We start from the raw sequence: 57,671 nt of genomic DNA on the forward strand, positions 1-57,671 counted from the left end.
TCGATACGCACGCTACAGGGGGCTTGCAAAAATTCAAGAGCAATGCCTCCTAACTGCTGTGGCTCAAAACATAAAAAAGTTGGCTATGCTGCTTTCGAGAGCAGGTAAGGGAGGTGGTTTTAAGTTTATATGGGTTGATATTCATCCATTAATTGTTTATATCCCTTTTATATACAAAAACCCTGCGATCAACAAAGTTGATTCGCAGGGTTTGTCAACATTCTCAGGCATGGATCAAAAGATCCATGCCTTTTTCATTTCAACACATCTTCCAGCTTCACAAAGCGGTATCCTTGTTTCCGCAGCAGAGGGATCGCCTGTTTCAACCCTTCGGCGGTGTCCCCTTGCGGCTGATTGAAATGGAGGATGACGATGGAGCCGGGCTTAGCTGTAAGTAAAGCTTGTTTTACTTGGCGGGCAGAGAAGGTGGCACCCGCGTCGCCGATTACATCGAAGTTGACGGGGCGTTCCCCCGTTTCATGGATGATTTTGACCGCCACATCATCATAATAGGCGGTACCCGAACGGAAAAACTTTGGCTTCTTTCCGGTCAACTCCATGATTTTGCGGTCATTGCCCAGCACTTCTTCCAACGCTTCATTCACGTTTGCCGTGCCGCGGATGCCGTAGACGGCGCGCCCATTGACGGAAAGGGGGCGGTGAACCGTGCCGTGGTTTTCGATTTCAAACAGCGGCTGCCGTGCCAAGTGCAAGAAAATCTGTTCATTGCGTTCAATCCAGCGGCTGTTGATAAAGAGCGTGGCCGGAATCTGCTCGCGCTCCAAGTATTGGATCAGCGGTGCGTCATAGCCACTACCGTGCTGTCCGCCACAGGCGTCGAAAGTCAGGGCGATCAGTTTTTCCTGGGTCGGTAGACGATCGATGACGCCGGGAAGGTGCTCTCCCCATTTGCGGGGCTTTTGGCCTTCAAATTTGGTTTGCACCCGTTGTTTGATCTCCTCTACTGAAGGCAATGCGGCTGTGTTGGTCGATGGCTTTGCGGTTGGCGCGGCAGGCGATTGGGTAGTGGGGCGTGCTTGGGGATGATCGGTAGTGACCTGGGTCCCGGAGCACGCGGTTGTTGCCAGACATAAGGAAATGATTGCGGTCAGTGATTTGATTGACGATTGCATGGGCTGACTACTCCTTTTCAAACCAGCCTTTCTTGCGGAACCACATATACATGGCGACGCCGATGAAACCCATCAGGCCTAGCACGAAGAAATAACCGTAACGCCATTTCAATTCTGGCATATGCTCGAAGTTCATGCCGTAGATGCCAGCGATAAACGTCAGCGGCATGAAGATCACCGTGATGACGGTGAGGGTCATCATCACTGAATTCATCCGGTAGGAATTGAGCGAAAGATAATTGTCGCGGATGTCGGCTGTCATATCTCGGCTTGATTCCACCATCTGGCCAAGCCGTTCCAGATGGTCGTGGATGGATTTGTATTGGCGACGCTCTTCGATTGAAAGATGCAGGCGCTCTGAATTGAGGATGCGGTACAAAAGGTCGCGCATGGGCCAGATGGTGTGGCGCAATGCCAACAGTTCGCCGCGAATTTTGAACACTTCCTTCATCAAGGTGTGTAGCCTCGCATGCGGCCTACGCGTTTTCTCTTCCAATATGGTGAGCTGGTCTTCTAACCCTTGGACGATGGGAAAATAGTAATCGACGATTTTGTCGATGATTTTCACCATGATGAAGGGAGTCCCTTTGGATTGGACCATGGCGTCGGTTTTGACCCGTTCCCAGACTTCGTCGATTTCCTCATGCGCTTGGTAGTGGAAGGTAACGATGTAGCGGGGACTGGCAAACAGGTCAATCTCTTCCGGCTTCCACGTTTTGTTGTTCAAGACTTGCAACACATAAAAGGTATAGGTGTCGTAGTAATCGAACTTGGGGCGTTGCAGATAATGGAGGCAATCTTTGATCGCCAACGAATCAAAGCCCAACTTTTCCAAGTAAGTAGCTTCCTGCATGGTTGGGGCGTGGAAGTCAATCCAATACCAAGCGGGATCAAGGGCCTGCACTTCCTCGATCGGCAGGTTTTCAATTATGCGGCCATCTTGGGTGTATGCCAATGTGCGGATCATGCGAGTCCCCCCTGTCGGGTGTGGGTGGTTTCTAACGAGATGCAAGATTTAAATGATAACCGTTGTTTATCGGTTTCCTGCAATGAAATGAGGCTGGATACGAGTTATATGATTTACCAAAGAAATAGAACGTATAGCTAATGATAATATTCAGCGACGCATAACGGAAAGGATGGCAGGGAAGTTTCGTCAGATTGACATAAAAATTGTTGCTATCGTGACCGTCATCCTCTTGCCGTAGTTGAATCATCCAGTGCATGGGGGACGTCGTGATCCCGGATGCAGGAGGCGCTTCCGGCAGCGATGTGGGCTAGGGCGTGTCAATATCGTTTGCAACTACGCCTCTGCATAAACAAGCGTTTACTTATACAAGTTTTTTTCCATCATGAATTTTTTTGTTTTGGCGGCTCCGCCTTGTATGGAGCCGTTTTTTTATTTCGGCCAATGTTTACCATCGGGAGGCATGGGTGGACTTTTTACGCATGATATGTATAATAATTCATGATGATGAATTTTTATAAAAGGAGAGGGCGCGAATGAAACCTAAAGTGGTATTGGCCTATTCAGGCGGTTTAGATACATCGGTGGCTATCAAATGGCTTGGGGAAACGTACGGATATGATGTGATCACGGTGGCGCTCGATGTTGGGGAGGGCAAGGATTTGGCGTTTGTCCAGGAAAAGGCGCTCAAGGTCGGAGCCGTCGAGTCCATCGTGTTGGATGTGCGGGAAGAGTTTGCCGAGCGTTTCTTGAAGCCGGCCTTAAAAGCCAACGCGATGTACGAGGGAAAATACCCGCTGGCAACGGCGCTGTCCCGTCCCTTGATCGCGGAGAAGCTGGTGGAAGTGGCAGAAGCGCGTGGCGCCGTCGCTGTTGCGCATGGTTGTACCGGCAAAGGGAACGACCAAGTCCGCTTCGATGTAGCCGTGGCCGCGTTGAATCCCAATTTGCAGGTGATCGCGCCCGTGCGGGAGTGGGGCATGTCCCGCGACGAGGAAATCGCGTACGCCGAGCGCCACAACATTCCCGTGTCGGCCAACTTAGACAATCCATTTAGCGTTGACCAGAACCTATGGGGACGTAGCTGTGAATGCGGAGTGTTGGAAGATCCGTGGAACGCGCCTCCAGAAGCGGCATTTGAGTGGACGAAGGCGCTCGCCGATACGCCAGATGAACCTGCTGTGATCGAACTCACCTTCGAAAAAGGGGTGCCGACTGAGCTGGACGGCGTGGCGATGCCTTTCTATGAGATGATTGCCCGGTTAAACCAGTTGGCCGGCGCGCATGGGGTGGGACGGATTGACCATGTGGAAAACCGCTTGGTGGGAATCAAGTCCCGTGAAGTGTATGAATGCCCAGCTACGATCACCTTGCTGACCGCCCACAAGGAGTTGGAATTCCTCACCCACACCCGGGATATCACCCGCTTCAAGCCGATCGTGGAGCAAAAATGGTCTGAACTGATATATGACGGGCTGTGGTTTTCACCGCTCAAGCAGGCGCTTGATGCGTTCATCGAAGAGACGCAACAGCATGTCAGCGGAAAAGTGCGCCTTGCGCTGTTTAAGGGTCAGGTGACCGTTCTGGGACGCACCAGCCCCAGCTCGCTGTATGATGAGAAGCTGGCGACTTACTCCAAGGATGATCTGTTTGACCATACAGCTGCCGTGGGCTTCATCAAGCTGTGGGGCTTGCCAACGAATATTTATGCAAGCGTGCATAGAGGGGAGGGCACTCATGGGCAGCAAATTGTGGAGCGGAAGATTCACCAAGTCGACGCATCGGTGGGTGGAGGAATTTAACGCCTCCATCGCTTTCGATCAAGTGTTGGCGGAAGTCGACATTCAAGGAAGCTTGGCTCATGTGGCGATGTTGGGGAAATGCGGAATTTTGTCCTCCGATGAAGTGGCTCAGATCGAGCAGGGGTTGGAGCAGATCTTGGCAAAAGTGCGGGAAGGCCGTTGTGTATTCACCATCGAGCATGAAGACATTCACATGAACATCGAAAAAATGCTGACGGACGAGATTGGGCCGGTGGGCGGGAAGCTGCACACGGGACGGAGCCGCAATGACCAGGTTGCGTTGGATATGCATCTGTACATTCGCATGCAGACAGTGGAATTGGTCCGCTTAATCCATGAGCTCCACGGTGTGCTACTCAAGCAGGCATCGCAACAAATCGACGTCATCCTGCCGGGCTACACACACTTGCAACGGGCGCAACCGGTGCGGCTCAGCCACCATCTCCTCGCTTACGCCTCCATGTTTGAACGGGATATGGAGCGACTGATAGACAGCTACAAGCGTGTCAATCTCTGTCCATTAGGGGCAGGGGCCATCGCGGGCACCACGTTCCCCATCGACCGTGAATGGGTTGCTGAGCGGCTGGGCTTTGATGGTATCTACGATAACAGCATGGATGCGGTGAGTGACCGCGACTATTTGCTTGAATTTCTCTCGATTGCGTCGATTATCATGGTACATTTGTCGCGGCTTGCTGAAGAATTGATCTTGTGGAGTAGCGACGAATTTAATTTTGTGGAATTGGATGACGCGTTTTGCACCGGCAGTAGCATGATGCCGCAGAAGAAGAATCCCGATATTCCAGAGCTGATCCGCGGGAAGTCCGGCCGGGTGTTTGGCCACCTGATAGGTCTGTTGACCACGCTTAAAGCTTTGCCGCTCACTTACAACAAAGATTTGCAGGAAGACAAGGAAGGCGTGTTCGACACGATCACCACCCTGACCGGTTGTCTCAAACTGATGGCACCGATATTGGAAACGATGAAAGTCAACGCCCAGCGGATGCGGCAAAGCGCTGAGCAAGGGTTCGCCAATGCTACGGATCTGGCCGATTACCTGGTGGAGCGGGGATTGCCCTTTCGGCAGGCGCATGAAGTGGTCGGCCGGATGGTCTTGCATTGCATTCGCGAAGGGAAAGGGCTTGCTGACTGCACCTTGTCCGAGTGCCAAGCATTCTCGCCGCTGATCGGAGAGGATGTGTATGCGCGACTGGGGTGCGAGCAAGTGGTGGAAGCCCGTCGGAGCGCTGGGGGCACGGCGAAAGAGCAAGTGTTGTCCACCCTAAGCCAAAAGAAGGAAAAGTATGACAAAATTAACCAATGGATTAGCGGTGTTTGGAAATTTACAGCGTCAAAAACCCCATGACACAGGTTCTGGGGTTTTTTGGCTTTTTGAATAAAATTTGATTTTGAAAAATATTAACCTGGCTTGCTGAAAAGATGATGTTATAATAAGTAAGAGTTTAGCTGGGGAAATAAGGCGATTTCTAGTTTTTTTGGATGCCCGATGAATGTATTCTCATTTTTTGATACTATTAAGCAATGCAGGAGTTTAATAGATTGAGAGACTAATAATAAGAGAAAAATATGTGTTCCTGGGGTGAGTTTCGTGATTGAAATGCATGATGTGTGGAAGGTTTATCCCAATGGCGTAGAAGCTCTCCGCGGCATCGATGTGCGCATCGACTACGGCGAGTTTGTCTATATTGTGGGGCCGAGTGGCGCGGGGAAGAGTAGCTTCATCAAACTAATGTACAGGGAAGAGAAGCCGACACATGGCGTCGTATTGATCAACGGCGTCAATGTCAAAAGGGTTCGCGACTGGAAGATTCCCCATGTCCGCCGCAAAATCGGCGTCGTCTTCCAAGACTTTAAGTTGTTGCCGCACATGACGGCATTCGAGAATGTCGCGTTTGCGATGGAAGCGATTGAAATGCCACGCCGTAAGATCAAACCGCGCGTGGAGGAAGTGCTGGAGCTAGTAGGACTGTCCGACCGGATGCACGCTTTGCCGTCGCAATTGTCCGGCGGTGAGCAACAACGGGTGGCGATTGCCCGGGCGATTGTCAACAACCCCAGCTTCATCATCGCGGACGAGCCTACGGGTAACTTGGACCCGGAGAACTCCTGGGATATCATGTACCTGCTTGAAGAGATTAACCAACGCGGCACAACCATTGTGATGGCGACGCATAACAAAGAGATCGTGAACACGATGAGACAACGCGTCATCGCTATCGAGCAAGGGGTTATCGTGCGTGATGAGTTGGGAGGTGAATACGGTTATGAAGATTGAGACTTTATTTCGCCACATGCGGGAAGCTTACAGGGGCGTGAAACGGAACACCTGGATGAGCTTTGCCGCGATCAGCGCCGTGGCGGTGACGTTGTTCATCTTTGGTATCTTCTTGATTTTTGCTTTTAACGTGCGTTACATGGTGACAGAGTTGAACAAACAATTGGTGGTTCGCGCTTCTCTGGAAGAATCGATCACCAATCAGGGGCAAGAAGAGCTGTTGAAGCAGGTTCAAGGGATCAGTGGTGTGAAAACGGCGAAGCTTGTGCCCAAAGAAGAGGGATTGAGACGGTTCAAGGCTGACTGGGGTGACGATGATGCCGAGAAGCTATTTGAAGGCTTCGACAAGGACAACCCATTGCCGGACGTCATTGAAATTGAACCGCAAAATCCTGACAACATTAAACAGATTGAAGAGAAGGTGAAAGGGCTCCGGGGGGTAGCAGAAACCACTTCCGGTGACCAAGTGACGGACAAGCTGGTCAGCCTGTCCAGTTTCACCCGTAACATTGTGTTGGTATTCGGTTTGGGTTTGGCGGTGTTGGCCGCATTCTTGATTTCAAACACAATTAAGCTGACGATCATCGCCCGGAAGCGTGAAATCGAGATTCAGCGTTTGGTGGGCGCCAGCAACTGGTTCATCCGTTGGCCGTTCTTTATCGAAGGGGCGTTTATCGGGATCGTTGGCGCGATTGTACCTACCGTGATCGTGTTGACCTTGTACCAAGTAGCTTATACCACCTTGGGCGCAGGGGAAGCCTCTTCCGTCTTGAAAATGATGCCGCTGTTGTCGCTGGGGACATATGTGGCATTGAGCATCTTTGCGCTGGGCGCGGCGATTGGAACCACGGGAAGCTTGATCTCTGTTCGTCGTTTCTTGCGGGTCTGACCGATAGTGGGACGACCGGGCGTAAGGAGGAGAAACGTGAAACGGAAAATCCTAGTCGGAACCTTGCTTGTGACACTCGTTTTTTCTTTAATGCCCCAGGGAATCGGTTTGGCGAATCCCACTTCCTCAAGCATTGAACAGCGTAGACAAGACATCAAGAAAAATGACAAGGAGATCCAGAAATTAGAGAAAAAGAAGCAGTTGGCCAAGCAAGACGAACAGGCGATTTTGGCTGAAATCGACGCGAAAGAGAAAGAACTTAACCGGCTGGAGCAGCAAGTGTATGAGACCGAAGAACGGATCAAAGAAAGCCAGCGACAGCTAGACGAGATTGAACAATTGATGAATCAGAAGCGGCAATCCTACCAAAATCGCCTACGTACCGTCTATTTGCAGGGGAACATGTTTTATCTGCAGATATTGTTGAAGTCCGCATCATTCGGCGATTTTCTGGAGCGGATCAATATGATCACGATGATCAACCGCTCAGATCGCCAATTGCTGGACAAGTACAATCAAGAGCGGCGCAGACAGGCCCAAGTCCAAGCCGCATTGAATCGAGAGCATAAACGGCTGGAAGTGCAGAATCAAGAAGTCAAACGGTCGTATGATGAATTGCTAGCCCGAATGGATGAGCATAAGGAATTGATTGCATCGATCGATTCCAGCTTGCAAGAGTTGGAAGAGAAAAACCAAGCAGCCAAACGCGAGTTGAACCGTTTGGTGGCTGATGCCGAACGCCAGGCCAAAAAGCGTGAACAGCGACAATACGTGTCGGCCAACACGCACGCCAAAGATGGCCTGTTGTGGCCAGTTCGCGGGGGAGTCCTCACTTCTCCTTTTGGCCCGCGTTATCATCCTATTCGTCATACAACCCGCATGCATGAGGGCATTGACATCGGGGCCGCGATGGGTACCCCGATCATGGCTGCGGCACCTGGCGAGGTGATTGCGGCCCGCCCTTCCAACGGTTATGGATACATTGTGGTGATTTACCACGGCAACGGACTGTCCACGCTGTATGCGCACATGTACGCAAGCACTGTCAAAGTGCGAGTGGGCGATCAGGTGAAGCAAGGGCAAGAAATTGCGGCTGTGGGCAGCAATGGCTGGTCGACCGGCCCGCACTTGCATTTTGAAGTGCATGAGCATAGCAACCCTGTCGATCCAATGAAGTACTTCCGCTAAAGGGAGAGCGACAAAGGAAGGGAGCATCGGACATGATACGATCTTTGGGTATCGGTCTCCTGGCGGCGGCCGCCTTGATTCTCCAATCGGTTTGGCCTTCCGGGGTCTGGGCGGAAGGCACCACGTCAGACACGAATAAGCTGAAACAGATTCAACAAGAAAAGCAGCAAGCGGAGAAAAAAGTGGATGCCGCCCAATCGGAATTAAGTGCGGCCAAAGAGAAAGTGGACCAAATCGAAAAGGAAATCGGCTCGATTGACGACCAGATAGCGAAACACAAAGCGGATCTTCAGAAGAGCCAGCGGGAATTGAAGCAAAAGCAGGAAAAGTTCAACACGGTTGTTGCGCGGATGTACCAGCAGGGCCAATCCCATTACCTTGCATTCATGCTGAACGCAGATAGCTTTAACGATTTCTTGGCCCGGTTCGAGCTGGTGCGCATCGTGTTGAAACGGGAAAAAAACGTGTTGGATGGTTATAAAAAAGCGCAGAGCGACATAGAGAAGCAAATCAAAACCATTGAGCAAAAGAAAAAAGAGAAAGAGCCTTATCTCAAAAAGGCCCAGGCGGAATTGGCCAATTACACCGCCGTGTACAATCAGCACGCATCTAAGCTGAAACAGCTGAAACACGACGAAACAGTGACCAAAGAAGCGATAGAACGCAAAAACCGCGCTGTTCGCGCGGCCAAGTCATCCGGCACCAGCTACGGCACGGGCAAGTTGGCTTGGCCGCAACCGGGTGGCACCGTTACTTCGCCCTTCGGTTATCGGAGTGGGCGCATGCATGAGGGGATCGATATCGGCAACAGCATTGGCTCTCCGATTTTGGCGGCGGACAACGGCGAAGTCGTGCTGACCAAATCCGATCCCGGCGGTTATGGATATTATGTGGTAATCGATCACGGCAACGGATTGAAAACCTTATATGCCCATATGTATCCCAGCACCGTGACCGTCAGTGTGGGTGAACGGGTGCGGAAAGGGCAACGGATCGCTTCAGTTGGGAACAATGGCCGTTCCACTGGACCGCATTTGCATTTTGAAACGCACAAAAACGGCACACCTGTCAATCCGATGAAGTATTATTGACGGGTGAAGAGTGATAAGATAAAGGGTTGGCGGTCGATCTAATGATTCCCACGAGGAATGGTTAGATCGACTTGCCATTTACAGGGCAAATTTGTCCAAACCTTGACGGGGAAATGATGAATAGAGCATAAATTGAGGGGGCTACAAACAAATGAGGAAAAAGCTGGTTGCAGTGGCACTCACGACTTCTCTCATTGCGACCGCCATGCCGCTACAAGCGGGAGCGGAGATTACGCGAGAGCAAGTGCAACAGCAACGCGAGAAAAAGGGAGAGTTGTTGGAAAGCAAAAGCAAATATACCGAAGAAATCAATAAATATAAACAAGAAATCGCCAAAATGACGGAGGAAAAGAAAAAACTGGATGTTAAATTCGCTCCGCAACAAAAACGGTTGAAAGAGGCACAGGATCAGCGGGACAAAGCGTGGGATGAATATAAGAAGCTGATCACCCGGCTGTATCAACAAGGCGAAAACCAATACATGGCGATGTTGTTGTCTGCCCGTTCCTTTAACGATTTTCTGCACCGGTTTGAGATCGTGCGCATCATGGCCAAAGCGGATTTTGCAACAGTGGAGAGATACCAGGAACGCCTAAAAATAGTGAAGAAGGAAACAGGCGTATATGATAAGCTGGTCGGCGAGATCCAGAAGAAACAAGATGAGATCAATGCCAAAAACGCTAAACTCTTGGAGTTGATGAAAAAAATCGACAGCAATTTGGAAGCGATCCAGGATTGGGAAGAAGCGAACGAAGATGAGATTTTGCAGATCAACTTGGACGATTGGAAGAGCGGGAAGTTGCGCTTCCCATACACCGGGCCGCTCTCCAGACCGACTAACACGAGAAAGACTTCTGGTTTTGGCGGAAGGTTCCACCCGGTGCTAGGGAAGTACAAAAAGCATGAAGGGATCGACTTTGCCGGACCGTTGGGCACACCGGTGCGAGCGGCGGCCGACGGGGTAGTTGTGGCAAGCCGACCTTCTTCTGGTTATGGTTGGCTGATTACCATATACCACGGACAGTACAATGGCAAACCTTTCTTCACACAATATGCACATAGTTTTCCGGGACAAGTCAAAGTACAATTAGGACAAGAAGTGCATCGTGGGGAACAGATCACTTCTGTTGGAAACAACGGCCGTTCCACGGGTCCCCACTTGCACTTCGAAGTGCGCATCGGTCAAGGTGAACGCCCGCCGGCCTATAATCCCGACAATTACATCAAATACTGATGCCAGCTGTTTTTAAGGATGACGATGATGGTTAGCGAGTTGGTCATTTCGTTTAGGGTGTGTCTGGCAGATCAAGTTATGTAGGGAAGAAGCGGCGAAAAACCATTTCTCGAGGAGCGCCGATGCATAAGTGATGCGAATGAGAAAAGGTTTTTGGAGCCGCTGGCCTATTCATCAGACACGCCTAGATAAGATGGGTTGACACCAAGGGAGGACAGCGCATGAATGCCAAGCGAATAGCCGCCTTGCTTTCGATCGCGTTATTGGCAACGGCGTGCATAGCCCCGCAATCGGCAAATGCAGAAGTGACCCGTGAGGAAGTGCAGAAACAACGGGAGAAAAAGGGGCGCTTGTTACAAGATCAGAGCAAGATGACAGATGAGATGCGACGCCTGCAGAAAGAGATCAATGACCTGAATGATGAGATTAGTCGGCTGTCCAAAAAGTTTGCGCCACAACAGAAGGCGTACCTAAAGGCCAAACAAGATCTTGAAGTGAAGAAAAGGGAGTACCACAAATTGATCCGCCGCATGTATGAACGAGGAGAGAACCAGTACATGTCGATTCTGTTGTCCTCAGACTCGTTCAATGACTTCTTGCATCGGTTTGGTATGGTGCGGATCTTGGTAAAGTCCGATTTTGCGAAAGTGATGAAATACAAAGAGGCCTATGAAGTGGCGAAAGAAGCAAACAAAGAGTACTTGGCGCTTGTGAATCAAATTGAGGACAAGCAAAATCAGATGAAAAGCAAATTAAAGCAGTTGACCGAAGCGACCAAGAAGATCAACGGGGATTTAAAGGCGATTCATGATTGGGAAGATGCCAATCAGGACGCAATCCTGGAGATCAACTTGGACGATTGGAAGAACGGGAAGTTGCGCTTCCCATATACCGGGCCGCTCTCCAAACCGACTCCAGGGCCCAAGACATCCAATTACGGCATGCGCCTGCATCCAGTGCTCCACTATTACCGCTTCCACGCCGGGGTAGATTTTGGCGGCGGGTTCGGCAAGCCCATCTATGCGCCAGCGGATGGAGTGGTGGTGTCCAGCCGTCCGTCTTCCGGTTATGGTTGGCTAATAACCATCTATCACGGCCAGTACAATGGCAAACCTTTCTTCACACAATATGCACACAGTAGACCGAGCCAAGTGAAAGTGGAGCCGGGCCAAGAAGTGCATCGGGGGGATCAAATTTCTTCGATTGGGGACTATGGGCTTGGCAGCGGGCCGCACTTGCACTTTGAGGTTCGCATCGGCTATGGTGAGCGCCCCCCGACTTATAACCCATTGAATTTTATACGGTAGTGGGCAAAGCACGATTGGACGACTAATTTGTTAATGTGTATCATAGATTGGAGAGTGTACAAGTTTCTCCTTCGGGCGAGTGGCCAAAAGGTGGTGTATCCGTGGTATTTAAAGGAAGAACCGTAGCGATTATCGCAATTGTCGCGGTGATATTCAGCAGTCTCGGCACAGCCCTGATTGTGGGCGAGGGTGGCCTGATCGACCAGTGGGAAGCAGGAACGCTACTCTCCGGCAATTTTTCGCATGATGCGTCGTTTGAAGAGCATGTGGATAAGTTGCGTCAGGCGTACAGTGCGATCAAAGGGAATTATGTCCACGAGATCAACGATCAGAAGCTGATCGATGGAGCGATTCAGGGGATGGTCAGTTCATTGGGTGACCCCTACTCATCATATATGACCCCCCAACAATCCAGTCAATTCAAAGAAGACTTACAGTCTTCGTTTACCGGCATCGGCGCCGAAGTGTCCATGAAAAACGGCCGTTTGACCATCATTTCCCCAATTAAAGGATCTCCTGCTGAAAAAGCGGGCATCCGGCCGAACGACCAGGTGCTGAAAGTGAACGGAATCAGCCTAGAGGGCATGGATGTGAATACGGCCGTGAGCAAAATTCGCGGCCCCAAAGGAAGCAAGGCCAAGCTGGAAATTGTCCGGCCAGGCGTGAAGGAAGTGCTTCACATCACCATTATTAGGGATGAGATCTCCCTGCAAACAGTTGAGGCGACGATGTTGCCAGACAAAATCGGACGCATTACCGTCTCCCAGTTTTCCGAGAACACAGCCAAGGATTTCGCCAACGGCTTGAAGAAGCTGGAAGGGGAAGGCATGAAGGGGCTTGTCATCGATGTGCGTGGCAATCCCGGTGGTTTGTTGCCCGTTGTGTTGGAAATGTGCGATCAGTTGGTTCCAGACAAAAAAACAGTGATGATGACGGAAGATAAAAACGGCAAACGCGAGAAGTACACGTCCAAATTGGATGAAGCGAAGCCGTATCCCATCACGGTTCTGGTTGACAAAGGCAGTGCGAGCGCCTCCGAAATCCTTGCTGCCGCATTGCAAGAATCGGGCGGGTATCCGTTGGTGGGCGAAACCACGTTCGGCAAAGGAACCGTCCAGACGACGAGAGATTTCCATGATGGCAGCAACATTAAGCTGACCATTGCCAAATGGTTGACACCGAAGGGAAATTGGGTGCATCAACAAGGCGGTACCAAAGGGATCAAGCCTGATGTGAAGGTTCCATTGCCCGCTTACATGCATGTTACGCCATTCCATGTGGAGATGCCGCTTGGCCGTGATCAGAACTCTACGGAAATCAAAAGCATGCAAACCATCTTGGATGCGCTCGGTTACAACCCCGGCCGCCAAGATGGGTATTTTGATGAACGAACCGAACAGTCGCTGAAAGCGTTCCAGAAAACCAAAGGGCTTCCGCAGACAGGCAAGCTCGACCAGACAACCGCTGAGGCGGTGCAAGCCGCTTTCATCGACTTTGTGAGCGATCCAAAAAACGATGTCCAGTTGCAAGTGGCTGTCGAATTGTTAAAGAAAAAAGCGAAATAAAGGATTTGCAGTGTCATTGTAGAAGTAACCCCAGATATTACCAGTTTGGGGTTACTTTTTATTTTGGAGGAATGCTTGTGGATGCAGTCTGGTCTTCGGTTTGGCAATGGACAAGTGCGTGGGGGCAGTTGGTGATCCATCCGGGGAGTTGGCTGGCGCTGATCTTTTTGGTGATGCATACGGCGGGACTAGCGCGGTATGAGCGCAAACGGTTTGCGACCCGCTTGACGCCGCCTTTTCCCCTAGCGCTAAGGGCATGGGTGATGGGGCTAGTGTTGGGCGCGGGGTTTTCTCTCTGCTCGCTGTGGGGCCAATGGGTGATCCGTCCTGCCGATCTCGCCTGGATTTGGGGTTGTACCGCGCTATTGGCCATCATGCGCGCAAGATGGGCGTGTATCGCATATTCGGCGGGCTTGGTTGCTTTGTTACAATGCGGGGTGACCATCGCACCAGTCGCGGAATTGCCTGCGGCATGGCAGCCTTACGTGCGCAGTTTGCTGGAAGTGCGTGTGTTGGATTGGCTTTGGATCGCATGCCTGGCGCATCTGGTCGAATGGCTGTTGATTCGGCTGGATGGCAGCCAAGGGACCCGACCCGTCTTGGTGAAAGGGAAGCCCGCGCTTCAATTTCACAAGATTTGGCCGTTTCCGTTGGTGCTGGGGTTGACGCCTGTTCCCCTGTTGCTCGGCTTTGGTTGCCTTAATTATGACAAGCCGTTGGAGCGGGAAAAGCGATTGGCCTCAACAATGACGTTGGGCTATGCTTTGATTTTGGCAGGGCTGATCACTCTGGCGGAAGTGTGGCCGATGGGGGTGTGGGCGGCAGCGGTCTTCTCCATCGCAGGGCATGAAGGTATCGCCATATGGAACCGCCTCCGTCTAAAGCGGCTTAGACCTTATTATGTTTCAGACGGCAACGGGATCAAGGTTATCGCCGTGATGCCGGGAAGCCCGGCCCAACAGATGGGTATTAAGCCGGGGGACGTGGTACACCGTGTCAACGGCAAAAGCGTCCCCACCATGGCCGCGCTTTTGCAAGTGACAGAGAAAGCTGCTTTTTGCAAGCTGGAAGTGTTGGACGAGCAAGACGACCGGCATATTATGCAAAAAGCCCTGTATGAGGATGACCCGCGTCATCTGGGGATCATCGGTTCATCCAGCGCTGGGCTGAGCATACCGCAAACGACAGCGACACGGCCAGGGGCGACAGCGTCGCAATGACCAAATATCACAAATGCTAAAGTGGCAAGATTGCCGAGGCGGCGGAACTGCTTCCGGCGTCAGCAGAACGAAAGGAAACCATCGGTTTCGGGCCACATTGCCAATCCGCATAAGAACCTCTGATGATCGAGGTTCTTATTTTATGTGTTTGAGGCAATGCTGGAGATACACAAAAGTGACATAAAGCGAGAAAGGAACGGATGTTCCCCGGTAGAAATGGTTTATGGTATAATACCCTTTAAGTGAGAAAAGAGGTGAATGCGAGGATGGAGAAGAGATTTCAACTGGTTTCAGAGTTTCAACCGCAAGGTGACCAGCCACAAGCGATACAAAAGCTGGTGCAGGGGATTGAACAGGGTGAGCGCTATCAAACATTGTTGGGGGCGACCGGAACGGGAAAGACATTCACCATCGCACAAACCATCAACCGAGTGAACAAACCGACGCTGGTGATTGCGCATAATAAAACCTTGGCGGCGCAATTGTGTGGGGAGTTAAAGGAGTTTTTCCCTCACAACGCCGTCGAGTATTTTGTGAGTTATTATGATTATTATCAACCGGAGGCCTATATCCCAGCCACCGATACGTATATTGAAAAGGATGCTTCCATCAACGATGAGATCGACAAGTTACGCCACTCGGCTACGAGCGCGTTGTTTGAGCGTTCCGATGTGATCATCGTGTCCAGTGTTTCTTGTATCTACGGTTTGGGTTCGCCGACCGAATACAAGGAAATGGTGTTGTCGCTTCGGGTGGGGATGGAAAAAGAGCGGAATGAAGTATTGCGCAAGCTGGTCGATATCCAGTACGAGCGGAATGACATCAATTTCACGCGCGGCACGTTCCGCGTGCGCGGCGATGTAGTTGAAATCTTCCCAGCCTCTCGCAGTGAACAGGCGGTACGGGTCGAATTTTTTGGTGACGAGATTGAACGGATTCGCGAAATCGACGTGCTGACGGGGGAAATCCTCGGTGATCGGGAGCATGTCGCCATTTTTCCGGCTTCCCACTATGTGACGAGACAAGCCCAATTGGAGCGGGCTCTCACTTCGATTGAGGCTGAATTGGAAGAGCGGCTTAAAGAGTTGCGGGATGCGGGCAAACTGCTGGAAGCCCAGCGCCTTGAGCAACGGACGCGTTATGATATGGAAATGATTCGTGAAGTAGGTTTTTGTTCTGGGATTGAAAACTATTCGCGACACCTAGTGGGGAAACAACCAGGGGAAGCCCCTTACACCTTGTTGGATTTTTTTCCTGATGATTACCTGATCATCGTAGACGAATCGCATGTGACTATCCCACAAATCAACGGAATGTACAATGGGGACCAAGCACGCAAAACCATGTTGGTGGATCACGGATTCCGATTGCCGTCGGCGAAGGATAACCGCCCGCTCAAGTTTGCCGAGTTTGAAGAGAAAATCAACCAGATCGTGTTCGTTTCGGCGACCCCGGGGCCGTATGAATTGGAAAAATGCCCCACGGTGGTCGAACAGATCATCCGTCCGACCGGTTTGCTAGACCCCGTGATTCACATTCATCCGATTCAGGGGCAAATCGACCACCTGATCGGAGAGATCAACAAGCGAATTGCCGAAGACGAGCGGGTATTGGTAACCACCTTGACCAAGAAGATGGCAGAGGACTTGACCGATTATCTCAAAGAAATTGGGATCAAGGTGCGTTATTTACATTCAGACATCAAGACGATTGAGCGGATGCAAATTCTGCGCGATTTGCGTTTGGGTGAATTTGATGTGCTGATCGGGATCAACCTGTTAAGAGAAGGGTTGGACTTGCCAGAAGTTTCATTAGTCGCCATTTTGGACGCCGACAAAGAAGGGTTCCTGCGCTCAGAACGCTCCCTGATCCAGACGATTGGCCGGGCGGCGCGAAATGCCAGAGGGGAAGTGATCATGTATGCCGATAAGATCACAGACTCCATGCGGCGAGCAATAGAGGAAACCGAACGTCGGCGCGAGATTCAGATGAAGTACAACGAGGAGCACGGCATTACGCCGCAGACGATTCGGAAAAAGGTGCATGATGTCATTGAAGCGACCAAAGTGGCTGAAGACCAAGCAGAATACCAAGTGGACAAGGAAATGAAGAAATTGTCCAAGGGTGAGCGACTGAAGCTGATCGAGCAGATGGAGAAAGAAATGAAGCAAGCTGCCAAGGATCTCAATTTCGAACGAGCGGCCGAATTGCGCGACCTCATCTTGGAGCTTAAAGCGGAGGGTTAAGTGATTATGGCACAAGAAAATATTGTGATTCGCGGAGCGCGGGTTCACAACTTGAAAAACATAGATATCACCATTCCGCGAGACAAATTCGTGGTGGTGACGGGACTGAGCGGATCGGGCAAATCGTCGCTCGCTTTTGACACCATCTACGCCGAAGGGCAACGGCGGTATGTGGAGTCGTTGTCCGCGTATGCCCGACAATTCTTAGGGCAGATGGACAAACCCGATGTGGATGCGATTGAAGGTTTATCCCCCGCCATTTCAATCGATCAAAAGACGACCAGCCGCAATCCGCGTTCTACCGTGGGTACCGTGACCGAGATTTACGATTACCTGCGCCTGCTGTTTGCTCGGGTCGGCCATGCGCACTGTCCTGAGCACGGCATCCGCATCACCTCGCAAACGGTGCCGCAGATGGCTGACCGCATCATGGCCTTGCCAGAGCGGACGCGGATTCAGATCATGGCACCGCTGGTAAAAGGGCGCAAAGGAGAACATGTCAAGTTATTGGAGGATGTTGCCCGCCAAGGTTATGTGCGGGTGCGGGTCGACGGGGAGATTCGCGATCTGTCCGAAGAGATTCGGTTGGAGAAGAATAAAAAGCATACGATTGAAGTGGTTGTCGACCGGGTGGTGGTAAAGGAGGGGGTGCAGGCGCGTTTGACCGACTCCTTGGAAACGGCCCTTTCCTTGAGCGGAGGCGAAGTGCTGATCGACGTGATTGACGGAGAAGAGCTGTTGTTTAGCCAAAACCTCGCCTGCCCAGAATGCGGTTTTAGCATTGATGAACTATCACCGCGGATGTTTTCCTTCAACAGCCCGTTTGGCGCCTGCCCGACATGTGACGGGCTGGGGTCGCGAATGGAGATCGATCCCGATTTGGTCATCCCCAATCCGCAGTTGTCGTTGGCCGAAGGGGCGATCGAGCCTTGGTCTTCGGGAACGAGCAGTTATTATCCACAGTTATTGGAAGCTGCTTGCCGCCACTTCGGCATTGATATGAAGATTCCGTTTGCGGAGTTGGACAAAAAGGACAAAGCGATTATCCTGCATGGATCGAAAGAGCGTTTTCCTTTCAAATACACGAATGAAAACGGCTTTACTCGAGAATCGCAAGCGTTGTTTGAGGGGATCATCCCCCATCTGAATCGTCGTTACCGAGAGACCGGCTCTGAGCTCATGCGCGAACACCTAGAAAACTACATGAGCAACAAACCTTGCCCGACATGCAAAGGGGCGCGGCTTAAAAAAGAGATTCTCAGTGTGACCGTTGGCGGCAAAAATATCGACTATGTGACCAATCTGTCAATCAAGGAAGCCCATGAGTTTTTTGCAACACTGGAATTGTCGGAGAAAGAGATGCAGATCGCCCGCCAAGTGTTGAAAGAAATCAAGGAGCGGTTGGGATTCCTCGTCAATGTCGGCTTGGATTACCTGTCATTGAGTCGCTCGGCGGGAACCTTGTCCGGCGGGGAAGCCCAACGGATTCGTCTGGCGACGCAAATCGGTTCCAGCTTGATGGGTGTTCTGTACATCTTGGATGAGCCGAGCATCGGCTTGCACCAACGCGACAACAACCGCCTCATTGCAACGCTTAAGAAAATGCGCGACCTCGGCAACACGTTGATCGTGGTGGAGCATGATGAGGATACCATGCTGGCTTGTGACTACATCATTGACATCGGGCCAGGTGCCGGAGCGCATGGCGGGCGTGTGGTGTCGGCCGGAACGCCCGCCGAGGTGATGGCTGATGAAAACTCATTAACCGGGCGGTACCTGAGTGGGCGCAACTTTATTCCCGTGCCGGAACAGCGAACCAAGCCGGGCGACAAGTGGATCACCATCAAAGGGGCCAAAGAAAACAACCTGAAAAACATCGACGTCAAGTTTCCGTTGGGCGTGTTCACTTGTGTGACTGGGGTGTCCGGCTCCGGCAAGAGTACGCTGGTCAATGAGATTTTGCTCAAGGCGGTGGCGCGCGAGGTGAACAAAGCCAAAGCGGTGCCAGGCAAACACCGCAAAATCGAAGGCATCGAACACATCGACAAAGTGATTAACATCGACCAGTCGCCCATTGGTCGGACGCCGCGTAGTAACCCGGCTACTTACACCGGCGTGTTTGATGATATCCGCGAAGTGTTCGCTTCGACCCAAGAAGCCAAAGTACGTGGTTACCAGAAAGGACGCTTCAGTTTCAATGTCAAGGGTGGTCGGTGCGAAGCGTGTCGCGGGGACGGCATCATCAAGATTGAGATGCACTTCCTGCCCGATGTCTATGTGCCTTGTGAAGAGTGCAAAGGCAAACGCTACAACCGCGATACACTGGAGATCAAGTACAAAGGCAAAAACATTTCTGATGTGTTGGAGATGACGGTGGAAGAAGCGCTCGACTTTTTCCAAAACATCCCACGCATTAAGCGGAAAATCCAAACCCTGTACGACGTCGGCCTTAGTTACATGAAGTTGGGCCAACCAGCAACCACCTTGTCGGGTGGGGAAGCGCAACGCGTGAAGTTGGCTTCAGAGCTGTACAAACGAAGCACTGGGCGGACATTATACATTTTGGACGAGCCGACGACTGGCCTGCACATTGACGACATCGCTCGTTTGTTAAAAGTACTTGGCCGGTTGACTGCAAACGGGGACACGGTGGTTGTCATTGAACACAACTTAGATGTGATCAAAACAGCTGATTACTTAATCGACTTGGGACCTGAAGGTGGCACCGGCGGCGGAATGATTGTAGCCAAAGGCACTCCCGAGGAAGTAGTTCAAGTGAAGGGCTCCTATACGGGCCAATTTTTGGCACCAGTGATGGAACGGGACAAAGCGCGGATGGCCAAACGATTGGCCGCACAGGAGCAACCGACTCCGGCGACGACGTGACTCAAGCACGGATGGCATGCGTTTCCGCTTATTTCCGGCATAGAGCGATGTAGGACAAAGCATGCTAGAAAGTAGGCAAGACGTCTTTCATATCCTACAGACAAGGGAGTGACGGGACATGGCGAGAAACAACAAACTGTTGGTTCCTGGCGCGAGCGCTTCACTTGATCAGATGAAGCGGGAGATTGCGAACGAGTTTGGTGTTGAGCTGGGTGCGGACGCAACCGCCCGTGCGAACGGTTCTGTAGGCGGTGAAATGACAAAACGTCTTGTTGCTATGGCTTCGCAGATGTTGAAGCAGAAAAACGCGGGGGAATAATCCCCGCGTTTTTTTGTTGTGTGAGAGAGCTTTTGATGATTGTGAGCGTTTGATGGCGAGATGTGATTGTTCGCAAAATCTTAAGACGCGGTCGGATTGACAGTTGGCACCATGAGCCATACAATGCCAATATGACCAATATAGGAATCGTTCTTATTTGTTTGCATAGATTAGGTTATAGCAAATGAATAGAGACAAGCTGGTAAGATGCATGATGATGGGCTATATTCCCTATTGGATTTGGTAATTAGTTGATTATAAACAGCCGTTTTCTCATACTAATTAGGAATAAAACATATTTAGGAGGGCGAAGATGGGTCGGATTCTCAAAAATTATTACCCTGAATTGACAGGGGTGCTTGTCTTGGGGCTGATCTTCTTCTTTGTGACCACGGGAGTCCCCTTGCTTGCCCCATTCACCGAGGTCACGCGCGAGTGGAGCAGCGGGCTGTCAAGTGAGTTGCACAATTTCACCACCATTTTCCTCAGCCTGTTTATTGAAGGCTTGCCATTCATCCTGTTTGGCACCTTGTTGTCCAGTTTTGTACATGTTTATGTGAAACAGGAGACCTTGTGGCGGTTTTTGCCCAAGCATCCGGTGCTGTCGATTCCGTTGGCCGCCAGTTTCGGCCTGTTTTTGCCGATTTGTGAGTGCGGCATCGTGCCCGTGGCTCGGCGGTTGGTGCAAAAGGGACTTCCCAGCTATGTCGCGTTCACCTTTTTGCTCGCTGTGCCAATTGTGAATCCGATCACCATCGCTTCTACTTATATGGCGTTTGGCAATTCGTGGGAAATGGTTTGGAAACGCATTGGTTTGGGAGCTGGTATCGCCATCTTTATGGGAATCATGTTTTACCTGTTTTACAAAGGCAGACCCGTGTTGAAAGAGGAAACGGGGGGACAACGGACAGAGGGTTGTTGTGGCGGAGCCCATGATCATGACCACGAACATGGGGCTCATTGCGCTGACCGCTCGCATGAAGGGCAAAGCCGACTGATGCACGCCCTGTCCCACTCCGTGTTTGAATTTATCGACATGGGCAAATACTTCTGCTTGGGCGCGTTGATTGCCGCGGGCTTCCAAACCTTTGTTGGCGTAGCCGCGATCAAACAGTTGGCCCGATTCGACGGCTTGGCCTTAATCCTGATGATGGCGTTGGCGTTCAGCTTGTCGATCTGCTCTTCGGCAGATGCTTTCTTGGCGGCTTCTTTCCGTTCGGTGCTGGGTCAGGGGCCGCTGTTGGGCTTTTTGGTGTTCGGGCCGATGGTAGATATAAAAAATGTGTTGATGATGGCGGGTGGTTTCAAACGGTCGGTAATATTCTTCTTCGTCGGTTGCACCACGTTGGTTACCCTACTCACACTGTGGATTTTCTTCTGATATAAAGGGGGGAATGGTGTTGAAAGCTTGGTTGCGTGTGGGGATTTGCTTGGGATTGGCGGTTTTGCTGGTGCAACTGATCATAACCGGTGAGCTGTCGTTGTTTGTCAATCCTCGGTTTACGTGGTTGATCGTTGCCAGCGTCTTGATCCTGGTGTTGCTGGGATTGGTTCAGCTGTGGAACATGAAGGGGAGCGAGTTGCATCGGATTGGCGCTTGGGGGTACTTGGTGTTGCTGTTGCCGATGGCGATGTATCTCTTGATCCCCCCAAAAGCGTTGGACGCATCCATCGCGAGCAAAAAAGGGGTGAGCTATTTATCGGCCAAAAGCGTGAATGAACAGCAACAAAAGAAATCCGCCCCATCGGCTACATCAGATACCAACGCTGATCCTTTGGCGGTGCAGGAAGACCCTTACAAAAAATTTATTCCGCAGTTGCAACGCGAGCCTGTGATCCATCTATCACAGGAAACGTATGCCGATTACTACAATACGCTCAACTTCTATCCTCAACAATTCAAAGGGAAGAAGATCAAGCTCAAAGGGTTTGTATATCGCGATGATACGATGAAGAAGGATCAGTTGGTAGTAGGGCGCTTTTCAGTTACCTGTTGCACGGCGGATGCGATTGTGATTGGGTTTTTGACTGAGGGGGCGAAGACCTCTACTCTCAAAGACAACGATTGGGTGGAAGTAACCGGGTCGCTGGATGTGGGGATGTATGATGGTGTTGACATGCCGGTAATCAAATTAGAGGCGGTAGAGAAGGTCAAACCGCTGAAAGACCCGTATATCTATTTTACATATTAGGGCGTAGGTCGATAAGCGGCGAAGGGAAATCAATTACCACCCGGCGCCGCTTTTATGTTTGAACAAGGAATGGTTTTAGTCTGATTGCACATACTCCTACCTGTCCGTCGCAAACAAGAAACGGTGAAATGCAATAGCATACACGAAAGGCTCATTTCCCTATGTGCTTCGCCTAGGGCAGGTTTTAGCGCCAATCGGTTTTGTTCCATGTAGAAACAGGTTTTAGAACCTGCTGACGTGGTATGCTATTGCTAAGGTGTGCAAATTTGGTTCAGAACATGTAATATATGTAGCGATGAATTGAAAAAGACAGGGAGATGGGACAAATGGGTTTATTGGTGCGTTTTTTGGCCAGCGCAGTCGCAGTGGTCGCCGCGGCGAAATGGATTCCCGGTATTGAGGTGGCAAGTTGGGGAACGGCATTCATGGCCGCTTTGGTGCTGGGGCTGATCAACTTGATTGTGCGCCCGTTAGTCATGTTGTTAACCTTGCCGATCAACCTGCTGACATTGGGTTTGTTTTCCTTGGTGATCAACGCGATTCTGTTCTGGTTGACTGGGGTGTTGGTGGACGGTTTAGAGGTCAGCGGCTTTGTGCCTGCATTTTTGGGTGCTTTGCTGGTGGCTGTGGTGACTTGGGTGGCTGATAAGTTTGTTGATTAGGGTGTGTTAGACATCACGCGTGACGAGATGTACCAGACACATCCCTGACGGATGCCCGCTCGTTCTTCTGATAAGCATGGCAACGATAAAGGAGTGCTTCCATTGGCAGAAGCACTCCTTTTTATGCAGATGATGGGTTTGCCTTGTCGGGCTTGATTTCAATCAATTCTGCGCGAATGATGTAACGGTCGGGGGCGTCCCCAATGTAATCAAACGGGTAACAGGTAGTCAAAGTCAACACGGGCCGTGGTATAGGTACGATCACCGTCCGGTCGTCAGCATGGGTGATCCAGTGTTTGCGAAACTGATAAGTAAAGATGTTTCCATTGTACCGGATATACAACTTATCACCGGCCTTCAGGTCGCCCAATCCGCGAAAAACTGTATCACGGTGTCCGGATAGAACCACATGTCCCGTCTCGCCGGGGTTGACTGTGCCGTAGCCTTCATAGAGGCCGACCCCTTTTTTAAGGGATTCATCATCTGTTCCCTGGACGATGGGCAAGATGGCTCCCATTTTGGGGATAACCAGCTCGCCGACTTTGACACCATTTGCAACTTGTGCGCTGTCATCTTTCTTGCCCTGCGGCAGGGCCGGCGCCTTGGCGGTTTCGTTCCAGTCATCCGATATGGACATGGCCAACTTGGGATCGACCACGGCGATGCTGATTTCGTTCCACCAATGAAAAGCGTTGTATCCTAAAATCAGCGCACCAGCGATCATCAAGAGCCAAGCCGCTTTTTTGGCCATGTGTATCACTCCTTTGTGCGGTGCATGAATCTGATGTGTAAAAGTTTCGCGTTGGTTCATTCGTTTCCTTCACTATATTTATTCGTAGGACAAGGGCGTTTTGTGTCTGTGCGGTTGTTGTGACGACAAGGGCGTTTTGCCCCGCTTTCATATCTCCGCCAAAAACGATATCCTAACATTGTCGGACAAAAGAGCGGACAAAGGAGTGACATCGATGCATGCGTGGGAAAGGGTGAGGCGGATTGAACGGATTCTTGGCGTCCGAGCTAACCGCGTAAAGCCGTCGCGCCCTGCGCCGGGGGAGACGGCATTCCAACTTTCTTCAGGAGAGTGGATTACCTTTGGCTTGGCATTGACAAAACGGGAACAAGCGTTGATTGAGTGGTTGCTAAATGAAGAAATGAAGCCAGCGAAGCGCCTGGGGTTGGAGGAATGGATCAAAGGCGTGTTGGACGGTGGGCCACCCGCACCGGTACCGGCGCATCTTAACCATCACCTTCCCGGCGGGCGGATGCCGGCGCTATTGATGTTTGAGCAAGGGCGCCCTTTTTTCGCCAAAGAAGATTTGTCTGTGCTGTTGGATACATACTTTGCCGGGAGTTCCCCGTGGTTGGTGGGTCTAAACGAGAGTGACTGGTTGCTGTTCGTCCCGTTGCGGGAGTGGATCGGTGAGGAGAAGTTCACTTTGGAAGCAGAAGAGCTGTTGCTCGAAGCGGCATCTGGATTGCAGGAGGCTTTAGCCGATGAGTTGGGGCTGACAGCGAGCATGGTGCTGGCTCCGCCGATTGTTTCTTGGGAACAACTCCCCGGCATGTGGCAGCGCATGGCACAGGTGCGGGAAGCGGTGCGTTCGTTCCGCATGGAAAAAGCCGTCTGGGTGACATGGAAACCGCGGTTGGAACGGCTGTTGACGCAATTGGACGATCAGGCGGTCAAAACCTTTTTGGCAGAGATGCCGGGCTTGGCTTTGTTGCGAGAAGAGGAAATGCGCAAAACGATTGAGGCCTTCTTGCGGTTGGATCTAAATATCAGTGAAACGGCCCGCCATCTGTATGTGCACCGCAACACTCTTTTATACCGGTTTGACCGGGTGAAACAGGAAACGGGACTCGATGTGCGGCGGTTTGCGGATGCGATGCTGATCAAGGTGGTGCTGTTGCTTTTGAACCATCAGGAAGGCGAAAGGTGAAACCATACAGCGCTTTTTGTGACCTTTGCACAATGATTCATCGCCCAACCTGTCATAGAATGAAGCTGAGGGATGTCCGGAGAACGAGGCGGACATGCATTAGATCATGCTTCGGGAGGGTGTATGACAATGGCGAAAGTGTGTCTGAACCATGTGTATAAAAGATATGGGAACCATTTGGTGGTGAAAGACTTTAATCTTGAAATTAAAGATAAGGAATTCTTGGTGTTGGTGGGGCCGTCGGGTTGCGGAAAATCGACTACTCTGCGCATGATTGCGGGACTGGAGGAGATTTCGGAAGGGGAATTGTACATCGGCGATCGCTTGGTGAACGATGTGGCGCCGAAAGATCGCGACATTGCCATGGTGTTCCAAAGCTATGCATTGTATCCGCACATGACCGTTTATGAAAACATGGCGTTCGGATTGAAGTTGCGCAAGTTTAAAAAAGATGAGATTGAAAAGCGGGTACGGGAAGCGGCTAAGATTCTCGATATCGAGCATCTGCTTGACCGCAAGCCCAAGCAACTTTCCGGTGGCCAGCGGCAACGCGTTGCACTTGGGCGGGCGATTGTCCGCGAACCGCAAGTGTTCTTGATGGATGAGCCGTTATCCAACCTAGACGCCAAATTGCGCGTGCAAATGCGCACAGAGATCAGCAAATTGCATCAGCGCCTTGAAACCACCATCATCTACGTCACCCACGACCAAACCGAAGCGATGACGATGGGCGACCGCATCGTAGTAATGAAAGACGGAGTGATCCAACAAGTGGACACGCCCACCGAGATTTACAACAACCCGGCGAACATGTTTGTGGCCGGTTTCATTGGGTCGCCAGCCATGAATTTCGTCGAAGGGGTTCTCAAAGAAGAAGACGGCGAGATTTATTTCCAAACAGAGGGTGCAAAAGTGAAGATCCCGACTGGTCGGGCCCATGGTTTGCGTGAACAGGGGTATGTAGGCAAAGAGGTCATTTTCGGCATCCGCCCGGAAGCCGTTCACGACGAACCGGTCTTCATTGAGGCGTCGCCGGACAGCCGTTTCACCGCCAAGGTGGAAGTAGCCGAAAACATGGGTTCGGAAATGTACCTGTATGTCAGCGGCTTGGGAGACAAGTGGCTGACCGCCCGCGTCAACGCCCGTACCCAGTACGTGCCAGAAGCGCAAGTTACGTTGGCGCTCGATATGAACAAGGCACACATCTTTGACAAAGAAACAGAAAAAACGGTACTGTAGTGGTAATAAAGACGAGAGCGGCTGGATGTCAGTCGCTCTGTCGCATATGCGACGGTAGGAGAGTGCCAGATGAGCAAAGTGACGATTAAAAGCATCGTTCAACAATTCGACTTGGAAGTGATCTCTGGTTGGGATCAATTAGACCGGCGCCGGGTCACGGTCGCGGACTTGTACCGCCCGGGCTTGGAATTGGCCGGCTTTTTCACGTTCCACCCCGTTGAGCGCTTGCAGCTGCTTGGGAAAACGGAATTGTCCTTCATTGAAGGGTTGACGAAAGCGGAACGACAAGAGCGGTTTGACCGATTGTGCCATCCGGAGATTCCCTGTTTCATTTTGACGCGGAACTATGACGTGCCTTCGGAGTTGGTTCAAGCCGCCCAAGAGAAAAAAGTTCCGATTCTCAGAACCGAGATGGCGACCACCCGTTTTGCGAGCAAGCTGACCAACTATCTGGAAAAGTTGCTTGCCCCCACCACCACCATGCACGGGGTGTTGGTTGACATTTACGGGATTGGCGTGCTGATCACCGGCTCCAGCGGCATCGGGAAAAGCGAAACCGCTTTGGAACTGGTAAAGCGCGGTCACCGTTTGGTGGCGGATGACGCGGTGGAAATCACCCAAACGGAGGAAGGCAGCTTGGTGGGGCACGCCCCTGATTTGATTCGCTATCTGCTGGAAATACGCGGTTTGGGCATCATCAATGTGATGACTTTGTTTGGGGCCGGTGCGGTCAGGGATAAAAAGCGGATATCGTTGACGATTCATTTGGAAGCATGGCAAGAAAAAAGGCAGTATGACCGACTGGGCTTGGATGAGGAGAAAGTCCGCATCATCGACACGGAGCTTCCCAAGCTGATCGTCCCCGTGCGTCCAGGGCGGAACTTGGCTGTTATCATTGAAGTGGCGGCGATGAATTTCCGACTGAAGCGACTGGGCTATCACGCGGCACAACAATTTGTGCAAAAGCTGGGAGAAGTGATCGATGAAGGGGACGAGATCGATTAAGGGATAGGGGACAAGCTTAGGCTTTCGAGGGCGGAACCTGGCATCCGAAGCCGCCGCCAGCCATGGGCATCCCCACAAGACTCTTTTAGCGACGGCTCCGTAGCAAGTCGTTGATCATGGATCGAAGTCGTTCATAAATGGGAAAAAAGGGCGGCCTTGGCGGCTTGCTTTGGGCTTGGGCCAGTGCGGAAAATAGACGAACTGGATCGGTGTGTCCCGTAGGCATCCCGGTGTGAGGCATGTCCCTTTCCCATTTTTGACGCTTACGCTTGCCAGCTTGTTACATTCTAAGCAATCGTAGCGTTCGTTTATTTTATTATCAGAAAAATATATCGGATGCAAAATAAATACCTCCGAGGCGTGTGTAACCTATTTTAATAAATCAGACATTTTGTGTCTATGGATGAGATGTTAAAATATGGATGAATAAACAAATTACGGGGATGAAGAGAAGGGTTTTTCCTGATTGCTCTTAATCCCTTTTCCTATCTGAATCGTTTGCGATAAAATACAAGGGATAGTGGATGCGAAGGGAAGAAAGGAGTGTGCGAACCATGTGGCAAGCAGTCATTGATCCGGTTGCGTTTAAGCTGGGTCCATTTCAAGTGCATTGGTATGGTGTCATCATGGGGACAGCTGCGTTGCTGGGATTGATCCTGGCCGTTCGCGAAGGCGAGAGGCGCGGGCTGGACAGTGACACGATTCTTGATATGATGCTGTGGATACTGCCCTCAGCGATTGTCGGCGCCCGTCTATATTACGTTCTGTTTGAGTGGGAATACTATGCCATGCATCCTGAGGACATCGTGGCCGTCTGGAAAGGCGGGCTGGCTATTCACGGAGGCTTGATTGCCGCTTTTCTCGTCGGATACATATTTGTGAAGAAAAAAAACATCGATTTCTTGCAGTTGGCCGACATTGTGATTCCTAGCGTGCTTTTGGGCCAAGCGATCGGACGATGGGGCAACTTTATCAACCAAGAGGCCCACGGCGGCGAGGTGAGCCGGGCCTTTTTGGAAGGTTTGCATTTGCCGGATTGGATCATCGAGCAAATGAACATTCAAGGGGCTTACTATCATCCGACGTTCTTCTATGAATCGATGTGGAATCTGGTCGGGTTCGGCTTGTTGTTGTTGATCAGGCATTTCAACCCACGCCGCGGCGAGGTGCTGTTTAGCTATATGATTTGGTACTCGCTCGGGCGCTTTTTCATCGAAGGATTGCGTACCGACAGCTTAACCTTTACCGGCCCCGACTGGTTGGTGTCGGTGATGGAGCTGTTATGGTCTCCGATGTCGCTCATGTTTGACCCGGGGATGATGGATGGGGGGAACGTGCGGATCGCCCAGCTGGTGAGCTTAATCTTAGTCTTGGTAGGCGTTTTTCTCATCGTTTGGCGCCGGGCTACGGGAAGAGCCACGGCCTTTTATCGGGATGAAGCGATTATAGAGGCGCCGGCCACAGCCAGCGCACAAGCTTCCGTCGAAAAAGAACCATCGGCATCGCCGGCGGAAACGAAAACCAATGCACAAGCGGAAGAGAAAGAAGGCCAGGCAAAAGCGTAGAGCTAGCACCATCGGGAGATCGGAAGAGGTGTCTTCCATCTCCTTCTTTCATGCCAAAAATGAGGTGACAATGTGAAATACACAGTGATATTGTTTGATTTGGACGGAACGCTGATCGACACCAACAACTTAATCCTTTCTTCATTTATGCACACTCTTGAGACGCATTGTCCGGGAAAATACACCGAGCAGGATGTGCTGGCATGCATGGGTGAACCGTTGCTTGACCAAATGCGCCGGTTTGACCCTTCTCAAGCCGAAGAGATGGTCAAAACGTATCATACCTATAACGTGGCCAAACACGATGAGCTGGTGGCATCGTTTCCCCATGTGCGCGAAGTATTAACTCAGTTGCATGAAGCGGGAGTCGTCTTGGCGGTCGTGTCCAACAAGCGCCGCCTGGTTGTGGACATGGGCTTGAAACGGATGGGGCTGGATCACTTGATGTCCGCTGTCGTCACCGTGGATGACGTGAAACGGGGCAAACCGGAACCGGACATGATCCATCTCGCGCTAGACAAGCTGCAAGCCACTGCCGAGCAGGCATTGATGGTGGGTGACAGCCGCTATGATCTCATGGCCGCCGAAAGAGCCGGTGTGGCCGCGGTAGGGGTGGCTTGGAGTTTGCACGCCGATGAGTTGAAACGGCTGGCTCCCGCGTATTTTATCGATGATATGCGTCAACTGCTTGACATAGTCCAGATCCAATCGGCCAGGGGATGATGGAGATGAGAAAAACAGAGCGCTTCCCAGTGCATGGAAGTAATGCATTATGGCAACTCTATCAAACGATTCCCTTTTGGAAAGTGTTTTGGAACACCTTGATCATCTTGATTGCTCGTTATGTTCCCTTTTTGTCGATGAAACGGTGGTTGTACCGCACCTGCTTGCGGATGGAAATCGGGGAGCAAACGGCCGTGGCGCTGATGGCCACGATGGATGTGCTGTATCCTGAAAAAATCCGTATCGGTAAAAATACCATCATCGGGTATAACACAACCATCCTGACACATGAATACTTGATCCACGAATACCGACTAGGTGACGTGGTCATTGGCGACCATGTGATGATTGGTGCCAACAGCACCATTTTGCCCGGTGTCACCATCGGCGATTACGCGATGGTGGGAGCGGGGTCGGTGGTTACCAAAGATGTGCCACCCCATGCGCTCGTAGCCGGAAACCCGGCGCGGATCATACGCGAGCGGGCCACCGAAGGCACATGATACGGCATCTGCCACAGGCATCTGATTTTTAATATCAGATGCCTTTTTTACGTTTCTAGCGCGGAAAAAGAGTGAACCGCCCTCAGATGCCAGACAATAGGAGTAAATGGTGTTGGGGGCGGACAAAAGCACTGTTGGCCTAGGAGTGTGACCAGATTGTGACGGGAAGGCCATTTCCCGGGGAATATTCACAAATCAGAAATTGACTCAATATATACTGTTCGGTAATATTGGGGTGATTTAAGGCCGGTTTCGAAAGCGGAAACAAACATCGAACGCATCAACGTTCAGGGTATTATCCTGTAGATTTAGCTCATTATGTATACTCTGGTGCAAAGGAGGATCCAAGTGAACTGGCTGACACGATTTTCTGTTCGCAATGTCGCCGCCGTTTTGATTTTGACCCTTCTCATATCTGGCGGAGGACTTTATACAGCGACACAATTGAAGATGGAATCGATGCCAGACATCAGTTTTCCAGTGGTAGTGGCGATTACGCCTTATCCTGGCGCTTCGCCAGAAGACATATCTAAAAAGGTGACCGATCCGATCGAGAAGGCGGTTCGGGGGATGAAAGGCTTGCAAAAGCTGAATTCCGTCACCGCTGACAGCACCTCGGTGATTGTCGCTCAGTTTGATTTTGACGTAGATTTGGACAAAGCGGAACAAGAGATGGAAAGTCTCATCAGCAAAGTTCGCTTGCCCGAGGATGTGCAAGACACCGTGTTCAACCGTTTCGGTTTTAACACGACCCCTGTGGTCAGCTTGTCCGTTTCCAGCAAGGACAAAACGGCTGCGCAATTGGAACGGTTGATCAATGACAAAGTGAAACCCGCCCTGGAGGGAGTAAATGGGGTGGGGGAAGTGCAAGTGAAAGGGGAAGGACCCAAAGCGGTTTACATCCGCTTGAAGCCGGAGCAACTAAAAAAATACAACCTTTCCGCTCAAGCCGTCCAACAGGCTTTGCAAAGTGCCAACATGTCGTTGCCGTTGGGTGATTTGAGCACGGACGGTATCGAGTTGCCGGTGCGTATCGATCAGAAAATCACGAGTGTGGATCAGTTGCGAAATTATGAACTGACCGTTCCGCCTAACCAGATGGAAGGCATGCAACAAGCGTTTGACCAAATCGGCCAAGGTTTTCAGACGATGGGCCAACAGATGGGCGCACTTGGCCAGGCTGTCGGTGGCTTGGGCAATGCGGTCAACGGAATTGGCCAAGCGGTAAATGGATTAGGGCAAGGGGTTGCGGGCCTGTCACGGGCGCAAGCGACCCAGGCTGATTTGGTGGCCAAGCTGATCGGCTTGCAGATCGCCTTGAACAATGAGATGAGCAAGCCGGAACCGGACATGAAAAAAGTCGGTCAATTGTACGGTGCGATCAATGGGGTGAAAACCGGGCTTACCCGGCTTTCGGATCAACTGTCCAAAGTGAAGGGCCCGTCCAGCAAGAAAGTGCCGGGCATGAAGATGCCTAAAGGCAAGGCGTCTACCCTGCGCCCAGCTGGCAAACCAAAGCAACCGAAGCTCGCCGAAGCGGAGATCAAGACGGTGAAGTTGGGGGACATCGCCTCCATCACCGAGTCGGCTGCTGAGCAGTCCCTGATCACCCGCACCAATGGCAAGCCTTCTGTCAACATCGATATCATCAAAGATCAAGATGCCAACATTGTGGAAGTGGCCGACGGTATCTTCGCCAAGCTGGGGCAACTCACCAAAGAACACCCCGAGCTGAAGGTTATCACCTTGTATGACCAGTCCAAAAGCGTTAAAGCCTCCATTCATTCCATGGTGCGCGAAGGGCTTTTGGGTGCGTTGTTCGCTTCGGTCATCATTTTGATCTTCTTGCGTGATTTCCGCATGACCCTGATTTCCATCGTCTCCATCCCAGTGTCTGTGTTGGCGACGTTGATCTTGTTGAAACAAGCAGATATCACGCTCAACATCATGACATTGGGTGGAATGGCGGTCGCGATCGGGCGAGTCGTGGATGACAGCATTGTCGTGATTGAGAACATCCACCGCCATCTGATGCGCAATGCGGATCGCAGTGTGAACATTATTCAAGTAGCGACCAAAGAAGTGGGCGCGGCCATCACGTCGTCCACCTTGACCACTGTGGCGGTATTCATCCCGCTCGGCTTTGTGACCGGCATTGTCGGTGAAGTGTTTTACCCATTTGCATTGACTGTGGCTTTTTCGTTGTTGTGCTCATTGGTGGTGGCAGTCACGGTTGTGCCCGTGCTGTCCAAGCTGATGCTACTCCGCGGCACCCCGATGCGCCACAAACGGGCGGAAAGCCGGATGGCCCACTGGTACCGGAAGTCGTTGGCGTGGGCGCTGAACCATAAAGCAACCGTGATGAGTCTGTCAACGGTGCTACTGGTGGCCAGTCTCTTCTTAATTCCGTTGGTGGGAACGTCGTTTTTGCCAGCGGAAAAGGATAAGGCGTTGCGCGTGACAGTAGAGCTACCGTCGGGCACAGAGTTGCAACAAACCGACAAATTAAGCAAGCAGATCGAGCAATTGTTGCGGAAGCATAAAGAAGTGGGAGTCATCTCCACAACGGTCGGTAGCATGGCTGGCCAATTGGGCGCCGATGGCAGTATTGGCAGTGCCAATCGGAGTACGATGGTAGTGATCCTGGATGATAACACCAACATGGAACCGTTCTTGGCTGATGTGCGCAACCAAGTGAAGCCGTTGGCAGAGGAGCATAAGGCTGAAATCAACGTAACCGAGATGAGCAGCATGGGCGTGCATGGAGGCGGGATCAACGCCAGCGTTCGCGGGGACAACATGGCAGACGTCAAGCGGGTGACTGATGAACTGACCGCAAAGCTGAAAAGCGTTGATGGGCTGACCAATGTGTCCAACAACTTAAGTGCCCAAAAAGAAATCGTCACTCTGCAAGTGGATGAGGCCAAAGCGGCCAAAAAAGGACTGGTGGCCCAGCAAGTGGCCATGTCGGTACGCGGCCTGCTCCAGGCGGACAAAGTGATGGAGATCGAGCAAGGTAACGAAGCACAGGAAGTGAAATTAGGCTTAGAGAAAGAAGGGCTCGCCTCGGTTGAGCAACTGAAAAAGGTGGAAATTTTGTCGCAGACGGGAGACATGATCCGCTTGGATGAAATCGCCACCTTGAAGGTTGAAAAGGGACCGGTGAGTATTCAAAAAGAAGACGGCCAATTGTATGCCTCCGTCACGGGAGATGTGATGGTCAAAGACACCGGAGCGGTTTCCCGAGAAGTGATGGACATCATCTCCAAAATGAAGAAGCCGTCCGGCGTTACCATCAAATTGGGCGGTGACACCGAAGAGATGAATAAAAGCTTCGCCCAGTTGGGAGTAGCTATGATTGTTGCCATTTTCGCCGTCTACTTGGTCATGTTGATTGCGTTTGGCGAGGCGACGGCGCCTTTCACCATTCTGTTCTCCTTACCGTTTGCAGTGATTGGCGGTTTGGTCGGTCTTTATGTGGCGGATCAGCCGATTAGCGTGTCGGCGATGATCGGGGCGTTGATGCTGATTGGTATCGTAGTGACCAATGCCATCGTCTTGATTGACCGCGTCATGCAGAAACGCAAAGAAGGCTGGGAGACTACAGAGGCTTTGCTGGAGGCAGCTGGCACCCGGCTCCGACCGATCTTGATGACTGCCTTGGCGACCGTGTGTGCGCTCCTGCCACTTGGATTGGGTTATGGAGAAGGGACGTTGTTGTCGCAAGGGCTGGCAGTGGTGGTGATCGGCGGATTGCTTTCGTCGACGCTGTTGACGCTGTTCATCGTGCCGATCATGTACCAGCTGTTCGCAGGGCTACAAGCGCGGTTTGGTAGCAAAAAGGAAAAAGAGGCATAAAAAACATCATCCCCTGGCGAGTATGGATTGCCAGGGGATGATGTTGTATCACAGCCAATCGACATTGATCAATTGGGAGAAGGTAATCCGTTTTTTCCATTCACCATTGGCGATGATAAACCATTCTTCAAAAGGTTGGATTTTGGCGACGCGCCCAAAAAACTGCAATGGAGAAAAACGACCGCTGTAAGTGACCAGAACAGGCCGTTCCAAATCATATGCTTCTTCTAACAGAAAACCCATATACTCGCGCTGCTCCGTTGTAAGCGGGGGTGGCTGGTATGATGGGAGTGTGTCGTCAATGTGCTTAGCCGGTTGCATAAAGGCGGATTGGGCCCGATGGTGTTCATACCACCGGTGAAAATGAATCACGTTCATGGTTGATCTCACCGTCCTTTGCTTTTGATGATATACGAATATATGTTCGTATTGCAAGAGGGGAATTTTAGTTAATTGATCATGAGGCGCGAAATGATGTGCAACAGGGGGAGGATTTTTCGCGATTAAAGGGGAAATGGGAAGAAAACAGTGACTGAAAAATGGGGTGAATCGATGAACAATGTGCAGGACTTGTTTTTGCAAGAAGTGATGGACAAACAATTGCCGGTAACCCTGTTTTTGGTAAATGGCTTTCAGTATCAAGGGCGGATTCGGAAGTTTGATAAGTTTACGGTTTCCATCGAAGTGGATGGTAGCGAATTTTTGATCTTTAAGAAGATGGTCAGCACTGTGCAGACCGCGGCGCCTTTGCAGTTGGATTGGTAAGAAAAAGCGGAGTCCCATATGGGCTCCGCTTTTTTACCGATGTGCTGAACCGACGGCTTCCTTCACGCTGTTGAATCCCTCTTGTTCCAGCAAGCGCAATAGCTCTTGGTTGATCCATTTGGCAATGGAAGGGCCGCGATAGATCATGCCTGTGTATACTTGCACTAAGTTGGCGCCGGCCTTGATCTTATCGAGGGCGTCTTGGCCGGTGAAAATGCCACCTACGCCAATGATTGGCACCCTGCCTTGAGTGAGCTGGTAGACATGGTGAATGAACGCAGTGGATCGGGATGTGAGTGGCTTCCCGCTGAGTCCGCCCGTTTCTTTGCGGTGGTTGGCAGTGAGACCGTCCCGGGCCAATGTGGTATTGGTCGCGATGATGCCGTCAATGCCAAGTTGGAGGGCGGCGTCGACGATTTCTTCCACTTGCTCTTCGGTCAAGTCAGGAGCGATTTTCAATAACACCGGGCGAGTTGTTCCATGCTCAGCCGCAAGCTGTTCTCGTTTGCCGATCACCGCGGACAAAAGCTCTTTCAAGGCGGTAGCATGTTGCAGATCACGCAAACCAACGGTGTTGGGGGAACTGATGTTAATTACAAAGTAATCGCCATGGATATAGAGGGCTTCCAGGCCCTTCTGGTAATCGGAGGCCGCTTCTTCATTGGGCGTGTCTTTGTTTTTACCCAGATTGATGCCGATGGGGATGGAAGGGCGCGTCAATGTTTCAAATGCGCGTTTAGCCTGTTCCACGCCATGGTTGTTGAAACCCATGCGGTTGATGACAGCTTGGTCTTCGGGAAGACGAAACAGGCGCGGTTTGGGGTTGCCGCTTTGGGGACGGGGGGTCAGGGTGCCTACCTCGACAAAACCGAATCCGAGCGCCGCTAGGCCGGGGTAAACAGTGGCGTGCTTGTCAAAACCGGCTGCGAGTCCAACTGGATTGGGGAAGGTTGTGCCAAGGCAGGTGGTTTGAAGGCGGGGATCGACCACGGTCATGCTCTTCTGGTACAAATGGCGAACGGGTGGTGTGTTTTGCAACAATTGCAACCCTTTGATGGTCATTTCATGGGCCGTTTCCGGGTCCATCTTGAACAGCATTCGGCGAAGTGCAGAGTAAATCATACCGATAACTTCCTTTCCGATATCCGCGCATAGGACGAGATTTCTCTAACCAACACACCATTATAGCAATTTTCCCCCAAAAAGAAAGCCGGCTATCCAAATAGCCGGCTTAGGATTACTTGATGTAATGCGGTTTGGTGAAGATGTTGGTTTTGAAGGATTCTTCTTGCCCGACGTACGCTGTCAAAAACTCTGCTGACTCCTTTAATGCAGTGGCGAGTGCGGCTTTTCCTTCCGGAGTGGTCAGGGTGCGTTGAAAGGACTCATAGCTAGCGAAATAAGTCTCACCCATCAAGAAGTAAGTCGAATCGCCGCTGGCTCGCGTGGAGTGAAGCCGGGTCACCTCCACTTTCAGGACACCGGGGATGTTGAGCAATTGAGGTACGACGACATTGGTGTAATAGTCATAAAATTGATCTTCATTATCCATTCGCTTATATAAACCAACGGTTTTATACATGATGGGATCCCTCTTTCGTTATTGGAGAAGTATAAGGAAAATATAAACAGATAAGTTCTGTGTATATATGAATATTTTTATTTTATCATCCAGTATATATTTATGGGTAAAAAGTGTAAACTGTCATATAGATTTCAAGAGGTTGTCTAAATTTCGAAAGTAGCAACCGCTTTCAGTCCCGCTTGGCCACGTGTCATGGGGGATGTTTGCTGGGTTGTCAGCCTTGGCGGCGCATGCCATTTTGGGTGAATGCGTTGATATAGAAGTCAAATAGGTTGATTGATTAAGTGTCCCTTGCAGATGATGGTGGACGTCGCATCTGCATCTCTTGCTTATGATCATCTTCGCTTCCTGCCATTTAATGGCTTAATATCATCCGTGATAGAATAACAATAAATCCATTCTACAAGGACTCTTCAAGAGATAGCAGCTAGGGGGAACGACCTTGAAAATTTTATTCGCGACACAGAACGAAGCCAAATTAAAAGAAGCGATAGATGTTTTGGCGCCCATGGGGATCGAAGTGGAAAGCCTGCCAATTGTCTTGCACGAACCGGATGTGGGGACGATGGCGGAGGTGGCGGAAATCAAGTTGAAGCAGGTGTTGGAGCAGGGATATGACACGGTGATGGTAGATGATGCGGGCATTTTCTTCGCCGCGTTCGATTCGTTTCCAGGCGTGTTGACCAAGCGCGTGTTTGATCGTATCGGTTATAAAGGAATCCGCAAGCTTTTGGAAGGGGAAGTACGGGATGCTTGGTTTGAAGGGGCGGTTGCCGTCGCTTGCAAGGGGCAGACGGCCATTTTCACGGCCAAGACACACGGGCGGATCTGTGATCAGATTGATGATGAGATGACGCCGAACCGGGCGATTCCGTTTGACCGTATCTTCATCCCTGACGGTGACACACGGGTGTTGCATGACGTGCCATTGGAAGAGCGGCTCCGCTATTCTTATCGGCGCAAGGCGATGGAAAAGATGGCGGAGTGGTTGAAAAAATTACCGTAATTAACAGTGGTCAGACATTCACCTTCATGTTATAATAACGAAAACACTTTAGTTTGGTAACGTGATAATAAGATGAAGTGTGAAGGAGAGACCGATGGAAAAACCGCGAGAGTTTGAAAAGCCCATGGGATTCCGGGACTTGCCTCCGAAGTTGGCAGCGCGGAAGCGGCAGTTTGAAGAACGAGTGCACGCCCGGTTTTCTGCATGGGGTTATGAGGAAGTATGCACCCCGACACTGGAGTTTTTTGAGACGGTCGGCCGCGCGAGTGCGATTTCGGAATCGCGCATGTTTAAGTGTTTGGATCGGGAAGGCCATGCATTGGTGCTGTGTCCTGACCAGACTGCTCCCATCGCGCGGATGGCGGCCAGCTTGCTTAAAAATGAGCCATTGCCCTTGCGCTTGTGTTACCATGCCCGCGTATTCCGAGCCCAGGAAGTGGAAGCCGGACGGCAAGCGGAGTGGTTTCAATCGGGCGTGGAGTTGGTAGGCTTGGAAGGGCCGGCAGCCGATGCCGAGGTGATGGCGCTGGCCCTCGATTGTATGCGGGCATGCGAAGTGGAGGATTTCCAATTGGCGTTTGGCCATACCGCCCTGCTGGACGGTTTCTTGCGGGAGCGGATATCTGACGAGTCGGTATTGGAACAATTGAAAGAAAAGTTGGGGGAGCGGGACTTGGTCGGGTTTCAGGAAATTGTGAACAACAGTCCGCTTCCGCAACAGGCCAAGCAGGAAATCCTTTTTCTTCTGCATGTGGATAAAGGTTCCGAGGGGATGAAGGAACTGGCGAAGCGAACCCGAAGCGAAACGGTTTTACAAGCAGTCGCTTACCTGGAAGCATGCCGCGCATGTCTGGAAGCCTACGGCTTTGGCGAGTGTTTGGTGTTTGACCCTTGCTTGGTCGGGAACTTGGGGTATTATTCCGGCGTTTATTTTGAGGGCATGGGGAGCGGGCAGGCGTTTCCGTTGTTTAGCGGCGGACGGTATGACAGATTGTATGAGCGTTTTTCCAAGCCGATGCCCGCGACGGGATTCGCTATTACGCTGGATCGGTTGATGGCTAGCGGCAAGTTGGAAGTTCCTGAAACGAGGTGCGTGGGCGTTTTATATCCTCCCGCCGCGATGCGCCCGGCTATGGCCCTTGCGGAAAAACTGCGCAACGAAGGAAACCGGGTGATCGCCGAGGTGTGGCAATGCGAACGGGACGAGGAGCGGATGCGGCGGAAAGCGGAGCAAGTCCTGCTATTGGATGAGAAGGGGGGCGTGCGACGTGTTGACGATTGCTCTGCCTAAAGGGCGGGTGTTGGAAGAGTTGATTCCGTTGTTCGCGAAAGGGGGCTATTCGTTTCCCAGCGAATGGTTCACGTCTTCGCGCAAGTTGGTTTTCACCTTGCCTGAACAGGGGTTCACCCTTTTCTTGGCCAAACCGATGGATGTGCCGACTTATGTGGAATACGGTGTGGCCGACTTGGGGATCGTGGGAAAGGATGTTTTGCTCGAAGCTGCCCGGGAAGTGTATGAACTCCTCGATTTGCGCATCAGCCCCTGCCGATTGGCGGTTGCGGGCAAACCCGGTGCCGAGCCGGCGCTTTACCCACGGGTGGCGACGAAATACCCCCGCATTGCCGAACGTTATTTCAAAGAGCGAGGGCAACAGGTAGAGGTGATCTTCCTCAATGGTTCAGTCGAATTAGCGCCGCTGACGGGGTTGGCTGAGCGGATCGTCGATATCGTGTCGACGGGCAAAACCTTGAGGGAGAACGGCTTGGTTGAGCTGGAGCGAATTACGGAGGTGACGGCGCGGCTAATCGCCAATCAAGTGAGTTACCGTTTGAAGCGGGAAGCGATTCAAACGTTGGCTGAGCGGTTGGGCAAAGCTGTGGAAGGGGAGGTGTCTGCATGATAGAAATAGTGGGGCGCGAGGCGCTTTTAAGAAAGCGGAAAACGGCGGAATTTAGCGATGAAGAGGTTGCAACGGTGCGGAAGATCATTACCCGCGTTAAGGAAGAAGGGGATCAGGCACTGGTGGCGTTCACCAAACAATTTGACGGCGTGAAGTTGGATTCGCTTCATGTGGAAGAAGCAGAGTTGGCCGAGGCTGTACAGGCGGTGGAGCCGAAGCTGATGACCGCGCTTCGCCACGCCGCCGAGCGAATTCGCCGTTTTCATGAAAAACAGCTGACTGCCTCGTGGATCATGGAAGAAGCAGATGGCACGATATTGGGGCAACGGGTTCACCCATTGGAACGCGTAGGTGTCTATGTGCCGGGTGGTCGGGCGGTTTACCCCTCCACGGTGCTGATGAATGTGATTCCAGCTGTGGTTGCGGGGGTGAAGGAAGTCGTCATGGTGACTCCGCCGCAACCGGATGGCTCGATACCAGCCGCTACATTGGCCGCAGCCACGGTTGCCGGTGTGAACCGGGTCGTAAAAGTGGGCGGGGCTCAAGCCGTGGCCGCTTTGGCTTATGGCACAGCATCGGTACCAAAAGTGGATAAGATCGTGGGGCCGGGTAACCGCTTTGTTGCACTAGCTAAGCAACTGGTCTTTGGGGAAGTAGACATCGACAGCGTCGCCGGGCCAAGTGAGATCGTGGTGATTGCCGATGAGACGGCAGATCCTGTGTTTGTGGCGGCCGATCTGCTGTCGCAAGCGGAGCATGGGGAGGATTCCTCTGCCATTTTGATTACCACTTCTGCTGATTTGGCTGCCAACGTGCAAACCGAGGTGGTGCGTCAATGCAAGCGATTGGTACGGGGCCGGATAGCGCAAACGGCACTGGAGAGGTATGGGGCGATCACTGTTGTCGGCGACTTGCAGGAAGCGGCCGAACTAAGTAACCAGCTGGCTCCAGAGCATCTGGAGTTGATGGTCGCTGACCCATGGGGCCTATTGGGGCGGATTCGGCATGCCGGAGCGGTTTTCCTCGGCCCTTACAGCACCGAACCGCTCGGAGATTATGTGGCTGGGCCAAACCATGTGTTGCCGACGGCGGGAACGGCTCGTTTCTTCTCCCCGCTGGGCGTGGATCACTTCCTCAAGAAATCCAGTTTGCTCTGTTATGGCAAAGAGGCGCTTCTGCGGGACGGCCCGCAGGCAATGGCATTGGCTGAAGCAGAAGGGTTGGGAGCCCATGCCGCGGCGATCCGAGTGAGGTTGGAACGGGAAGGGGCGAAAGGCAGATGAGTGAACGGCAAGCACGGGCGGCAACGATCACCCGGACAACGGCTGAGACGGACATTGCCCTGACATGCAACTTGGACGGTCGGGGACATGTCAAACTGGATACAGGGGTTCCATTTTTAGAACATATGTTGACGTTGCTCGCCAAACATGGGCAAATGGACTTGGAAGTGAAAGCGCGCGGTGATTTGGAAATCGACGCCCATCACACGGTCGAAGACATCGGCATTTGCTTAGGGCGGGCAATCAGGGAAGCGCTCGCTGATAAGCGTGGAATCAAGCGCTACGGCGCGGCGTATGTGCCAATGGACGAAGCCTTGGCGCAAGTGGTGCTTGATTTGTCCGACCGCCCGCACTTCGTTTTTCGTGGGGAATTCCCACAACCGCGCGTAGGGGAGTTTGACACCGAATTGGTGCATGAGTTTTTTTGGAAGTTGGCACTGGAAGCGCGGATGACGCTGCATGTGATCGTTCACTACGGCCGGAACACGCACCATATGATCGAGGCGTGCTTCAAGGCGTTTGGCCGGGCCTTGGATGAAGCGTCCAGCTACGATCCGCGCGTCCAGGGGGTGCCATCGACGAAAGGGGTCTTATGATGATTGCCATCATTGATTACGGGATGGGAAATTTGCATAGTGTGTCCAAGGCATTGGAGCGGCTGGGGCATACCTGCATCATCACCTCCGATCCGGAGGAAATCGCATGCGCATCCGGCGTCATTTTGCCCGGAGTGGGCGCGTTTGGCGATGCGATGCGTGAATTGGAGGGGCGCGGCTTAGTTGCCGCCATTAAAAAAGCGGCGTTGGGGGGCAAGCCATTGCTGGGGATTTGCCTCGGCATGCAACTGTTGTTCACAAGCAGTGATGAGCATGGATTGCATCAAGGGTTAAATTTGTTGCCGGGCCATGTGGTTAAGTTTACCGGTGATTATCGGATTCCTCACATGGGCTGGAACTGGCTGTCGTTTAAGTTTCCCCATCCCCTGTTCCGCGGATTGGAAGAAGGGCATGTGTATTTTGTCCACTCCTTCCACGTCAAGGCGGCCAACCCGGAGGATGTGATCGCCACTACCGATTATCACCAACCCGTCACGGCGATCATTAACCGCAACCAGATTTACGGTATGCAGTTTCATCCGGAGAAAAGCGGCAAGCTTGGGTTGGGGCTGTTGGATCGGTTCGCCCGGATCGCCAATCAGGGGGTGCATGTGTAAATGACTTTTACCATCTATCCAGCCATCGACATTCGGGGCGGGAAATGCGTCCGCCTGATTCAAGGAGATTACGCGCAAGAAACCGTATATGGGCATGATCCGCTGGATGTGCTGAAGCGCTTTGTCGACGCGGGAGCAACGTGGGTGCACGTGGTTGATCTCGATGCGGCCAGAACCGGAGAATTGGTCAACTTTCCGCTCATTCAGGAGTTGGTAAAGCAATCCCCCATCCCAGTGCAAGTGGGCGGCGGCATTCGGGATGAAGCCAGTTTGGAGAGTTTGCTCGCAGCCGGGGTCGCCCGGGTTGTGATCGGATCGGCGGCGATCGAGCAACCGGCGTTTGTCAAATCCTCCCTGCGGCGCATGGGTTCCAAGATTGCGGTTGGGCTGGACGCGCGCGGTGGCATGATCGCTACCCATGGTTGGCTGCGAACCCAGACGGTGACAGCGGCCGAATTGGCGCAAGAGATGGCAGAGCATGGAGCGGAGACGTTTATCTTCACAGACATTGAACGGGATGGCATGCTGTCGGGCACCAATCTCACTGCGGTGCGAGAATTAGCTCGGGCCACAGGCACAGCGGTCATTGCTTCCGGTGGCGTTCGCTCATTGGCGGAGCTGAACGAATTGAGAGAGTACGAAGCGGAAGGGGTTGCCGGAGCGATTGTCGGCAAAGCGATTTATACGGGGGCAATCCCATTGGCGGAGGCGTTCCGCGTGACACGAGGGGGGTAAGGCGAAGATGCTGGCGAAACGGATCATTCCATGTTTGGACGTGAAAGACGGCCGTGTGGTCAAAGGGGTTTCCTTCAATCATCTGCGGGATGCGGGGGATCCGGTAGCGTTGGCGGCGCAGTATGATCGGGAACAGGCTGATGAATTGGTGTTTCTCGATATCTCTGCCACCGTCGAAGGACGCAAGACGATGCTCCATGTGGTTGAACGGGCGGCGGCGGAATTGACGATCCCGTTCACCGTTGGGGGCGGGATCAGTAGCGTGGAAGAGATGACGGCCCTGTTGCGGGCTGGCGCGGACAAGGTGTCTATCAATACGTCTGCTGTTTTGAACCCTGATTTGATCACCGAAGGGGCAGCCCGCTTTGGAAACCAGTGCATCGTCGTGGCGATCGACGCCAAATATGATGACGAGTGGCGGGATTGGGTGGTATACACCCACGGCGGGAGACAGAAGACCGACATGCGCGCGCTGGATTGGGCTCAAGAAGCGGTTGCCCGTGGGGCAGGGGAAATCCTGCTCACAAGTATGGATCGGGATGGGCATAAAAACGGGTTTGACGTGCCCCTGTTGGATCAAATTTGCCAAGCGGTCAACGTTCCCGTGATCGCATCTGGCGGAGCGGGGGAAACCGCGCATTTCGTGGAAGTGTTTGTCAAAACCGATGCGGCGGCGGCATTGGCTGCTTCCGTCTTCCACTTCCGGGAACTCACAATCGGCGAAGTGAAACAGGCGCTTGTGGAGAAAGGGGTGGAGGTGCGGTGTTAGTCAATGTGAATCCGAGCGAGTTAAAATTTGGCGCGGACGGATTGATTCCGGCGATCGTGCAGGATGGGCTCACCAAGCAGGTGCTCACCTTGGCTTATATGAACAGGGAATCGTTAGACAAGACGCTTGAGACCGGGGAAACATGGTTCTTCAGCCGGTCGCGGCAAGCGCTATGGCATAAAGGCGCTACATCCGGGCATACGCAAAAAGTGATCGCGGTAAGTAGCGATTGCGATCAGGATGCGCTGTTGGTTCAAGTGGAACCGCATGGACCGGCCTGCCACACGGGAAGCGTCAGTTGTTTCGGGGGGGAAGCGGACAAACCGGAGCCCGAATTGATTCTCGCCCAGTTGGAAACAGTGATCGCCAAGCGCCAGCTGGAACGTCCGGAAGGCTCTTATACGACTTATTTGTTTGATAAAGGGATCGATAAAATTCTGAAAAAAGTGGGTGAGGAGGCGGCGGAGGTGATCATTGCCGCCAAGAATGAAGGGCAGGCAGAGTTGCGATATGAAGCCGCCGACTTGCTGTATCATTTGCTTGTCTTGTTGCGAGAAAAAGATTTGCCGTTTGGCGATGTTCTGGCGGAATTGCGTGAACGGCACGGAAAATGAGGCCTGGCGGCGCTGATCATTTATGAATGAATTGCCACTCTATGCAAGGAGTGGCTTTTTTTATGAAATCAACCGCAGAGTTTGCCAAAAAAAGGCGAGGGATGTGAACAGGATGTGACAAAAAGACCAAGTGGGATGAAAGATGTGATAAAATAATTTTATGAATAATGTTTTTTTTATAATTTATTGATGGGATGTGAGGGGGGCTAGGGATGGAACCGTGGTATCTCAATTGGGAAATGTGGGGAGCAATTGGGCAATGGGCTGGCGCGATAGCCACCGTGGCGGCTGTATGGGTGGCGTTGCAACAAACCAGAGAAGCGCGTGATGCGATTAGGCCTTCATTGGAATTAGTTTGGACCTTGATTGAAGAAGAGAAGGAGTACCTTGTGGTGCGAGCGGTCAATCAGAAGCCGATCTCCATCTACGTCATGAATGTGCACAGTCTGATCATTTTTGAGAATGATCATGGTTCCATTCGCGTGCCTTTGCCGCAGACATTCATGGAAAGTGACATTCCGCAATCCTTGCCGCCGGGAAATTTCCTCATTTGTAAAATTTCATTGACTGATTTGGTACTGATGCTCAAAGATTATGGACTAAATGACAAAAGCGGCTTTTACTTACGCGTCATTTTCCGCGATTCTCTCTACACACCGTATACCTTAAACCTGCTGGGGCAATGGTTTGATGATGGGGAGTATGTGGGGATGAGAGTGTGGGAGCAGGTGGGCCGAATCAAAGGATACAAGCCTGAAAACGCTGACAATGTGATCAAAGTGGTGAAAGATGAGTAAAGGATTTTTAATGGATCAAGCTGACCGATCGAAGCGGCGAAAAAACCTTTCCTGATGGGCGCTAAGAGGCAAGTGAAGCAAAAGAGGGATGGTTTTGGAGCCGCTAACATGTTTTCAGACGCTAAAAAGGGATTGGGATCATCACGTCCAGACGTAGGGCGAGAAGTGGTTCGAAATGTAACGCCAAATGCCGACTAAACGGGGTTCTTTGGCGAAGGAGAAACGTTTCCGTCGTATTTGCCGTCGACTTGGGTTATAATGTTCCTGAACCCAAGAGGTTGTCCCGGCGCACCCGTTTTGCGCCAAATAGCGATGCTCTGGCGCAGGCGTCAGACCACCAGCTTTGACAGAAGTGCTGGTTGGAGGGAAAATATGAAAAAAACACAAGTTGGCTTAAATAAAAAAGTTGTTCGTTTGAATATGGATGCCGGATTCTTTTTTGAGCGGGCGGTGCGTTCGTTGGATCGCCACCGGTACGATCGCGCGGTCAAGTATTTCCGTCTGGCGATGGAGAAAGAACCGGACAATCCGATTAACCACTGCAATTTGGCGGGGATTTTGTCAGAGTTGGGCCGCTTTGAAGAGTCGAATGAAGTGTTGGAGCATGTCCTTAACACGGTTGCGCCTGACCTGCATGAATGCCTGTTTTATATGGCGAATAATGCGGCCAACATGGGAGATCTGGAGTTGGCCGAAGATTATTTGCTCGAATACCTCCAGCATGATCCCGATGGGGAATTTGCGGAGGAGGCGGAAGAAATGCTGGTGATGTTGGCGCAGGAATTGGGGCGTCCACCCCGGGAGCCGTTGCCACCCCATCAGCCGATTCATGTGCAACAACATGAAGAAGCCCGCCAACATCTAGAACAGGGTCGCTTTTTGCAGGCGATTCAAATGATGGAGGATATGTTAGAGGAGTATCCTGATTTCTTGGCGGCCCGCAACAACTTGGCTCTCGCGTATTATTATATCGGGGAGATGGAGCAGGCCTTGGCGGCCATCAGCGAAGTGCTGGAGATGGACCCAAACAATCTGCACGCCCTATGTAATTTGGCGGTCTTGTCCCAACATATGGGGGAGACGGAAATCAGTACGTTGATCATCGACATGTTGAAGAAGCTGATACCCCTGAATCAAGAACACGCCTGCAAGCTGGCGACCACGCTGGGGATTTTGGGCGAACACGCCGTGGCTTACGAACTGTTTGCGCGCTTGGTAAAATATGATGACGCGCAGACAGTCAGCTTGTACCATTATGCCGCGGTGGCTGCCTGGAACAACGGGAACCCGACGCGGGCTTTAAGTTACTGGCGTCGCGCGGTTAAGCTGGCCCCGGATGAGGATGTGCCTGCTTTTCATCTTATCCATGCCCAAGAGTTGCTTGATCAGGAGCCGTTGCCCAAACTCCAATATCATTATCAACTGCCGTTTGAGGAGCAGTACTTGCGCTTGCAAGACTTAGCTTCTGATCAAGAGTTACTGGAGCAGTGGAAAGGGAACCCGCTGATCCGCTCTTCTTTTTTCTGGGCCTTGAGTCGTGGCGACTTTGAAACCAAACGCCAGGTGCTGAATCTGCTTGGTTGGATCGCCGACGAAGAAGTGTCGCGCTTGTTGGAGCAGTTCATACGACAAGAAGGCCTAGAGCCGGAGCTGAAGAAGTTGGCGGAGGCGATTTTGTTGCGGCTAAAAGGGGACGAGCCCCCGCGAGCAGAGGCGGGTCAGCAGATCTTAGCATGCTGCTTGTCCCACATGTCCGATGCATCTGCCGAGATGAAACAAGCTGTGGAACGATTGTGGATGCTGGTGCGGGATGAACATGAAGGGCAATGGCGGCAGTTGCGAAAAGCCGAAGGTTGGGCTGCTGCGCTGGAGTACTTGGTGTCTAACCACTTGGGCGTTCGAATCACGCAGAAAGAAGTGGCTGAGAAGTATCAAGTCTCGCTTTCATCCGTGTCCCGTTACGTGAAGTTGCTGGGTCCATTGGCGCAACGCTGCTTTGATTAAGGAGGAACATGGAATGCAAAAATTAAACCAAGAAAGCTTTGCTGACTTTATCACAGAAGGCAAGAAAGTGGTTGAGTTTAGTGCAGACTGGTGCGTGGATTGCAAGCGGGTTGCGCCGGACATGCCCGAATTGGCACAGAAATTTGCCGACCACATGACTTTTGCCGAAATCGATGTGGATGAAGCGCGCGAGGTTGCTGAAGAATACGGCGTGAAAGGCATTCCGACTTTCATCGTGTTTGAGGGAGGCAAAGAAGTGGGGCGCTTGCCGAGTCGCTTTGCCAAAACGAAAGAACAGATCGATGCTTTCTTGCAAGACTATATCGACGGAAAATAATTTTAACCAATCATTAAATAAACAAACACACAGAACACATATGCAAGCATTAAGCTAAAAGAGCAAAAAGCCCCCTTTAACATAAAGGGATCACTGCGTTGAAGTCGTTGACCTGGGCGATGTCAGCGGCTTTTTTTTGTGTCGAGAAGTCTGCGGGTGCGGCTCCCCGATTTTTGTGTTATTCTTATCGTTAAAGGTGTAAACGGATTCAATTTTTGTTGAGAAATCACGTAATCAATGTTAAAATAGATTATTTTCGAACAACAATTGAGGTGTCAGCAATGGGAAAACGATGGATTGGCATTGACCTCGGTGGGACAAGCATGAAGCTGGGGCTGGTGGACAGTCACGGCAATACAGTGTTGGAAATGGAAAAACCTACGCTTGCGCAAGAGGGCGTTGACGGTGTCATCGGCCGGATGGTTTCCCATGCGCGCGAATTGGCTAAGGAAGCGGGACTCCGCTGGGCTGATGTAGCGGGAGTGGGTGTTGGCCTGCCTGGATTTTTGGATGTGAAGGCGGGTGTTGTCAAACAGCTGACCAATCTCGGTTGGCATGAAGAAGTGCCGATTCGCCGGTTGCTCGAAGAAGCCTGGCAGATTCCGGTCAAAATTGACAATGACGCCAATGTGGCCGCTCTGGGTGAAGCTTGGTGTGGTGCCGGTGCCGGCGTGGATGATGTGGTGTGCATTACCTTGGGCACCGGAGTAGGTGGCGGCCTCATTCTGGACGGCCAATTGTTGCATGGCAGATACGGCTTTGCAGGGGAAGTGGGGCACATGACCATCGATCCTGAAGGTCATCCGTGCAACTGCGGCATGCGGGGATGCTTAGAAACCATCTCTTCCGCCACGGGAATGGTGCGCATGGCCAATGAAGCGATTGCGGCCGGACGGAGCACGGTGTTGGCGGATGTGGAGAAAGTCGGAACCAAAGAGATTTTTGCGGCGGCGGCAGCCGGGGATGCGGTGGCGCTGGAAGTGAAGAAACGAGCGATTGATGCTTTGGCGCAGGCGATGTCAGCCTTGTCTGTGGTGTTAAACCCGGCGCGCTTCATCATCGGAGGCGGGGTTTCCTATGCCGGAGAAGCGCTGATACAGCCGCTTCGCGAAGCGTATGCTAAGCGGACGCAGCCCAATGCCCGACAAGGGGTGGATGTGGTGTTGGCTCAGTTGGGGAACCGAGCTGGTTACATTGGGGCCGCCGGACTTTTAGCACGCGAGCGAAAATAAGGTATAATAGATGATAACCAGTTGAGATGGAATTAGAGGTGATGGCTGTGAATAAAAGCAAAGAAGGAAAGCTTGTTGTCATCACCGGGATGTCCGGGGCGGGTAAATCCGTCGCGATGCAAAGTTTAGAGGATAATGGGTTTTTCTGCGTTGACAATCTGCCGCCTGTCTTATTACCCAAGTTTGCGGAGTTGTTGGAGCAGTCCCAAGGGAATTTGAACCGGGTGGCCTTGGTGATCGATTTAAGAGGGAGGGAATTCTTCTCCTCCTTGTTTGAAGCGTTGAACCAACTTGAACAATGGCATGGCATTCAGCATCAAATCTTGTTTTTGGATGCGGATGACCAGACTTTGGTGCGAAGGTATAAGGAGACGAGGCGCCGCCATCCGCTCTCGCACAACGGCACGCCCCTTGAAGGCATTCTCCAGGAGCGCAAGCTGTTGGAAGAGCTGAAGGGCAGGGCGCATCAGATCATAGACACCAGCCGGCTCAAACCGGCCGAATTAAAAGAAAAGATTGCGAGACGCCTGTTGCACATGGAATCCAACAACATGGCGGTCACCTTTATGTCGTTCGGTTTTAAACATGGTATACCGATCGACGCCGATTTGGTGTTTGATGTGCGTTTTCTCCCCAACCCCCACTATGTGGATGCATTGCGTCCACAAACCGGCAAGGACGCCGCTGTGGCAGAATACGTCATGAAGTGGGCTGAAACCAAGCAATTCATGGAGAAAATGGAGGATTTGTTTCAGTTTTTGATTCCGCAGTACCAACGTGAAGGCAAGCAACAATTGGTTGTTGGGATCGGTTGTACAGGAGGGAAGCACCGATCTGTGGCATTGGCTGAAGCGTTCTGCGGGAAATTTAAAGAGCAAGTTCATTGCCGGGTAGCCCATCGAGACATCGAGAAAGGCGGATAAGCGTGGCGAGCAAACAGAATTTCAATGGGGAATCGTTCACCCGCCCCAAAGTCGTATGCATTGGAGGGGGAACGGGCCTCTCTGTCATCTTGCGAGGTTTGAAGAAATTGCCCATCGATATCACTGCCGTGGTGACGGTCGCTGATGATGGGGGGAGTTCCGGGCGTTTGCGCAACGATTTGCAGATGCCCCCTCCCGGCGACATTCGGAATGTGCTCGTCGCCCTGGCCCAGACGGAACCTCTTTTGGAAAGCGTGTTGCAATACCGATTTGAAAATGGAGAAGGATTAAAAGGGCACGCACTGGGGAATTTGATGTTGGCGGCGATGACCGAGATCACTGGTGACTTCACTAAAGCGGTTAATGCGATGAGTCGCGTGTTGGCCGTGCGGGGACAAGTGTTGCCGGCTAGCGAGCAGGATGTCGTCCTGATGGCGGAGATGACGGATGGAACGATTGTTGAAGGCGAGTCGCAAATTCCCAAAACGGGTAAACGTATACGCCGGGTGTTTTTAAATCCGCAGGACCCCAAACCTTCGGACGGCGTGTTGCGGGCGATCGAAGAGGCGGATGGCATTATCGCAGGGCCGGGAAGCCTTTACACCAGCATATTGCCCAACCTCTTGGTAAAGGATGTGAGCGAAGCGATCCGCGCTTCCCAAGCGTGCAAGGTGTATGTGTGCAATGTCATGACCCAACCAGGGGAAACGGATGGCTTTATGGCCAGCGATCATTTGCGGGCAATTTATGATCATGTCGGCGAGCGCTTGTTTGATGTTGCCATCATCAACAACGAGGTGCCGCCGCTTAAGATTCAACGGCAGTACGCCAAAAAGAAACAGCGCATGGTGATACCCGATATCGAACGGATCAATAAATTGGGTTGCCATGCCGTCGCCGATAATCTACTTTTATACCAGTCTGTTTTGCGTCATGATGCAGACCGAATCAGTGCTCATATCCTTCGTTTGATTCGCGAACGCATGGCTCAGCGGCAAAGCGGATAAAGAAGGGATGCTGTATGTCGTTTACTTCCACCATAAAAAAGGAATTGACTCAACTGGAATCAGATGATTGCTGTAAGCGTGCCGAGCTGTCAGCCTTAATCAGAATGAACGGTTCCGTGCACGTCAAGCAGAAAGCGTTGGTGCTTGATCTCATCACTGAGAACCCATCGACAGCGAGATATGTCTTCTCTTTGATCAAAAAATTGTATCAGTTGCAGCCCGAAGTGCTCGTCCGCAAAAAAGTGCGCCTCAAAAAGAACAATGTGTATTTGATTCGCTTATCGACCCGTACAGAAGAGATTTTGTCTGATCTCTGCATTTTCAAACAAGGATCGTGGGAGCGGGTGACGGGGATTTCGCCGGACCTGTTCACGGAACCGTGTTGCAAGCGGGCGTATTTGCGAGGGGCTTTTTTGGCGGCAGGATCGGTAAACAATCCGGACAGTGCCTCGTACCATTTGGAGATTGTGTCCACGTATTATGATCATAGTGAAGCGTTATGCCAGTTGATGAATGATTTCCAGTTGCACGCCAAAACCATTGAACGAAAAAAAGGTTTTGTCGTTTATATCAAAGAAGGGGACAAGATTGGGGAATTCCTTAATATTATTGGAGCCTACCCGTCACTCTTGCGTTTTGAAGACGCAAGGATTTGGAAGGATGTGCGGAACTCAGTCAATCGCATAGTCAATTGTGAGACCGCCAATCTAAACAAAACGATTCAAGCGGCCATGCGCCAGATCGAGAATATCCGCCTGATTGAAGAGGTACTGGGACTGGATCATTTGCCCGACCGTTTGAAGGAAGTGGCGGAGACGAGGTTGAAGTATCCCGATGTGAACTTGGCTGAATTGGGGCAGCTTCTTCCGAGTGGGAAAGTGAGCAAATCAGCGATCAACCACCGTTTGCGCAAGTTGGATGAGCTGGCCCACAAATTGCGCGAGGCGGAATGAGCAACCATAGGAGGAATGTGTGATGGTAGAGAAAAAAGTAGTTGTGCAATTGGAAACGGGATTACACGCCCGCCCTGCGGCGCTGTTTGTGCAAGAAGCGAACAAGTTTGCCTCCGATGTATTCGTGGTGAAAGGCACGAAGAAAGTGAATGCGAAGAGCATTATGGGTATCATGAGCTTGGCGGTGTCCCGGGGCACGGAAATCACGATCATCGCTGACGGCTCCGATGAGGAAGAAGCGGTGAAAGTGCTGGCAGAAATGGTCGGCAAGTCAGAGTAAACACATGCGTGCCTTCCAAAGGGAGCGCCATCCATGCTTGAAAGGTCGTCCGCACATGCCGGTGGGGACGACCTGTGAATGAAGAGGCCCGTTGCGACGTCCGACAAAGCGGATGAGCGGATAGCAACGAAGCAATGGGCCGCTTTGCTTTGCCTGTAGCGCCTTGAAGAGCCGATGATTGGCTCTTTTCTTCCGATTGGGCCGATAAAGACAGACACGCCTATGCCCAAACCGTATCAATCATGTCACAATTGGCGCGGTCACGGGGGAGCCTTTTTTTATAAGATGGAAGTAACAGAAGAGGAAAAAAGTACAATTTGAGAATGTACGTTCCATTGGAGGAAATTATGGACGTTTTTCTGTATCCGATTCTTACGGTTGCCTATATTGCACTTTTTATTTGGAGTTTTCGTTTTATTCGCGAGTCGGCCTATTGGGGAACCTACTGGCTGATGTTTATCACACTGGCGATGATCTACGATAACGCCATCTTGGCGCTCGGCAATTGGATTGGCAAAGGTGATATGTTGGAAGGCCTGAGTTTGGTTCGTTCCTTGTTCCATGTCTTGCTCACACCAACATTGGTGTTTGTTGCGTTAGATATTGTGCGCCGTTTGCGGCTGGAGTGGACAGAGAGTCTGCTCGTACAGGTGCTGTATCACTTATATACCTTTGTGGTGACGGTGATGGGCATCTTTATGGAGATCTTGTGGGTTGACATGGAGCCGGTGGTTGAACACGGCTTATTGCGTTATGCGCCGGTGCAACCCCAAATTCCGTGCGCAAGCGCATTGGTGCTGGTACCGCTTCTCATATCGGGGATATTGGTATGGCGCAAACTGCGATGGCCCGTGCTATTGATCGGACTGTTGTTAGTCATGATCGGAGGGGGCGGGGCAGTTTTGCTCGGCCAACCGGCGCTGTCGGCGGTGTTCGTATTCATTTTCATCTGGGTGCTCGTACTAACGGAACAAATGCTACTGCCAGAGGATTATGGTCCAATCAACCGGGTGTAGAAAGTCGCGGCGCAAAGCTGCGACTTTTTTTGCATAAACGGCTCACCAAGTCAAACACTAAGGCTGGAGGTGAGCACATGAGGAAAGGTTGGATCTTTTTGTGCATGGTTGTGCTGGTGCTGACAGGATGCCAACGGTTTGAAAAGCCGACGGAGCGCACTGGACTTGATAAAGATAGCCACTCATACAGCTACGTCAGTTTCCAAGAAAGCAAATTCAAGCAAATCGCGATGAACGTGCCGGGCGTTCGCGATGTGCGCATGGAGTACGATGGACGCAAAGTGATCTTGATGGTTTTGCCGGAGAAGGGATGGCGTCCGGAACAATACCGAATATTGGCGAATCGGGTTTACCACAAGGTGAACATGGGTTCACCGGTCACCCCTGTCCATGTGAAAGTCATCGCCCCGGAAAATTGGATACAAGCCCCGTGACAAAGAAAATCAACACCTGATCTCTCTCGGGAATCAGGTGCTTTTTTGAGCTGATTGGATCAATCAGTGGAAAAGCTTGCTGAGGAAGGACAAGCCCATAATGGCGGCAATCACCATGCATACCCAGAACAAAGCGCGGTCGTGACGGTTTTGCATCAGGCATCTCCCTTTCATTTTGGTGTCCACTTTATCATAAACGAAAAAAAGCCCGGGGGAGGAGAATCCCCACAGGCACTTTTTACCGCTGGTTGGTAGAAGTCAAGATTTTGTCAACCAATCCATATTCGAGCGCTTCTTGCGCGCTCATGAAGTTGTCACGGTCTGTGTCGCGCTCGATTTTCTCCAATGGTTGGCCTGTGAATTCGGCCAGTTGGCGGTTGAGATTGTCACGCATGCGGATGATGCGTTTGGCGCGAATTTCAATATCCGAAGCCTGTCCTTCTGCTCCGCCGAGCGGTTGATGGATCATTACTTCGCTGTTGGGCAGTGCGAACCGCTTGCCTTTGGCACCGGCAGCTAACAAGAAAGCGCCCATGGAAGCTGCCATACCGACGCAGATGGTGGAAACGTCAGGTTGGATGAGCTGCATGGTATCATAAATGGCCATCCCAGCTGTAATCGAACCACCCGGCGAATTGATGTACAGGGAAATATCTTTTTCCGGGTCTTCGGCAGCCAAAAACAGCAATTGAGCCACAATCAGGTTAGCCACTTCATCGGTCACAGGGCTACCGAGGAGGATGATCCGGTCTTTGAGCAAGCGGGAGTAAATATCATATGAACGTTCACCACGATTGGATTGCTCTACTACAATAGGGACTAGGTTCATTTGTTGTTGGGTGACTGTTTTAGCAGAACAGCCCCCTTCCCCCTTTCTTTCGCAAATTGGTGTGTAACCTTATCATACTCTATTGGTCAAAAAAGGTCAAATGAGAGAGGGCCAGATTTTACATGGCGCCATCTCTGGTAGAGGAGTGGGTTACACACGCATAAAAAAAGCGGATTGTCTCCCAGCAGGGAAAGCATCCGCTCTTTCAATAATGAATCTTTGAGTGTATTTTTTATGGAGATCATTGGATGATTAAGGCAAAAATAACGAGATAAAATACCATTCTATCGACACGCCGATCGGGATGAGCAATAATAAGGCCGCACAGGCCAAACCAAATTTTTTCATCCAACTTGCCATTGATGATTCTCTCCTGATGATATAATTTTTGTTGGATACATTGAGATATTCTATCACATTGGTTACAAATTATATTTGAACACCATTATTCGATTGTGCGGACGATTTGTGAAAGCGGCCTCATCCGAAATGTGGCGTGTTCTTCTCGTTATCTCTCCTTGGTGCGAGTAAAAGGGAAAAAGTCTGTAACCCATTTGCAATGGTGCGGCAGATGGCTTACAGGCTTTCTCATTTGTAGACCTGGCTTACGAAGCGCTGGGTTCGTTCTTCTTGGGGCGCGTCAAATATCTGTTCTGGTGTGCCTTGTTCAATGATGCGCCCTTCGTCAACGCTCAATTCTATGAAGTGAAGAGGAATATAGAAGCCTGCACAGAGATTTTTTTGTCCAAGACTCCTTGACATACCTATTCAACGATGAGGACCGTGCTTTGGTTTGGAGGAAAGGCAGCCACTTCATAGCTTTCCGTGCCGAACTAGATGATGAAAAATAAAAAGCGCCATATAGGCGCTATAAGAGTTAGTAGTCTGTTCTCACATATAGATCATTGATAAACTCTGTAAATGTAGGTCTTACATATCTTACCAAATCCAGATTTAATTCCGCTCCATTAAAAAGCTCTGATATTGCTTCATCAGATGAAAACCAGATGATAATAGGATGTTCTTTTTTTTGACCATAATAAAAACAATAGGGATTTAATGCAGAATCAAATCCAAACGGGACAAGAAGATTAGTTTCCTTGAGTTCTTCATCGTCTTCAAACCAAGCTTCCACTTCTTCCGGAATTTCATCTAAATCATAAAACTCATCAAAATGATAAGGCTCATCATCAATAAGAATATGAGCATTTCTATTCTCGATAGCGTTATATTGTTGAAACCAGTCAATATAGTCTTGCGGCAAACGCACACCAAGAATCTTCTCTACCTCGGCAAAATTTTCAGCAGAGAGTTTTTCTCTTCGTTCCACCCAATTAACCATGTAATCCATTCCTTTCTCTAAAAATGCTAATTTACACTTTGAGCTCCCCAAACTTTGTGTCCACCTGTATGTTTGAAGGCATTGTTTAAATCAAAAGGTATAAGAATCATTTTTCCTGTTTCTTGATGATGATGCCATGTAAGTTTATTCTTTTTATCACGTACTGGCCCTATGGAACCTAATTCTTTATCGATAGAATCAATTTGTCCGTCTGTAAATCCTTCAGACCTTAATTGATCTTTCCATTTATCTCCATACTTATTTATATATCTTTCTTTTAATAAAATGGTCGCAAACTTAGTTTGTGATCCACTTGAACCAACAATGGCGTCAGCCGGAAGTTGGATTGTTATAGGTTTCCCATCTTTGTCTTTCTTTGCATGAGGTTCAAATTTTGGAAAACCTTCGCTATCATACTCAACAGTATAAGTATTTCCTTCTTTGGTTGTCTTGGTTTTGGTTTCATTTGGGTATGAAAAGCTTAACTTAAAGTCCCTTCCATCGCTGGTGCGCATTCTTCTAACTCCATTGCTATCTGTATATATTTCATAACTAAAGTTTTGAACTCCTGCTCTAAGATCAGACGGCTTTTTAGGATGGTTAGTTTGAAACTCCCTTGAATCATTGTCATCATCTTTATCTTTCTTCGGATTTGGCATTGCACAGTGGCAACTATCTGGAACAAGCGTATCTTTTGCTATCCGTCCTACTTTGACCAGTTTGACAGGTGTCGGCAGGCTTTCGACCATGTTCCATAGCCGATTTGGAAGAGGAATAGACTTACCATTCTTGTCCTTCCCATTCCATGCTTCCATGAACATGTCTTTATCGAAGATCAACGTAAAGGGATCCTCAATAATTTCGTTGACACTGGCCTTTAAGTTATTCCATGAATCTTTTGCATAGCCTAAAGGATCAGAAGTTAATTTGTCCCATGCCGCCTTATAGTCTTCCAACCCAAACACTTCAGAAAAGTAGGCGCCAGGTTCATTAATGGCACGCTTGATATCATCGTTAACGATTTGATCTTTCTGTTGATCTAACCAATTGAGGCCTTGATCAATCTTATCTCCCGCCCAATTGATGCCATCCATCGTTTTCTTCTTCAACTGATCAAGAAAGCTTGGCTCTTTCTTAGCAGGCGGATTCATTGGCTGTACATCAGAAAAACTTGGTGGTTTGGTCTGATTTCCCATGCTGATTTGTGGGAGTGTTGGTAGAGGAGGTTTTTCAATATCATGGCTACCTTGGGGTACCATTTAGTACCTCTTCCACTTCCTCTTGTAAAGATTGCTGGATATCGGGACTATTGATAGCTACCAGTAACAACCCTGCAAAGAGTGCGCCTACCGCAATGATAATGATGTACTCAACGGTGGAAGCTCCACGCTTTGACCAAAACCTCTGTTTCACTCGTTCCCTCCACAGTTTCATCTTCCCTTCCCCTCTTTAATTCAATGCCAACGCCACAAGGATCAGAAGCGAGATTAAGACAACCGGAATGAGAACGATCGAAGCAAACCCTTTCCAAGAACCAATCTCATGAATTTCTCCAATGATTTTGGGATAGACAACAAAGTAATAAATACTCATAACGAAGCTGGCTGTAAGGCAAAGAAAGAACAGTAAGGCTAGGAACATAGAGGAATCAATGTCAGGTGTGATAGATGTGAAGTTCTCCTCTCTAAAGATAAGCAACATGGGAATGAACAAGGCCAACTTGGTTGTATATGCTACGGTTGCCCATGCACTGGCTTCGCGTGTCTCCCTGAATGAGGCGACACCCCCAAATAAACGGGCCATCCCATATGTACAGAGACTTCCAAGAAACCATGCGATGACTCCCATGATCGGACCAATTACGATGGATAAGATGATAATCGCTGGGGTAGAGGTGGTATTCCCTGCATCACGATTCATGGCTTGTTCGAGACAAAGTGTAATCCCAAAGAGTGAGATTAAAACAAATAAACAGTTCGTTGATGTTTCATCCATGGCACGTCGTATCGTGGACTTCGGCTGCTTAATAAGCGGAACCCAATATTCTCGTAAAATATCTAACATATGCATCACCTTTTTCTATTTAATAACAACCCCAATAATGTCATCTTTCTTTATGGCTCCAAATTGTCGACTATCATAGCTAATGGAACGGTTATCACCAAGGACATAAAAATGTTCAGCCGGCACAATCACAGGTTCCTGATTATCACTTCTATTCATACTTGCAAGATAAGGCTCTACCAACATATGCCCATTGATATAGAGTTGGCCATCCTTTATTTCTACGGACTCATTTCCGAATGCAACCACTCGCTTTGTATGAACTTGTTCGATGCCTGGTACCCTAAAGATGATCATATCCCCTCTTTTTATGGTTTCAGGATTCTTTTTAACAAGATATACTTCCCCTTCCATTAAGGCAGGTTCCATACTTTTGCCTACTCCTTGATAAAAGCCATAGAGAGAGTTCCAAATGATGAAAAACAAAAAAAGAAGGCCTACAAGGCTCCATATCCCCTTTCGGGTCTTAAACCAAGCCACATAACTCCTCCTCTCTGATAAGGATTCTATTAAATTTTGGATTCGGTACATCTAGATTATAATGAATTGATAGAACCTCATCTATATGTCAATATAACTTTTCTGGAAAAACAAAAGCGACCTTCCATTTGTCCAATCCTTTGATGGAAATCATCCTTGTGTCCCCCTTTCCTCCACCTGAAGGCGCCGCTCTAGTTGCCGTAGCAGACCAGTGAACAGCAGGATGAGTGCTAAATAATACAAGCCATTAATAAAGTACGTCTCAAATTGCT

The 57,671-nt window shown here is 50.9% G+C and carries 56 protein-coding genes and 2 pseudogenes (1 of these 58 running past the window's edge); 44 read left to right on the plus strand and 14 right to left on the minus strand.

Going from position 1 to position 57,671, the window contains the following annotated elements:
* A pseudogene (locus QQZ12_RS17005) lies at positions 1-100 on the plus strand (transposase); the annotation flags it as partial.
* Between the two features lie 154 nt (positions 101-254).
* Here QQZ12_RS17005 and QQZ12_RS14150 read toward each other — a convergent pair.
* On the minus strand, positions 255-1,133 hold the full coding sequence (locus QQZ12_RS14150; RefSeq protein ID WP_102993551.1) for a polysaccharide deacetylase family protein: 879 nt from the start codon (positions 1,131-1,133) through the stop codon (positions 255-257).
* A 7-nt stretch (positions 1,134-1,140) separates the two neighbouring features.
* Complete coding sequence (corA, locus tag QQZ12_RS14155; protein ID WP_102993550.1) at positions 1,141-2,100, minus strand: magnesium/cobalt transporter CorA; 960 nt, start codon at positions 2,098-2,100, stop codon at positions 1,141-1,143.
* A gap of 536 nt (positions 2,101-2,636) precedes the next feature.
* On the opposite strand from corA, the gene QQZ12_RS14160 reads away from it, so the two are divergent.
* The 16 genes from QQZ12_RS14160 (at position 2,637) to QQZ12_RS14235 (ending at position 22,997) form a co-directional block, all read left to right on the plus strand.
* Positions 2,637-3,902, plus strand: a complete 1,266-nt coding sequence (locus tag QQZ12_RS14160; protein WP_102993549.1) for an argininosuccinate synthase — start codon at positions 2,637-2,639, stop codon at positions 3,900-3,902.
* Positions 3,838-5,268, plus strand: a complete 1,431-nt coding sequence (gene argH, locus QQZ12_RS14165) for an argininosuccinate lyase (protein WP_102993548.1) — start codon at positions 3,838-3,840, stop codon at positions 5,266-5,268. The genes QQZ12_RS14160 and argH overlap by 65 nt, the downstream gene beginning before the upstream one ends.
* 243 nt (positions 5,269-5,511) lie before the next feature.
* The gene (ftsE, locus tag QQZ12_RS14170) at positions 5,512-6,198 is read left to right on the plus strand and encodes a cell division ATP-binding protein FtsE (protein WP_022737502.1); all 687 of its coding nucleotides are present in this window, start codon (positions 5,512-5,514) and stop codon (positions 6,196-6,198) included.
* Positions 6,188-7,087, plus strand: coding sequence for a permease-like cell division protein FtsX (gene ftsX / locus QQZ12_RS14175; RefSeq protein WP_189318917.1), 900 nt, complete (start codon positions 6,188-6,190; stop codon positions 7,085-7,087). The genes ftsE and ftsX overlap by 11 nt, the downstream gene beginning before the upstream one ends.
* A 36-nt stretch (positions 7,088-7,123) precedes the next feature.
* Positions 7,124-8,275, plus strand: a complete 1,152-nt coding sequence (locus QQZ12_RS14180; RefSeq protein WP_102993546.1) for a murein hydrolase activator EnvC family protein — start codon at positions 7,124-7,126, stop codon at positions 8,273-8,275.
* A 32-nt stretch (positions 8,276-8,307) separates the two neighbouring features.
* Positions 8,308-9,366: a murein hydrolase activator EnvC family protein gene (locus QQZ12_RS14185; protein ID WP_102993545.1), complete on the plus strand. Its 1,059-nt coding sequence runs from the start codon at positions 8,308-8,310 to the stop codon at positions 9,364-9,366.
* A gap of 151 nt (positions 9,367-9,517) precedes the next feature.
* A complete protein-coding gene (locus QQZ12_RS14190; protein WP_102993544.1) occupies positions 9,518-10,600 on the plus strand; it encodes a peptidoglycan DD-metalloendopeptidase family protein in 1,083 nt (360 codons plus the stop codon).
* A 221-nt stretch (positions 10,601-10,821) separates the two neighbouring features.
* Entirely contained in the window at positions 10,822-11,907 is a 1,086-nt protein-coding gene (locus tag QQZ12_RS14195; protein ID WP_102993543.1) for a murein hydrolase activator EnvC family protein, read from the plus strand.
* 101 nt (positions 11,908-12,008) lie between these two features.
* Entirely contained in the window at positions 12,009-13,472 is a 1,464-nt protein-coding gene (locus tag QQZ12_RS14200) for a S41 family peptidase (protein ID WP_284724565.1), read from the plus strand.
* A 77-nt stretch (positions 13,473-13,549) separates the two neighbouring features.
* Positions 13,550-14,692 (plus strand): PDZ domain-containing protein, encoded by a 1,143-nt coding sequence (locus QQZ12_RS14205; protein WP_189318916.1) that lies wholly within the window; start codon positions 13,550-13,552, stop codon positions 14,690-14,692.
* Positions 14,693-14,958: 266 nt separating this feature from the next.
* Positions 14,959-16,938: an excinuclease ABC subunit UvrB gene (gene uvrB, locus QQZ12_RS14210; RefSeq protein WP_102993540.1), complete on the plus strand. Its 1,980-nt coding sequence runs from the start codon at positions 14,959-14,961 to the stop codon at positions 16,936-16,938.
* Between the two features lie 6 nt (positions 16,939-16,944).
* Positions 16,945-19,824, plus strand: coding sequence for an excinuclease ABC subunit UvrA (gene uvrA, locus QQZ12_RS14215; protein ID WP_102993922.1), 2,880 nt, complete (start codon positions 16,945-16,947; stop codon positions 19,822-19,824).
* A gap of 118 nt (positions 19,825-19,942) precedes the next feature.
* On the plus strand, positions 19,943-20,143 hold the full coding sequence (locus QQZ12_RS14220) for an alpha/beta-type small acid-soluble spore protein (RefSeq protein ID WP_022737514.1): 201 nt from the start codon (positions 19,943-19,945) through the stop codon (positions 20,141-20,143).
* Positions 20,144-20,456: 313 nt separating this feature from the next.
* Positions 20,457-21,524 (plus strand): permease, encoded by a 1,068-nt coding sequence (locus tag QQZ12_RS14225; protein WP_102993539.1) that lies wholly within the window; start codon positions 20,457-20,459, stop codon positions 21,522-21,524.
* 19 nt (positions 21,525-21,543) lie between these two features.
* Positions 21,544-22,335: a TIGR03943 family putative permease subunit gene (locus QQZ12_RS14230; protein ID WP_189318915.1), complete on the plus strand. Its 792-nt coding sequence runs from the start codon at positions 21,544-21,546 to the stop codon at positions 22,333-22,335.
* A 326-nt stretch (positions 22,336-22,661) separates the two neighbouring features.
* On the plus strand, positions 22,662-22,997 hold the full coding sequence (locus QQZ12_RS14235; RefSeq protein WP_022737517.1) for a phage holin family protein: 336 nt from the start codon (positions 22,662-22,664) through the stop codon (positions 22,995-22,997).
* A 121-nt stretch (positions 22,998-23,118) separates the two neighbouring features.
* Here QQZ12_RS14235 and QQZ12_RS14240 read toward each other — a convergent pair whose 3' ends face one another.
* Positions 23,119-23,748, minus strand: a complete 630-nt coding sequence (locus QQZ12_RS14240; protein ID WP_102993537.1) for a class D sortase — start codon at positions 23,746-23,748, stop codon at positions 23,119-23,121.
* A 214-nt stretch (positions 23,749-23,962) separates the two neighbouring features.
* Here QQZ12_RS14240 and QQZ12_RS14245 point away from each other — a divergent pair, with 214 nt between their 5' ends.
* From QQZ12_RS14245 to QQZ12_RS14275, 7 genes are all read left to right on the plus strand, one after another.
* Positions 23,963-24,937 (plus strand): PucR family transcriptional regulator, encoded by a 975-nt coding sequence (locus QQZ12_RS14245; RefSeq protein ID WP_102993536.1) that lies wholly within the window; start codon positions 23,963-23,965, stop codon positions 24,935-24,937.
* Positions 24,938-25,066: 129 nt separating this feature from the next.
* Positions 25,067-26,176, plus strand: a complete 1,110-nt coding sequence (locus tag QQZ12_RS14250; protein ID WP_154988167.1) for an ABC transporter ATP-binding protein — start codon at positions 25,067-25,069, stop codon at positions 26,174-26,176.
* A gap of 69 nt (positions 26,177-26,245) precedes the next feature.
* Complete coding sequence (gene hprK, locus QQZ12_RS14255; protein ID WP_102993534.1) at positions 26,246-27,181, plus strand: HPr(Ser) kinase/phosphatase; 936 nt, start codon at positions 26,246-26,248, stop codon at positions 27,179-27,181.
* 554 nt (positions 27,182-27,735) lie between these two features.
* Entirely contained in the window at positions 27,736-28,746 is a 1,011-nt protein-coding gene (lgt, locus tag QQZ12_RS14260; RefSeq protein ID WP_102993533.1) for a prolipoprotein diacylglyceryl transferase, read from the plus strand.
* Between the two features lie 72 nt (positions 28,747-28,818).
* Positions 28,819-29,469, plus strand: coding sequence for a pyrophosphatase PpaX (gene ppaX / locus QQZ12_RS14265; RefSeq protein ID WP_102993532.1), 651 nt, complete (start codon positions 28,819-28,821; stop codon positions 29,467-29,469).
* 5 nt (positions 29,470-29,474) lie between these two features.
* Positions 29,475-29,972, plus strand: coding sequence for an acyltransferase (locus QQZ12_RS14270; protein WP_102993531.1), 498 nt, complete (start codon positions 29,475-29,477; stop codon positions 29,970-29,972).
* 348 nt (positions 29,973-30,320) lie between these two features.
* Positions 30,321-33,830 carry an efflux RND transporter permease subunit gene (locus tag QQZ12_RS14275; protein ID WP_284724566.1) on the plus strand — a complete coding sequence of 1,170 codons (3,510 nt, stop codon included), beginning with the start codon at positions 30,321-30,323 and terminating at the stop codon, positions 33,828-33,830.
* A gap of 48 nt (positions 33,831-33,878) precedes the next feature.
* Here the strand turns inward: QQZ12_RS14275 and QQZ12_RS14280 are convergent, their stop codons facing one another.
* Positions 33,879-34,208: a YolD-like family protein gene (locus tag QQZ12_RS14280; RefSeq protein WP_102993529.1), complete on the minus strand. Its 330-nt coding sequence runs from the start codon at positions 34,206-34,208 to the stop codon at positions 33,879-33,881.
* 150 nt (positions 34,209-34,358) lie between these two features.
* Between QQZ12_RS14280 and hfq the strand changes: the two genes are divergently transcribed.
* Positions 34,359-34,595 carry an RNA chaperone Hfq gene (gene hfq / locus QQZ12_RS14285; protein ID WP_022737527.1) on the plus strand — a complete coding sequence of 79 codons (237 nt, stop codon included), beginning with the start codon at positions 34,359-34,361 and terminating at the stop codon, positions 34,593-34,595.
* A 33-nt stretch (positions 34,596-34,628) separates the two neighbouring features.
* Here hfq and QQZ12_RS14290 read toward each other — a convergent pair whose 3' ends face one another.
* Together QQZ12_RS14290 and QQZ12_RS14295 are read right to left on the minus strand one after the other, a co-directional pair.
* The gene (locus QQZ12_RS14290; protein WP_106341888.1) at positions 34,629-35,714 is read right to left on the minus strand and encodes a quinone-dependent dihydroorotate dehydrogenase; all 1,086 of its coding nucleotides are present in this window, start codon (positions 35,712-35,714) and stop codon (positions 34,629-34,631) included.
* 118 nt (positions 35,715-35,832) lie between these two features.
* The gene (locus tag QQZ12_RS14295) at positions 35,833-36,177 is read right to left on the minus strand and encodes an EthD family reductase (RefSeq protein ID WP_102993528.1); all 345 of its coding nucleotides are present in this window, start codon (positions 36,175-36,177) and stop codon (positions 35,833-35,835) included.
* A gap of 445 nt (positions 36,178-36,622) precedes the next feature.
* Between QQZ12_RS14295 and QQZ12_RS14300 the strand changes: the two genes are divergently transcribed.
* The 19 genes from QQZ12_RS14300 (at position 36,623) to QQZ12_RS14390 (ending at position 52,684) form a co-directional block, all read left to right on the plus strand.
* Entirely contained in the window at positions 36,623-37,186 is a 564-nt protein-coding gene (locus QQZ12_RS14300) for a non-canonical purine NTP pyrophosphatase (protein WP_102993527.1), read from the plus strand.
* Positions 37,187-37,280: 94 nt separating this feature from the next.
* The gene (gene hisZ, locus QQZ12_RS14305; RefSeq protein ID WP_102993526.1) at positions 37,281-38,477 is read left to right on the plus strand and encodes an ATP phosphoribosyltransferase regulatory subunit; all 1,197 of its coding nucleotides are present in this window, start codon (positions 37,281-37,283) and stop codon (positions 38,475-38,477) included.
* Positions 38,455-39,087, plus strand: a complete 633-nt coding sequence (gene hisG, locus QQZ12_RS14310; protein WP_102993525.1) for an ATP phosphoribosyltransferase — start codon at positions 38,455-38,457, stop codon at positions 39,085-39,087. The genes hisZ and hisG overlap by 23 nt, the downstream gene beginning before the upstream one ends.
* The gene (gene hisD / locus QQZ12_RS14315) at positions 39,084-40,370 is read left to right on the plus strand and encodes a histidinol dehydrogenase (RefSeq protein ID WP_102993524.1); all 1,287 of its coding nucleotides are present in this window, start codon (positions 39,084-39,086) and stop codon (positions 40,368-40,370) included. The genes hisG and hisD overlap by 4 nt, the downstream gene beginning before the upstream one ends.
* Positions 40,367-40,966 (plus strand): imidazoleglycerol-phosphate dehydratase HisB, encoded by a 600-nt coding sequence (gene hisB / locus QQZ12_RS14320; protein WP_102993523.1) that lies wholly within the window; start codon positions 40,367-40,369, stop codon positions 40,964-40,966. Before hisD ends, hisB begins: the two co-directional genes overlap by 4 nt.
* The gene (gene hisH, locus QQZ12_RS14325) at positions 40,966-41,583 is read left to right on the plus strand and encodes an imidazole glycerol phosphate synthase subunit HisH (RefSeq protein WP_189319060.1); all 618 of its coding nucleotides are present in this window, start codon (positions 40,966-40,968) and stop codon (positions 41,581-41,583) included. The genes hisB and hisH overlap by 1 nt, the downstream gene beginning before the upstream one ends.
* Entirely contained in the window at positions 41,584-42,318 is a 735-nt protein-coding gene (hisA, locus tag QQZ12_RS14330) for a 1-(5-phosphoribosyl)-5-[(5-phosphoribosylamino)methylideneamino]imidazole-4-carboxamide isomerase (RefSeq protein ID WP_284724567.1), read from the plus strand. It begins immediately after the preceding gene.
* A 7-nt stretch (positions 42,319-42,325) separates the two neighbouring features.
* Positions 42,326-43,087, plus strand: coding sequence for an imidazole glycerol phosphate synthase subunit HisF (gene hisF, locus QQZ12_RS14335; RefSeq protein WP_102993520.1), 762 nt, complete (start codon positions 42,326-42,328; stop codon positions 43,085-43,087).
* Entirely contained in the window at positions 43,081-43,701 is a 621-nt protein-coding gene (gene hisIE / locus QQZ12_RS14340; protein ID WP_223247991.1) for a bifunctional phosphoribosyl-AMP cyclohydrolase/phosphoribosyl-ATP diphosphatase HisIE, read from the plus strand. Before hisF ends, hisIE begins: the two co-directional genes overlap by 7 nt.
* A 212-nt stretch (positions 43,702-43,913) precedes the next feature.
* Positions 43,914-44,498 carry a hypothetical protein gene (locus tag QQZ12_RS14345; RefSeq protein ID WP_102993519.1) on the plus strand — a complete coding sequence of 195 codons (585 nt, stop codon included), beginning with the start codon at positions 43,914-43,916 and terminating at the stop codon, positions 44,496-44,498.
* Positions 44,499-44,870: 372 nt separating this feature from the next.
* A complete protein-coding gene (locus QQZ12_RS14350; protein WP_194830658.1) occupies positions 44,871-46,502 on the plus strand; it encodes a tetratricopeptide repeat protein in 1,632 nt (543 codons plus the stop codon).
* 13 nt (positions 46,503-46,515) lie between these two features.
* Entirely contained in the window at positions 46,516-46,839 is a 324-nt protein-coding gene (locus QQZ12_RS14355) for a thioredoxin family protein (protein ID WP_106341718.1), read from the plus strand.
* Between the two features lie 281 nt (positions 46,840-47,120).
* Positions 47,121-48,071, plus strand: a complete 951-nt coding sequence (locus QQZ12_RS14360) for an ROK family glucokinase (RefSeq protein WP_154987506.1) — start codon at positions 47,121-47,123, stop codon at positions 48,069-48,071.
* Between the two features lie 41 nt (positions 48,072-48,112).
* Complete coding sequence (gene rapZ / locus QQZ12_RS14365) at positions 48,113-48,994, plus strand: RNase adapter RapZ (RefSeq protein WP_106341886.1); 882 nt, start codon at positions 48,113-48,115, stop codon at positions 48,992-48,994.
* A 2-nt stretch (positions 48,995-48,996) separates the two neighbouring features.
* Positions 48,997-50,001, plus strand: coding sequence for a gluconeogenesis factor YvcK family protein (locus QQZ12_RS14370; protein WP_102993514.1), 1,005 nt, complete (start codon positions 48,997-48,999; stop codon positions 49,999-50,001).
* A 14-nt stretch (positions 50,002-50,015) separates the two neighbouring features.
* Positions 50,016-50,954 carry a DNA-binding protein WhiA gene (whiA, locus tag QQZ12_RS14375; RefSeq protein ID WP_102993513.1) on the plus strand — a complete coding sequence of 313 codons (939 nt, stop codon included), beginning with the start codon at positions 50,016-50,018 and terminating at the stop codon, positions 50,952-50,954.
* Positions 50,955-50,976: 22 nt separating this feature from the next.
* The gene (locus tag QQZ12_RS14380; RefSeq protein ID WP_022737547.1) at positions 50,977-51,234 is read left to right on the plus strand and encodes an HPr family phosphocarrier protein; all 258 of its coding nucleotides are present in this window, start codon (positions 50,977-50,979) and stop codon (positions 51,232-51,234) included.
* A gap of 347 nt (positions 51,235-51,581) precedes the next feature.
* Positions 51,582-52,250, plus strand: a complete 669-nt coding sequence (locus QQZ12_RS14385) for a hypothetical protein (protein ID WP_102993512.1) — start codon at positions 51,582-51,584, stop codon at positions 52,248-52,250.
* 77 nt (positions 52,251-52,327) lie between these two features.
* Positions 52,328-52,684 (plus strand): hypothetical protein, encoded by a 357-nt coding sequence (locus tag QQZ12_RS14390; RefSeq protein WP_102993511.1) that lies wholly within the window; start codon positions 52,328-52,330, stop codon positions 52,682-52,684.
* 238 nt (positions 52,685-52,922) lie between these two features.
* On the opposite strand, the gene clpP is transcribed toward QQZ12_RS14390, so the two are convergent.
* The 8 genes and pseudogenes from clpP to QQZ12_RS14430 form a co-directional block, all read right to left on the minus strand.
* Complete coding sequence (clpP, locus tag QQZ12_RS14395; protein ID WP_284724590.1) at positions 52,923-53,570, minus strand: ATP-dependent Clp endopeptidase proteolytic subunit ClpP; 648 nt, start codon at positions 53,568-53,570, stop codon at positions 52,923-52,925.
* Between the two features lie 531 nt (positions 53,571-54,101).
* Positions 54,102-54,197 (minus strand): annotated as a pseudogene (locus QQZ12_RS14400) (amino acid ABC transporter ATP-binding protein); the annotation flags it as partial.
* A gap of 193 nt (positions 54,198-54,390) precedes the next feature.
* A complete protein-coding gene (locus tag QQZ12_RS14405; RefSeq protein ID WP_284724568.1) occupies positions 54,391-54,855 on the minus strand; it encodes an SMI1/KNR4 family protein in 465 nt (154 codons plus the stop codon).
* 26 nt (positions 54,856-54,881) lie between these two features.
* Positions 54,882-56,114, minus strand: a complete 1,233-nt coding sequence (locus QQZ12_RS14410) for an HNH endonuclease (RefSeq protein WP_284724569.1) — start codon at positions 56,112-56,114, stop codon at positions 54,882-54,884.
* Positions 56,098-56,289 carry a DUF4244 domain-containing protein gene (locus QQZ12_RS14415; protein WP_284724570.1) on the minus strand — a complete coding sequence of 64 codons (192 nt, stop codon included), beginning with the start codon at positions 56,287-56,289 and terminating at the stop codon, positions 56,098-56,100. The genes QQZ12_RS14410 and QQZ12_RS14415 overlap by 17 nt, the downstream gene beginning before the upstream one ends.
* Positions 56,290-56,304: 15 nt before the next feature.
* Positions 56,305-56,919 carry a YIP1 family protein gene (locus tag QQZ12_RS14420; RefSeq protein WP_189318911.1) on the minus strand — a complete coding sequence of 205 codons (615 nt, stop codon included), beginning with the start codon at positions 56,917-56,919 and terminating at the stop codon, positions 56,305-56,307.
* Between the two features lie 15 nt (positions 56,920-56,934).
* Positions 56,935-57,399 carry a signal peptidase I gene (gene lepB, locus QQZ12_RS14425; protein ID WP_189318910.1) on the minus strand — a complete coding sequence of 155 codons (465 nt, stop codon included), beginning with the start codon at positions 57,397-57,399 and terminating at the stop codon, positions 56,935-56,937.
* Positions 57,400-57,549: 150 nt separating this feature from the next.
* A protein-coding gene (locus QQZ12_RS14430; RefSeq protein WP_102993919.1) for an amino acid ABC transporter permease crosses the window boundary here: on the minus strand, positions 57,550-57,671 show its final stretch. It continues 538 nt past the right edge of the window; only the last 122 of its 660 coding nucleotides appear in the window; the start codon falls outside the window, past its right edge — the gene reads right to left on this strand; the stop codon is at positions 57,550-57,552.

The sequence above is a fragment of the Laceyella tengchongensis genome (assembly GCF_900182735.1).
In the GTDB taxonomy this organism is placed as follows: Bacteria; Bacillota; Bacilli; order Thermoactinomycetales; family Thermoactinomycetaceae; genus Laceyella; species Laceyella tengchongensis.

What these genes read in the sequence shown, in the direction of transcription:
- QQZ12_RS14250 (WP_154988167.1), top strand. Translation starts at nt 25,067, where the DNA reads ATGGCGAAAGTGTGTCTGAACCATGTGTATAAAAGATATGGGAACCAT.
- hisZ (WP_102993526.1), top strand. Translation starts at nt 37,281, where the DNA reads ATGGAAAAACCGCGAGAGTTTGAAAAGCCCATGGGATTCCGGGACTTG.
- QQZ12_RS14295 (WP_102993528.1), bottom strand. Translation starts at nt 36,177, where the DNA reads ATGTATAAAACCGTTGGTTTATATAAGCGAATGGATAATGAAGATCAA.
- QQZ12_RS14405 (WP_284724568.1), bottom strand. Translation starts at nt 54,855, where the DNA reads ATGGTTAATTGGGTGGAACGAAGAGAAAAACTCTCTGCTGAAAATTTT.
- QQZ12_RS14355 (WP_106341718.1), top strand. Translation starts at nt 46,516, where the DNA reads ATGCAAAAATTAAACCAAGAAAGCTTTGCTGACTTTATCACAGAAGGC.
- QQZ12_RS14245 (WP_102993536.1), top strand. Translation starts at nt 23,963, where the DNA reads ATGCATGCGTGGGAAAGGGTGAGGCGGATTGAACGGATTCTTGGCGTC.
- QQZ12_RS14190 (WP_102993544.1), top strand. Translation starts at nt 9,518, where the DNA reads ATGAGGAAAAAGCTGGTTGCAGTGGCACTCACGACTTCTCTCATTGCG.
- QQZ12_RS14385 (WP_102993512.1), top strand. Translation starts at nt 51,582, where the DNA reads ATGGACGTTTTTCTGTATCCGATTCTTACGGTTGCCTATATTGCACTT.
- QQZ12_RS14225 (WP_102993539.1), top strand. Translation starts at nt 20,457, where the DNA reads ATGGGTCGGATTCTCAAAAATTATTACCCTGAATTGACAGGGGTGCTT.
- whiA (WP_102993513.1), top strand. Translation starts at nt 50,016, where the DNA reads ATGTCGTTTACTTCCACCATAAAAAAGGAATTGACTCAACTGGAATCA.
- QQZ12_RS14150 (WP_102993551.1), bottom strand. Translation starts at nt 1,133, where the DNA reads ATGCAATCGTCAATCAAATCACTGACCGCAATCATTTCCTTATGTCTG.
- QQZ12_RS14195 (WP_102993543.1), top strand. Translation starts at nt 10,822, where the DNA reads ATGAATGCCAAGCGAATAGCCGCCTTGCTTTCGATCGCGTTATTGGCA.
- QQZ12_RS14235 (WP_022737517.1), top strand. Translation starts at nt 22,662, where the DNA reads ATGGGTTTATTGGTGCGTTTTTTGGCCAGCGCAGTCGCAGTGGTCGCC.
- QQZ12_RS14380 (WP_022737547.1), top strand. Translation starts at nt 50,977, where the DNA reads ATGGTAGAGAAAAAAGTAGTTGTGCAATTGGAAACGGGATTACACGCC.
- rapZ (WP_106341886.1), top strand. Translation starts at nt 48,113, where the DNA reads ATGGCTGTGAATAAAAGCAAAGAAGGAAAGCTTGTTGTCATCACCGGG.
- hisA (WP_284724567.1), top strand. Translation starts at nt 41,584, where the DNA reads ATGACTTTTACCATCTATCCAGCCATCGACATTCGGGGCGGGAAATGC.
- corA (WP_102993550.1), bottom strand. Translation starts at nt 2,100, where the DNA reads ATGATCCGCACATTGGCATACACCCAAGATGGCCGCATAATTGAAAAC.
- ftsX (WP_189318917.1), top strand. Translation starts at nt 6,188, where the DNA reads ATGAAGATTGAGACTTTATTTCGCCACATGCGGGAAGCTTACAGGGGC.
- hisB (WP_102993523.1), top strand. Translation starts at nt 40,367, where the DNA reads ATGAGTGAACGGCAAGCACGGGCGGCAACGATCACCCGGACAACGGCT.
- QQZ12_RS14280 (WP_102993529.1), bottom strand. Translation starts at nt 34,208, where the DNA reads ATGAACGTGATTCATTTTCACCGGTGGTATGAACACCATCGGGCCCAA.
- QQZ12_RS14270 (WP_102993531.1), top strand. Translation starts at nt 29,475, where the DNA reads ATGAGAAAAACAGAGCGCTTCCCAGTGCATGGAAGTAATGCATTATGG.
- QQZ12_RS14410 (WP_284724569.1), bottom strand. Translation starts at nt 56,114, where the DNA reads ATGGTACCCCAAGGTAGCCATGATATTGAAAAACCTCCTCTACCAACA.
- QQZ12_RS14420 (WP_189318911.1), bottom strand. Translation starts at nt 56,919, where the DNA reads ATGTTAGATATTTTACGAGAATATTGGGTTCCGCTTATTAAGCAGCCG.
- QQZ12_RS14345 (WP_102993519.1), top strand. Translation starts at nt 43,914, where the DNA reads ATGGAACCGTGGTATCTCAATTGGGAAATGTGGGGAGCAATTGGGCAA.
- hisH (WP_189319060.1), top strand. Translation starts at nt 40,966, where the DNA reads ATGATTGCCATCATTGATTACGGGATGGGAAATTTGCATAGTGTGTCC.
- hprK (WP_102993534.1), top strand. Translation starts at nt 26,246, where the DNA reads ATGAGCAAAGTGACGATTAAAAGCATCGTTCAACAATTCGACTTGGAA.
- QQZ12_RS14185 (WP_102993545.1), top strand. Translation starts at nt 8,308, where the DNA reads ATGATACGATCTTTGGGTATCGGTCTCCTGGCGGCGGCCGCCTTGATT.
- QQZ12_RS14390 (WP_102993511.1), top strand. Translation starts at nt 52,328, where the DNA reads ATGAGGAAAGGTTGGATCTTTTTGTGCATGGTTGTGCTGGTGCTGACA.
- QQZ12_RS14350 (WP_194830658.1), top strand. Translation starts at nt 44,871, where the DNA reads ATGAAAAAAACACAAGTTGGCTTAAATAAAAAAGTTGTTCGTTTGAAT.
- hisF (WP_102993520.1), top strand. Translation starts at nt 42,326, where the DNA reads ATGCTGGCGAAACGGATCATTCCATGTTTGGACGTGAAAGACGGCCGT.
- QQZ12_RS14240 (WP_102993537.1), bottom strand. Translation starts at nt 23,748, where the DNA reads ATGGCCAAAAAAGCGGCTTGGCTCTTGATGATCGCTGGTGCGCTGATT.
- QQZ12_RS14415 (WP_284724570.1), bottom strand. Translation starts at nt 56,289, where the DNA reads ATGAAACTGTGGAGGGAACGAGTGAAACAGAGGTTTTGGTCAAAGCGT.
- uvrB (WP_102993540.1), top strand. Translation starts at nt 14,959, where the DNA reads ATGGAGAAGAGATTTCAACTGGTTTCAGAGTTTCAACCGCAAGGTGAC.
- QQZ12_RS14220 (WP_022737514.1), top strand. Translation starts at nt 19,943, where the DNA reads ATGGCGAGAAACAACAAACTGTTGGTTCCTGGCGCGAGCGCTTCACTT.
- argH (WP_102993548.1), top strand. Translation starts at nt 3,838, where the DNA reads ATGGGCAGCAAATTGTGGAGCGGAAGATTCACCAAGTCGACGCATCGG.
- hisD (WP_102993524.1), top strand. Translation starts at nt 39,084, where the DNA reads ATGATAGAAATAGTGGGGCGCGAGGCGCTTTTAAGAAAGCGGAAAACG.
- uvrA (WP_102993922.1), top strand. Translation starts at nt 16,945, where the DNA reads ATGGCACAAGAAAATATTGTGATTCGCGGAGCGCGGGTTCACAACTTG.
- QQZ12_RS14360 (WP_154987506.1), top strand. Translation starts at nt 47,121, where the DNA reads ATGGGAAAACGATGGATTGGCATTGACCTCGGTGGGACAAGCATGAAG.
- lgt (WP_102993533.1), top strand. Translation starts at nt 27,736, where the DNA reads ATGTGGCAAGCAGTCATTGATCCGGTTGCGTTTAAGCTGGGTCCATTT.
- QQZ12_RS14160 (WP_102993549.1), top strand. Translation starts at nt 2,637, where the DNA reads ATGAAACCTAAAGTGGTATTGGCCTATTCAGGCGGTTTAGATACATCG.